This is a genomic window from Methylomicrobium lacus LW14 (assembly GCF_000527095.1).
Taxonomy (GTDB): Bacteria; Pseudomonadota; Gammaproteobacteria; order Methylococcales; family Methylomonadaceae; genus Methylomicrobium; species Methylomicrobium lacus.
This window is the reverse complement of sequence record NZ_AZUN01000001.1, coordinates 1,957,847-2,015,290: the sequence shown is the minus strand read 5'-3', so window position 1 is coordinate 2,015,290 and position 57,444 is coordinate 1,957,847. Positions and strand designations below refer to the sequence as shown.

Annotated in this window: 52 protein-coding genes and 1 tRNA gene (1 of these 53 running past the window's edge); 38 read left to right on the top strand and 15 right to left on the bottom strand. The window is 56.0% G+C overall.

Features of this window, described 5'->3' with window-relative positions; translation table 11 throughout:
- The 3 genes from METLA_RS0109030 to METLA_RS0109020 all read left to right on the top strand — a co-directional run.
- Positions 1-275: the 3' end of a symmetrical bis(5'-nucleosyl)-tetraphosphatase gene (locus METLA_RS0109030; RefSeq protein WP_024298245.1), read on the top strand. The gene continues 574 nt to the left of window position 1, outside the view; 275 of the gene's 849 nt are visible here — the last part of the coding sequence; the start codon falls outside the window, past its left edge; the stop codon is at positions 273-275.
- A gap of 189 nt (positions 276-464) precedes the next feature.
- The gene (locus METLA_RS0109025; protein ID WP_024298244.1) at positions 465-1,373 is read left to right on the top strand and encodes a lipase family alpha/beta hydrolase; all 909 of its coding nucleotides are present in this window, start codon (positions 465-467) and stop codon (positions 1,371-1,373) included.
- A gap of 108 nt (positions 1,374-1,481) precedes the next feature.
- Positions 1,482-2,264: a hypothetical protein gene (locus METLA_RS0109020; protein ID WP_024298243.1), complete on the top strand. Its 783-nt coding sequence runs from the start codon at positions 1,482-1,484 to the stop codon at positions 2,262-2,264.
- A gap of 37 nt (positions 2,265-2,301) precedes the next feature.
- On the opposite strand, the gene tsaD is transcribed toward METLA_RS0109020, so the two are convergent.
- Positions 2,302-3,315 carry a tRNA (adenosine(37)-N6)-threonylcarbamoyltransferase complex transferase subunit TsaD gene (gene tsaD, locus METLA_RS0109015; protein ID WP_024298242.1) on the bottom strand — a complete coding sequence of 338 codons (1,014 nt, stop codon included), beginning with the start codon at positions 3,313-3,315 and terminating at the stop codon, positions 2,302-2,304.
- Between the two features lie 112 nt (positions 3,316-3,427).
- Here tsaD and rpsU point away from each other — a divergent pair, with 112 nt between their 5' ends.
- The 10 genes from rpsU to METLA_RS0108965 all read left to right on the top strand — a co-directional run bounded on the left by rpsU (position 3,428) and on the right by METLA_RS0108965 (position 13,028).
- The gene (gene rpsU / locus METLA_RS0109010; protein WP_024298241.1) at positions 3,428-3,661 is read left to right on the top strand and encodes a 30S ribosomal protein S21; all 234 of its coding nucleotides are present in this window, start codon (positions 3,428-3,430) and stop codon (positions 3,659-3,661) included.
- Positions 3,662-3,676: 15 nt separating this feature from the next.
- Positions 3,677-4,126, top strand: coding sequence for a GatB/YqeY domain-containing protein (locus METLA_RS0109005; RefSeq protein ID WP_024298240.1), 450 nt, complete (start codon positions 3,677-3,679; stop codon positions 4,124-4,126).
- 25 nt (positions 4,127-4,151) lie between these two features.
- Positions 4,152-5,903, top strand: coding sequence for a DNA primase (dnaG, locus tag METLA_RS0109000; RefSeq protein ID WP_024298239.1), 1,752 nt, complete (start codon positions 4,152-4,154; stop codon positions 5,901-5,903).
- A gap of 64 nt (positions 5,904-5,967) precedes the next feature.
- Positions 5,968-7,779, top strand: coding sequence for an RNA polymerase sigma factor RpoD (gene rpoD / locus METLA_RS0108995; RefSeq protein WP_024298238.1), 1,812 nt, complete (start codon positions 5,968-5,970; stop codon positions 7,777-7,779).
- 11 nt (positions 7,780-7,790) lie between these two features.
- Positions 7,791-7,867: transfer RNA gene (locus METLA_RS0108990), tRNA-Ile, on the top strand.
- 71 nt (positions 7,868-7,938) lie between these two features.
- A complete protein-coding gene (metK, locus tag METLA_RS0108985; RefSeq protein WP_024298237.1) occupies positions 7,939-9,099 on the top strand; it encodes a methionine adenosyltransferase in 1,161 nt (386 codons plus the stop codon).
- Between the two features lie 25 nt (positions 9,100-9,124).
- Entirely contained in the window at positions 9,125-10,414 is a 1,290-nt protein-coding gene (gene ahcY / locus METLA_RS0108980; protein WP_024298236.1) for an adenosylhomocysteinase, read from the top strand.
- A 69-nt stretch (positions 10,415-10,483) separates the two neighbouring features.
- Positions 10,484-11,341: a methylenetetrahydrofolate reductase [NAD(P)H] gene (metF, locus tag METLA_RS0108975; protein WP_024298235.1), complete on the top strand. Its 858-nt coding sequence runs from the start codon at positions 10,484-10,486 to the stop codon at positions 11,339-11,341.
- Positions 11,342-11,409: 68 nt separating this feature from the next.
- Positions 11,410-12,156, top strand: a complete 747-nt coding sequence (locus METLA_RS0108970; protein ID WP_024298234.1) for a 16S rRNA (uracil(1498)-N(3))-methyltransferase — start codon at positions 11,410-11,412, stop codon at positions 12,154-12,156.
- Between the two features lie 14 nt (positions 12,157-12,170).
- Positions 12,171-13,028, top strand: coding sequence for a CPBP family intramembrane glutamic endopeptidase (locus METLA_RS0108965; RefSeq protein ID WP_245598766.1), 858 nt, complete (start codon positions 12,171-12,173; stop codon positions 13,026-13,028).
- Here METLA_RS0108965 and METLA_RS0108960 read toward each other — a convergent pair.
- Together METLA_RS0108960 and METLA_RS0108955 are read right to left on the bottom strand one after the other, a co-directional pair.
- Entirely contained in the window at positions 12,978-14,375 is a 1,398-nt protein-coding gene (locus METLA_RS0108960; protein ID WP_024298232.1) for a cryptochrome/photolyase family protein, read from the bottom strand. The genes METLA_RS0108965 and METLA_RS0108960 overlap by 51 nt on opposite strands.
- Before the next feature lie 12 nt (positions 14,376-14,387).
- Positions 14,388-14,825, bottom strand: a complete 438-nt coding sequence (locus tag METLA_RS0108955) for a DUF1499 domain-containing protein (RefSeq protein WP_024298231.1) — start codon at positions 14,823-14,825, stop codon at positions 14,388-14,390.
- Between the two features lie 177 nt (positions 14,826-15,002).
- On the opposite strand from METLA_RS0108955, the gene METLA_RS0108950 reads away from it, so the two are divergent.
- Both METLA_RS0108950 and METLA_RS0108945 read left to right on the top strand, forming a co-directional pair.
- Positions 15,003-15,938, top strand: coding sequence for a YbgA family protein (locus METLA_RS0108950; RefSeq protein WP_024298230.1), 936 nt, complete (start codon positions 15,003-15,005; stop codon positions 15,936-15,938).
- A gap of 2 nt (positions 15,939-15,940) precedes the next feature.
- Positions 15,941-16,777: an NAD-dependent epimerase/dehydratase family protein gene (locus tag METLA_RS0108945; RefSeq protein WP_024298229.1), complete on the top strand. Its 837-nt coding sequence runs from the start codon at positions 15,941-15,943 to the stop codon at positions 16,775-16,777.
- A 12-nt stretch (positions 16,778-16,789) separates the two neighbouring features.
- On the opposite strand, the gene METLA_RS0108940 is transcribed toward METLA_RS0108945, so the two are convergent.
- The 6 genes from METLA_RS0108940 to bioB form a co-directional block, all read right to left on the bottom strand.
- Complete coding sequence (locus tag METLA_RS0108940; protein ID WP_024298228.1) at positions 16,790-17,092, bottom strand: hypothetical protein; 303 nt, start codon at positions 17,090-17,092, stop codon at positions 16,790-16,792.
- 75 nt (positions 17,093-17,167) lie between these two features.
- Positions 17,168-17,836 carry a dethiobiotin synthase gene (gene bioD / locus METLA_RS0108935; RefSeq protein WP_024298227.1) on the bottom strand — a complete coding sequence of 223 codons (669 nt, stop codon included), beginning with the start codon at positions 17,834-17,836 and terminating at the stop codon, positions 17,168-17,170.
- A gap of 4 nt (positions 17,837-17,840) precedes the next feature.
- Positions 17,841-18,647: a malonyl-ACP O-methyltransferase BioC gene (gene bioC / locus METLA_RS0108930; RefSeq protein ID WP_024298226.1), complete on the bottom strand. Its 807-nt coding sequence runs from the start codon at positions 18,645-18,647 to the stop codon at positions 17,841-17,843.
- Complete coding sequence (bioH, locus tag METLA_RS0108925; protein WP_024298225.1) at positions 18,644-19,435, bottom strand: pimeloyl-ACP methyl ester esterase BioH; 792 nt, start codon at positions 19,433-19,435, stop codon at positions 18,644-18,646. Before bioH ends, bioC begins: the two co-directional genes overlap by 4 nt.
- A 38-nt stretch (positions 19,436-19,473) precedes the next feature.
- Positions 19,474-20,640 carry an 8-amino-7-oxononanoate synthase gene (gene bioF / locus METLA_RS0108920; RefSeq protein ID WP_024298224.1) on the bottom strand — a complete coding sequence of 389 codons (1,167 nt, stop codon included), beginning with the start codon at positions 20,638-20,640 and terminating at the stop codon, positions 19,474-19,476.
- 351 nt (positions 20,641-20,991) lie between these two features.
- A complete protein-coding gene (gene bioB / locus METLA_RS0108915) occupies positions 20,992-21,993 on the bottom strand; it encodes a biotin synthase BioB (RefSeq protein ID WP_024298223.1) in 1,002 nt (333 codons plus the stop codon).
- A 54-nt stretch (positions 21,994-22,047) separates the two neighbouring features.
- On the opposite strand from bioB, the gene METLA_RS0108910 reads away from it, so the two are divergent.
- From METLA_RS0108910 to METLA_RS0108890, 4 genes are all read left to right on the top strand, one after another.
- Positions 22,048-22,752, top strand: a complete 705-nt coding sequence (locus tag METLA_RS0108910) for a ComF family protein (protein WP_029646552.1) — start codon at positions 22,048-22,050, stop codon at positions 22,750-22,752.
- Positions 22,753-22,803: 51 nt separating this feature from the next.
- Positions 22,804-24,402, top strand: a complete 1,599-nt coding sequence (locus METLA_RS0108905) for a glycerol-3-phosphate dehydrogenase/oxidase (protein WP_245598765.1) — start codon at positions 22,804-22,806, stop codon at positions 24,400-24,402.
- 294 nt (positions 24,403-24,696) lie between these two features.
- A complete protein-coding gene (locus tag METLA_RS0108900) occupies positions 24,697-25,275 on the top strand; it encodes a hypothetical protein (protein WP_024298220.1) in 579 nt (192 codons plus the stop codon).
- A gap of 70 nt (positions 25,276-25,345) precedes the next feature.
- Entirely contained in the window at positions 25,346-26,152 is an 807-nt protein-coding gene (locus METLA_RS0108890) for a hypothetical protein (RefSeq protein ID WP_152539410.1), read from the top strand.
- Between the two features lie 252 nt (positions 26,153-26,404).
- Here METLA_RS0108890 and corA read toward each other — a convergent pair whose 3' ends face one another.
- The 4 genes from corA to METLA_RS0108870 are packed head-to-tail and all read right to left on the bottom strand — an operon-like array spanning position 26,405 to position 31,906.
- Positions 26,405-27,469, bottom strand: coding sequence for a magnesium/cobalt transporter CorA (corA, locus tag METLA_RS0108885; protein WP_024298218.1), 1,065 nt, complete (start codon positions 27,467-27,469; stop codon positions 26,405-26,407).
- Positions 27,470-27,485: 16 nt separating this feature from the next.
- The gene (locus METLA_RS0108880; protein ID WP_024298217.1) at positions 27,486-28,124 is read right to left on the bottom strand and encodes a YchE family NAAT transporter; all 639 of its coding nucleotides are present in this window, start codon (positions 28,122-28,124) and stop codon (positions 27,486-27,488) included.
- Positions 28,125-28,163: 39 nt separating this feature from the next.
- Positions 28,164-30,851, bottom strand: a complete 2,688-nt coding sequence (locus tag METLA_RS0108875) for an MMPL family transporter (RefSeq protein WP_024298216.1) — start codon at positions 30,849-30,851, stop codon at positions 28,164-28,166.
- 26 nt (positions 30,852-30,877) lie between these two features.
- On the bottom strand, positions 30,878-31,906 hold the full coding sequence (locus tag METLA_RS0108870) for an FAD:protein FMN transferase (RefSeq protein ID WP_024298215.1): 1,029 nt from the start codon (positions 31,904-31,906) through the stop codon (positions 30,878-30,880).
- 407 nt (positions 31,907-32,313) lie between these two features.
- Between METLA_RS0108870 and METLA_RS0108865 the strand changes: the two genes are divergently transcribed.
- From METLA_RS0108865 to METLA_RS0108855, 3 genes are all read left to right on the top strand, one after another.
- On the top strand, positions 32,314-33,651 hold the full coding sequence (locus tag METLA_RS0108865; protein ID WP_024298214.1) for a hemolysin family protein: 1,338 nt from the start codon (positions 32,314-32,316) through the stop codon (positions 33,649-33,651).
- Positions 33,652-33,667: 16 nt separating this feature from the next.
- Complete coding sequence (locus METLA_RS0108860; protein WP_024298213.1) at positions 33,668-34,729, top strand: AI-2E family transporter; 1,062 nt, start codon at positions 33,668-33,670, stop codon at positions 34,727-34,729.
- A gap of 121 nt (positions 34,730-34,850) precedes the next feature.
- On the top strand, positions 34,851-35,060 hold the full coding sequence (locus METLA_RS0108855; protein ID WP_024298212.1) for a Sec-independent protein translocase subunit TatA: 210 nt from the start codon (positions 34,851-34,853) through the stop codon (positions 35,058-35,060).
- A gap of 136 nt (positions 35,061-35,196) precedes the next feature.
- On the opposite strand, the gene nhaD is transcribed toward METLA_RS0108855, so the two are convergent.
- Complete coding sequence (gene nhaD, locus METLA_RS0108850) at positions 35,197-36,870, bottom strand: sodium:proton antiporter NhaD (RefSeq protein WP_029646548.1); 1,674 nt, start codon at positions 36,868-36,870, stop codon at positions 35,197-35,199.
- 150 nt (positions 36,871-37,020) lie between these two features.
- Positions 37,021-39,837, bottom strand: a complete 2,817-nt coding sequence (gene uvrA / locus METLA_RS0108845) for an excinuclease ABC subunit UvrA (RefSeq protein ID WP_024298210.1) — start codon at positions 39,835-39,837, stop codon at positions 37,021-37,023.
- Between the two features lie 533 nt (positions 39,838-40,370).
- Between uvrA and METLA_RS21415 the strand changes: the two genes are divergently transcribed.
- The 16 genes from METLA_RS21415 to METLA_RS0108765 all read left to right on the top strand — a co-directional run bounded on the left by METLA_RS21415 (position 40,371) and on the right by METLA_RS0108765 (position 57,341).
- Positions 40,371-46,814 (top strand): Ig-like domain-containing protein, encoded by a 6,444-nt coding sequence (locus METLA_RS21415; RefSeq protein WP_024298209.1) that lies wholly within the window; start codon positions 40,371-40,373, stop codon positions 46,812-46,814.
- A gap of 33 nt (positions 46,815-46,847) precedes the next feature.
- Positions 46,848-47,348, top strand: a complete 501-nt coding sequence (locus METLA_RS0108835) for a phage tail protein (protein WP_024298208.1) — start codon at positions 46,848-46,850, stop codon at positions 47,346-47,348.
- Positions 47,349-47,357: 9 nt separating this feature from the next.
- Entirely contained in the window at positions 47,358-47,861 is a 504-nt protein-coding gene (locus METLA_RS0108830; RefSeq protein WP_024298207.1) for a phage tail protein, read from the top strand.
- A 9-nt stretch (positions 47,862-47,870) separates the two neighbouring features.
- Entirely contained in the window at positions 47,871-48,392 is a 522-nt protein-coding gene (locus METLA_RS0108825) for a phage tail protein (RefSeq protein WP_024298206.1), read from the top strand.
- A gap of 419 nt (positions 48,393-48,811) precedes the next feature.
- Positions 48,812-49,144 (top strand): DUF6916 family protein, encoded by a 333-nt coding sequence (locus METLA_RS21410; protein ID WP_152539409.1) that lies wholly within the window; start codon positions 48,812-48,814, stop codon positions 49,142-49,144.
- A 3-nt stretch (positions 49,145-49,147) separates the two neighbouring features.
- The gene (locus tag METLA_RS0108815; RefSeq protein ID WP_024298204.1) at positions 49,148-49,630 is read left to right on the top strand and encodes a GNAT family N-acetyltransferase; all 483 of its coding nucleotides are present in this window, start codon (positions 49,148-49,150) and stop codon (positions 49,628-49,630) included.
- 58 nt (positions 49,631-49,688) lie between these two features.
- Positions 49,689-49,982 (top strand): DUF6916 family protein, encoded by a 294-nt coding sequence (locus tag METLA_RS0108810; RefSeq protein ID WP_036281605.1) that lies wholly within the window; start codon positions 49,689-49,691, stop codon positions 49,980-49,982.
- A 290-nt stretch (positions 49,983-50,272) separates the two neighbouring features.
- Positions 50,273-50,689 (top strand): hypothetical protein, encoded by a 417-nt coding sequence (locus tag METLA_RS0108805; protein ID WP_024298202.1) that lies wholly within the window; start codon positions 50,273-50,275, stop codon positions 50,687-50,689.
- A 100-nt stretch (positions 50,690-50,789) separates the two neighbouring features.
- Positions 50,790-51,584, top strand: a complete 795-nt coding sequence (locus METLA_RS0108800) for an RMD1 family protein (protein ID WP_024298201.1) — start codon at positions 50,790-50,792, stop codon at positions 51,582-51,584.
- A gap of 3 nt (positions 51,585-51,587) precedes the next feature.
- Positions 51,588-52,448 carry a 23S rRNA (adenine(2030)-N(6))-methyltransferase RlmJ gene (locus METLA_RS0108795; RefSeq protein ID WP_024298200.1) on the top strand — a complete coding sequence of 287 codons (861 nt, stop codon included), beginning with the start codon at positions 51,588-51,590 and terminating at the stop codon, positions 52,446-52,448.
- Between the two features lie 295 nt (positions 52,449-52,743).
- The gene (locus tag METLA_RS0108790; protein ID WP_152539408.1) at positions 52,744-53,403 is read left to right on the top strand and encodes a type IV pilus assembly protein FimV; all 660 of its coding nucleotides are present in this window, start codon (positions 52,744-52,746) and stop codon (positions 53,401-53,403) included.
- Positions 53,404-53,406: 3 nt separating this feature from the next.
- A complete protein-coding gene (locus METLA_RS0108785) occupies positions 53,407-54,600 on the top strand; it encodes a hypothetical protein (RefSeq protein WP_024298198.1) in 1,194 nt (397 codons plus the stop codon).
- A gap of 21 nt (positions 54,601-54,621) precedes the next feature.
- Positions 54,622-55,158, top strand: a complete 537-nt coding sequence (locus tag METLA_RS0108780) for a GTP-binding protein (protein ID WP_024298197.1) — start codon at positions 54,622-54,624, stop codon at positions 55,156-55,158.
- Position 55,159: 1 nt separating this feature from the next.
- Positions 55,160-55,804, top strand: coding sequence for a hypothetical protein (locus tag METLA_RS0108775; protein ID WP_024298196.1), 645 nt, complete (start codon positions 55,160-55,162; stop codon positions 55,802-55,804).
- Positions 55,805-55,836: 32 nt separating this feature from the next.
- Positions 55,837-56,199: a roadblock/LC7 domain-containing protein gene (locus METLA_RS0108770; RefSeq protein WP_024298195.1), complete on the top strand. Its 363-nt coding sequence runs from the start codon at positions 55,837-55,839 to the stop codon at positions 56,197-56,199.
- A 368-nt stretch (positions 56,200-56,567) separates the two neighbouring features.
- Positions 56,568-57,341: an alpha/beta fold hydrolase gene (locus tag METLA_RS0108765; protein WP_024298194.1), complete on the top strand. Its 774-nt coding sequence runs from the start codon at positions 56,568-56,570 to the stop codon at positions 57,339-57,341.
- Positions 57,342-57,444: the final 103 nt, after the last annotated feature.

Below are 57,444 nucleotides of genomic sequence, written 5' to 3'. Positions count from 1 at the left end.
CGCATGACGGCCGGCCCGGCTCGCAGCCGCCGCACCTGATGCCGTGGTTTGCCGCGCCGAACCGCAAGAATGCCGATTTGCGCATCGTCTTCGGGCATTGGTCGCAAGTCGGCTATTACGAAGGCCACAATTGTTACGGAATCGACACCGGCTGTCTGTGGGGAGGGCAATTGACCGCCCTGCGCCTCGGCGATCCTGTCGAAAGCATCGGCATAGACTGTCCCGGCTACCGCCGGCCCGGCAAGGCCTATTCGGATGCGGCCGGCGTGATCTGAAACGACGGATCATCAATCGGAGGTAGTCAATTCGCAGGCGGACAGCATGAGGTGGTGGGAGTTGATAGGTTCGAGTATCTTGGCGGTCTTGCCAAAAGCTTTTGGGGCTCGTTGTCGTGAGATTCCGCCATCAATCCTGATTGTGTTGGTCATTTATCGTGAAGAAGCCCTGAGCGGGTAGGAGGGGATATGAACATCATTTTGGCGCACGGTATTCTTGGGTTCGATAGAATCGGGCGACTGGAATACTTTAACGGCATCAAGGCGTATCTCGAAGGCAAATACGAGGGCGTGAAGGTTTTGACGACAGAGGTTAGTGCTACCGGCAGCATCGAAATGCGCGGCAAGCAACTGAGAACGCAAGTTTTGGAGGCATTCGGCAACAATGAGCAACCGCCAGTATTAAATCCGGAGGAGAAGGCGCACATCATTGCTCACAGCATGGGCGGCCTCGACAGCCGTTATATGCTATCTCCCGATAACGCGGACAATGAAACTATCGATACCGCGCAACTGATCGCCTCGTTGACTACGGTCGGCACGCCCCATAAGGGATCTCCGATCGCCGATTTACTCTATCCGCCGCTCGACGGCAGAGCCCGATTGAAAGTCTCGACCTTTCTGGAAGGTCAGGTTATCGCCTCGCTGGCGCTGGTCGGCATTTCTAACCAGGGTTTGCGGGACTTGACTGCTCCAAAAATGGCCGATTTTAATGCCAAATATCGGGACAGCGACCGTGTGAGTTATTTTTGGACCGCCGGCATCGGCAGATCGGCGACTGTAGAAACCAGCGTGCCTTTTTTACCGCTTCACGAGTACCTTGGCCTGATAGGCGAGTCCGAGGACGAAACAATAAGCGATGGCGTCGTGCCCTTGTCCTCCGCCAGGCGGGAAGAAACCGGTTGGGAACCGCTTGGCAGTCTGTGGGACGCCGATCATGCGGATGAGGTCGGGCATGATCTGGATAAATACCTTTCGCCTCGCGGCCTCATTACAGCCTTGGCGATTGCTTTAAGGCATGAGCCCCATATGGCGCCGCCACCGGCACGGATATTGACCAAATACGATGAAATCATCGCTCGCGTATCCTCGCTTTGAAAAATTGGGCAACGATGGCGAATTCGCCTCTCTCAGCGATTAGCTTTAATCCGATTGATGATCGTAATTAACGACAACACGAAGTTCTAACAAAGGAGCCATCACGATATGAATACCACACAAATGTGGCGATCCGATGAGTCCCGGGAGAAGAGGGCTAACTCATCCAATCGCGCACGCCTGTTCTATTTCGGAGCGGCCGTATTATTGTTGGCGTTGATGTTCCTCGGCTTCCAGCAGTTCTATCTGCACGGCAAGGCCTACCCCAACCGCGAACTCGCCCCGCCGATTCGAACCTTGCTGATTCTGCACGGCGCCAGCATGTTGATGTGGGTGCTGCTGTTCCTGGTCCAACCGCTGTTGATCGTGGCCGGTAACCGCCGCGTACACATGATGCTTGGTCGAATCGGCGCGGTGCTTGCGGTGGGTATCGTCATCCTCGGGTATCGGCTTGCGGTTGAAGCGACGCGAATAAAACCGCCCGAGATGAGGCTATGGGGGCTGGATCCGAAGCAATTCCTGGCCATTTCGATCATTAGCATTACGGTTTTCGCCGTTTTTGTAAGCGTTGGGGTCTGGAATCGGCGACGGCCGGAGGTGCATCGGCCGATGATGCTGCTGGCCACGCTGGCCGTGATACCTGCAGCGCTCGACCGCACCGAGTTCATCACCTCCCTCTACGCCGGAACTGTGTGGGGAGCCGTATTTGGTCCGTTTTTTGGGTCGCTGGTGATCGGGATGTTTTTGCTTGCCCTAAAGTGGCGGCTGACGCGGTCGTTAAACAAGTGGTTTGCGATCGGTTACGCAGGACTTGTCTTCTCCAGCGCGTCGATCATGCAGTTGGCGACGACCCGAGCCTGGGATCAATTTGCGAGCTTTTTGCTTGGGTGATGTCGAGTCGGATGCAGTCGGCGTGATCTGAAGCGGCTTAGCCGGCGGCGGTCAATTCGCTGATCGGCCAGCGCGGTTTGGCCTTGATCGTGAGCGCTTCGCTTTGCCCGGCCAGTAAACGCTGGCAGCCTGCATAGGCGATCATCGCGCCGTTGTCGGTGCAGAAGGCGGGTCGTGGAAAATAAATCTTGGCTTTCTCGCGTGCGGCCATCGCGCTTAGCGAGGCGCGGATTTGGGTGTTCGCGCTGACGCCGCCGGCGACCACCAGGGTTTTGAGTCCGGTTTGCTGCAAGGCGCGTCGGCATTTGATCGTCAGCGTATCGGCGACCGCGTCCTGAAAGGCGAGGGCGATGTCGGCCTTGTCCTCTTCGCTGCGCTCGCCGGCCTGAAACGTGTTTAAGGTGAAGGTTTTAAGGCCGCTAAAGCTGAAATCCAGGCCTGGACGATCGGTCATCGGGCGCGGAAAGTGAAAGCGAGCGTTGCCACGGGTGGCCAGGGCGGACAGCTTGGGGCCGCCGGGGTAGCTGAGCCCCAGCATCTTGGCGGTCTTGTCGAAGGCTTCGCCGGCGGCGTCGTCGAGCGATTCGCCGAGAATTTTGTAGTGGCCTATGCCGTCGACCTCGACCAGTTGGGTGTGGCCGCCGGAAATCAACAGCGCGACGAAAGGGAACTTGGGCGGTTCCGGCTCCAGCATCGGCGCGAGCAAATGGCCTTCCATATGGTGCACCGCGACCGCCGGCACCTGCCAGGCCCAGGCCAGGCCGCGCGCGGTCGCCGCGCCGACCAGCAGGGCGCCGATCAGGCCGGGGCCCGCGGTGTAGGCGATGCCGTCGATGTCGTTTCGGGTCAGGCCGCTGTCTCTCAGCGCCTGCCGGATCATCGGCGCCAGTTTCCGGATATGGTCGCGCGAGGCCAGCTCCGGTACCACGCCGCCGTACTCTTTATGCAGGTCGATCTGGCTGTACAACAGATCGGCCAGCAGGCCGCGTTCGGAATGGTAAAGCGCGACGCCGGTCTCGTCGCAGGAGGTTTCTATGCCTAAAACGATCATTGGGTTTTGAAAAGTGGTAAAAAGAAAGGTATAATTAGGAGTTTACTAGAGTGGGTGTGCTAACGCCCTTGTTTTATTCATATTAACACAACTGGAAATCTGGAAACGTATAATGCCGTCAGTCAAAATTAAAGAAAACGAACCTTTCGATATCGCCATTCGCCGTTTTAAACGCGCTTGTGAAAAAGCCGGTGTCTTGGCCGAAGTCCGTCGCCGCGAGTTTTATGAAAAGCCGACCACGGAACGTAAACGTAAAGGGGCGGCGGCTGTCAAACGTCACCTGAAAAAGCTGGCGCGTGAGCGTTATGCGTTGAAAAATCTGCGTCGCGGCCGTCCTGCGCTTTAATCGCAGGTTAGGATGATGGATTTATTGACGGACCGAATCAAGGAAGATATGAAAGCCGCCATGAAAGGCGGCGACAAATTCAAGCTGGGCGTGATCCGTTTGATTCTGGCGGCATTCAAGCAGGTCGAAGTCGACGAGCGTATTACGCTCGATAACGACCGGGCCATTCAGGTGCTGGACAAGATGCTGAAGCAGCGGCGCGAGTCGATCAAGCAGTACAGCGACGCCGGACGTAACGATCTGGCTGACATAGAAGAAGCGGAAGTCAAAGTCATTCAGGAATACTTGCCTGCGGCGCTGAGTGATGCCGAGATCGACGCCCTGGTTCAGGAAGCGATCGCCGAATCCGGTGCCGAAGCGGTCAAGGACATGGGCAAGGTGATGGGGCTGCTGAAGCCGAAAATGCAGGGGCGCGCCGACATGGCGGTGGTCAGCCAAAAAATCAAGGCTGGTTTGGGAGGCTAATCCTCTCGTTCAACCCTATTAATCTATGTCCGAGGGACGTATACCTCGTCAGTTCATTGATGACCTTCTGGTGCGGGTTGATATTGTCGACCTTATCGATGCGCACCTTCCTCTCAAAAAGACGGGGGCGAATTTTGTCGCCCGTTGTCCCTTCCATAGCGAAAAAACGCCGAGTTTTTCGGTCAATCGCGATAAACAGTTTTATCATTGCTTCGGTTGCGGGGTCAGCGGCAACGCGATTTCTTTTTTGATGGAATTCAACCGGCTTGACTTTGTCGAAGCGATCGAGGATTTGGCCGCGTTTGTCGGCGTCGATGTGCCGAGAGAGTCCTTTTCGGCGCAAAGTTCGCCGCAAAAAAAAGACGACCTCAATAATCTGTATCAGTTGATGGAGCAGGCGGCTCAGTTTTATACGGAGCAAATGCATGTCAAGGCAGGATCTGTTGCCAGGGATTATTTTCGCAGGAGGGGCGTCGGCGAGCAGGTGATGCGCGATTATCGGCTGGGCTATGCGCCCGATGCGTGGCAATCCTTGTCCGGGCGCTTTAACCAACAGGCCTTGTTGGATGCCGGACTGTCGGTCAAGAATGAGGCGGGTCATGTGTATGACCGCTTCCGCGGCCGGGTAATGTTTCCGATTCGCGACAAGCGCGGCCGCATCGTCGGCTTCGGCGGGCGCGTTCTGGACGATTCTTTGCCGAAATATTTGAATTCTCCGGAAACGTCCCTATTTCATAAAGGCAGAGAGGTTTACGGGCTTTATGAGCTGTTGAAGAAAAACAGCAAACCGGCGCAGATAATGTTGGTCGAAGGCTACATGGATGTGATCGCGTTGGCCGAATACGGCATCGACAATGCGGTGGCCGCTTTGGGTACCGCGGCGTCGCAGGCGCATGCGGAGCTGCTGTTCCGCTTTGCGCCGGAGCTGATATTTTGTTTCGACGGCGACCGGGCGGGAAGAGAGGCGGCTTGGCGGGCGATGGATGCGGTGTTTCCTTGTCTTCGCGACGGGCGGCAGGCGCGCATCATGCTGTTGCCGCAGGATGAAGATCCCGATTCGCTGGTGCGCAAGGAGGGTGTTGAGCGCTTTCGTGCGCGGATGCGTGAGGCTCAGGTCTTGTCCGATTATTTTTTTGCCGAGGCCGGCAAGGATTTGCAGTTGACCAGTCTCGAAGGGCGCGCGCAACTGGTCGGCAAGACCCGTCCGTATCTCGAAAAGCTGCCGGCGGGGATTTTCCGGGAAATGATGTTTGCGAGGCTCAAGACCTTGTCCGACACCAGCTATCTGGATGTTTTGCAAAATGAGGCTACACTTAGTCGAAATGTTCGGCCTGCAAATCCGCATGCGAAAGGCAGAATGACCTCCGCGCGCATGGCGATTGCGCTGCTGGTGCAAAATCCTAAATTGGCGATGCGCCCCGAATTGCAGGAAATCGACTGGACTACGCTGGCATTTTCCGGCGTCGAATTGTTTAGGCATATCGTACAGGCTATTTTGGCGCAAAAACCGGCCAATACGGCGGTATTGCTCGAGTCTTACCGCGGCTCGCCCGAGGAAAAGTCGGTCAAGGCGCTGGCGTTTCTGGATTTGCAAGCTTCTGACGAAGGGGTGGAAGCAGAGTTCTGTGATGCTCTTGTTAAATTGCGTATACAGTCCGCTGAAAACGAAGTCGAGCGGATCTACTCAAAAAAACAGCCGACGGCCGAGGACAAAGAATCTCTGCGAAGATTATATGCCCTTATATCGGCTCTCAAAAAAGTAGATGCCAAGCCATAAATTTATATAGTAGAATTAATAGTTACGTGTAGTTCTGCTGAATTACATATCCGGTGAGTGAATGATGAATCAAGAACAGCAACAGTCTCAGATTAAACAATTGATTGCCAAAGGCAAAATTCAGGGCTTCCTGACTTATGCCGAGATTAATGATCATTTGCCGAGCGATATCGTCGATCCCGAACAAATCGATGATTTCATCGGCATGATCAATGACATGGGCATCCAGGTCTATGAGGTTGCGCCCGATGAAGATTCATTGATTACCGATGCGGCGGCGGTCACCTCCGATGACGAAGATGCGGAAGAAGTTGCCGCGCTCGCGTCGGTCGACAGCGAATTCGGCCGGACCACCGATCCGGTGCGCATGTACATGCGCGAAATGGGTTCGGTGGAACTGCTGACGCGCGCGGACGAGTTGAAGATTGCCAAAAGAATCGAGGAAGGTCAGCAGCAATTGGTCAAGGCCTTGGCGCGGTCCTGCGTCGTGGTTGACGACTTCCTGCAATCCTATGATTCGATTTCGACCGAAGAAGGCGGCATCCGCCTGAACGATCTGATTACCGGTTTTGCCGATTACAGCGAGGCCGATGACTTGAGCGTGGCTCAGACCGGTGTGGATGACGTCGAAGACGCCGGGGCTGCCGACGAAGAACTGAAAGGTCTGAATCTCGAAGAAGTCAACGAGAAGATCGATAAGCTCAGGGCGCAATTGCAGGCCGCGACCAGTGCCTGCAAAAAATACGGCTATGCGAGTTCGGAAACCGAACAGGCCTTCGATGTGCTGGCCGATCTGTTCATGGAATTCAAGTGGACGCCGCAGTACCTGAAAAAGCTGTCCGGCATCATTCCGGAAGGCGTAGCAAGCGTGCGCGACCAGGAAAGAACGATCCTGGAAATCTGCACGAAGCATGCGAAAATGCCGCGCCCTGAATTTATCGCGCTGTTTACCGAAGACGAGAGCAGTCCTGCCTGGCTGGAGCGCTGTCTGGCGGATGGCGGCAAATACGCCGAAGTCTTGAAGCCTTACGAAAAAGACCTGCGCAGGGCGATCAAAAACCTGGGCGAGATCGAAGCGAAATTCGGCTTGACGATCAACGGCCTGAAGGACATCAACCGGCGCATGTCGATCGGCGAGGCCAAATCGCGGCGCGCGAAGAAAGAAATGATCGAGGCGAACCTGCGTCTGGTTATTTCGATCGCGAAAAAATACACCAACCGCGGCCTGCAATTCCTCGATCTGATCCAGGAAGGCAATATCGGCCTGATGAAGGCGGTCGACAAGTTCGAATACCGCCGCGGTTACAAGTTCTCGACCTATGCGACGTGGTGGATTCGGCAGGCGATCACTCGCTCGATCGCGGACCAGGCGCGCACGATCCGGATTCCGGTGCATATGATCGAGACGATCAACAAGCTGAACCGTATCTCCCGGCAGATTCTGCAGGAGTTGGGCCGCGAGGCGACCCCGGAAGAATTGGCCGTGCGCATGGAAATGCCCGAGGACAAGGTGCGCAAGGTTTTGAAAATCGCGAAGGAGCCGATCTCGATGGAAACGCCGATCGGCGACGACGAGGACTCGCATCTGGGCGATTTTATCGAAGATTCGAGGGTGCTATCGCCGGTCGAATCTGCTACAATTGCCGGCCTGCGTGAATCGACTCAAAATGTGTTGGCAGGATTGACCGCGCGCGAAGCAAAGGTACTCAGGATGCGTTTCGGCATCAACATGAATACCGACCATACGCTCGAGGAAGTCGGCAAGCAGTTTGACGTGACCCGCGAAAGAATACGCCAAATCGAAGCCAAGGCTTTGCGTAAGCTGCGGCATCCATCGAGATCGGAACAATTGCGCTGTTTCCTTGACGGCGACTAAGAAACGGACACGGGCCCTTAGCTCAGTTGGTTAGAGCTTCCGACTCATAATCGGCAGGTCGTAGGTTCAAGTCCTACAGGGCCCACCAAATCATTAAAAAGGCTGCCTTGCAGCCTTTTTGCGTATCAGGCTTTATATCATTTTTTAATAGGCACTTCTATGAGCAACAATTTCATTTTTACCTCGGAATCGGTTTCGGAAGGGCATCCGGACAAGGTCGCGGATCAAATTTCCGATGCGGTACTGGATGCGCTGTTGGCGCAGGATCCCAGATCACGCGTTGCATGCGAGACGATGGTAAAAACCGGGATGGTGATCATCGCTGGCGAGATCACGACCAATGCCTGGGTCGATCTGGAAGAACTGGTGCGCAAGACCGTTTGCGATATCGGCTATGATCACGGCGACATCGGTTTCGACGGCCATAGCTGCGCCGTCCTGAACGCGATCGGCAAGCAGTCGTCGGACATCGCGATGGGTGTCGATGAAGCACAAAACCATGAACAGGGCGCCGGCGACCAAGGCCTGATGTTCGGCTATGCGTCGAACGAAACCGACGTGCTGATGCCGGCGCCGATCCAGTATTCGCATCTGTTGGTCAAGCGCCAGGCCGAAGTGCGCAAGAACAATACGCTGCCTTGGCTGCGTCCGGACGCGAAAAGCCAGATCACTTTCCGCTATGAAAACCACAAGCCGGTGGCGATCGACGCGGTCGTTTTATCGACCCAGCATTCGCCGGACATCGGTAACAAAGCCTTGCATGAAGCGGTGATGGACGAAATCATCCTGCCGGTGCTGCCGAAGGAATGGATCCATAAGGACACCCAGTTTTTCATCAATCCGACCGGTCAGTTCGTGATCGGCGGCCCGGTCGGCGATTGCGGCCTGACCGGACGCAAGATCATCGTCGACAGTTACGGCGGCATGGCGCGTCACGGCGGCGGCGCGTTTTCCGGCAAGGACCCTTCCAAGGTTGACCGTTCGGCGGCCTACATGGCGCGCTATGTCGCGAAAAACATCGTCGCGGCAGGGCTTGCGGAGCGCTGCGAGATTCAGGTGTCTTATGCGATCGGCATCGCCGAGCCGACTTCGATCACGATCGAAACTTTCGGCACCGGCAAGATCAGCGAAGACCGCCTGGTTGAAATCGTCCGCTCGATTTTCGATCTGAGACCGAAGGGCCTGATCGCGATGCTGGATCTGTTGAAGCCGATCTATCAGCCGACCGCGGCTTACGGCCATTTCGGACGCACCGAGGACACCTTCACCTGGGAAAGAACCGACAAGGTCGAGGCATTGCTCGATGCGGCCGGAATTTAATAAAAGTACGGTAACGGAGAGAGATATGAGCCAAGATTATAAAGTCGCCGATATCGGACTTGCGGACTGGGGCCGCAAGGAAATCGCTATCGCCGAAACCGAAATGCCCGGCCTGATGGCGCTCCGCGCCGAGTACGGCGCCGAGCAACCGCTGAAGGGCGCGCGTATCGCCGGGTGTCTGCATATGACGATCCAAACCGCGGTGCTGATCGAAACGCTGACCGCACTCGGCGCCGAAGTGCGCTGGTCGTCCTGCAACATCTTTTCGACCCAGGATCATGCCGCTTCCGCGATCGCCGCGGCCGGCATTCCGGTGTTTGCCTGGAAGGGCGAGAACGAAGCCGAATTCGACTGGTGCATCGAACAGACGATCGAAGGCCCGAACGGCTGGCGTCCGAACATGATTCTCGACGACGGCGGCGACCTGACCTTGATGATGCATGAGAAGTATCCCGAGCTGATGGCAGGCGTCAAAGGCTTGTCCGAGGAAACCACGACCGGCGTCTTGCGTCTGCACGAACGGGTCGCGAAAGGCACCCTGAAAGTGCCGGCCTTCAACGTGAACGATTCGGTCACCAAGTCCAAGTTCGACAACCTGTACGGTTGCCGGGAATCCCTGGTTGACGGCATCAAGCGCGCGACCGACGTGATGGTTGCGGGCAAGATCGCTGTCGTCTGCGGTTACGGCGATGTCGGCAAGGGCTGCGCGCAATCGCTGCGGGGCCTCGGCGCGACGGTCTGGATCACCGAAATCGACCCGATCTGCGCGTTGCAGGCCGCGATGGAAGGTTATCGGGTCGTCACGATGGAAGAAGCCGCGCCGCACGCGAATATTTTCGTGACCGCGACCGGCAACGTGAACGTGATCACGCACGCGCACATGCAGGCGATGAAGAATCAGGCGATCGTCTGCAACATCGGTCATTTCGATTCGGAAATCGACATCGCATCGCTGCGTCAGTACACCTGGGAAAACATCAAGCCGCAGGTCGATCATGTGATCTTCCCGGACGGCAAGCGTCTGATCGTGCTGGCCGAAGGCCGCCTGGTCAATCTCGGTTGCGCGACCGGCCATCCGAGTTTCGTGATGTCCAATTCGTTCTGCAACCAGGTATTGGCGCAGATCGAACTGTGGAAGCATGCCGAGCAGTACGAAAACAAGGTTTATGTGCTGCCGAAGAAACTGGATGAAAAAGTCGCGATCCTGCATCTGGCGCAGATCGGCGTGCATCTGACCCGCTTGACCGAGGAGCAGGCCCGCTACATCAATGTGCCGGTAGAAGGTCCGTATAAGGGCGACTATTACCGTTATTGATCCATTCTCACTCCACTGTAGGACGGGCTGCCGCAGTTTCTGCAGCCCGTCTTCGCCCAGGCGCATCGAATGAAACCACGCTATACGCATCCGAAGGTATTAAGTTTTGAGTTTTACCCGCCGAAGACCGAAGAGGGCGCGGCAAACCTGAAGGTCGTTCATGAAAAGCTCGCCAGGCTGAATCCCGGCTTTTTCTCGGTGACTTTCGGCGCGGGCGGCTCGACGCGCGAGAAGACCTTCGATACGGTCGTCGAAATTCAGGCCAAGGGTATCGCGGCCGCGCCGCATCTGTCCTGTGTCGCCTCGACCAAGGACAATATCCGCACGATTCTGACGGATTACCAGAGCAAAGGCATCAGCAAGATCGTCGCGTTACGGGGCGATCTGCCGTCCGGCATGCTGTCGGCCGGCGAGTTCCGCTATGCGAACGAACTGGTCGAGTTTATCCGTAAGGAAACCGGTGACACCTTCGAAATTCATGTCGCGGCCTACCCGGAAGTGCATCCGCAGGCGCTGAATGCCGATGTCGATTTCGTGAATTTCAAACGCAAGGTCGATGCGGGCGCGAACGCCGCGATCACGCAATATTTTTACAACGCCGAAGCGTATTTTTATTTCCGCGACCGCTGCGAGCAAAACGGCATCGATGTTCCGATCGTGCCGGGCATCATGCCGATCACGCAGTATTCGCAGCTGTTCCGCTTCTCGGAAATGTGCGGAGCTGACATTCCGCGCTGGCTGCGCAAACGCCTCGAATGTCTCGGCGACGACCGCGCCTCGATCCAGGCCTTCGGTTTGGACGTGGTGACCGAGTTATGCCAGAAACTGCTCGAGCAGGACGCGCCCGGCCTGCATTTTTATACGATGAATCAGTCGGGGCCGACGCTCGCGATTCTCGAAAATCTGAAATTCTGGCCTCAGCCATAATCCGGGCCGCCCCTTGATGGGGCGCGCACCTGACCGGCCGAACCGTAGCCAAGCTCACCCTGATTGCGATGCGAATCTCCCGTCTCTATGTTCCCGAAGCGTTAAACTGCGGCCAGCACATCGAACTCGACGATGACAGCGCGCATTATGTCAGAACCGTGCTGCGGCTCGCGAAGGACGACAAGATCGTCTTGTTCGACGGCTCGGGCGCCGATTTCTTGTCGGTGCTGCTCGAAGTCAGCCGGAACCGGGTGGCGGTCGCGCTCGAACAGCGGCAGCCGCGCGATGTCGAATCGCCGCTGACAATCTGTCTCGGCCTCGGCATGGCGCGCGGCGACCGAATGGACCTGTCGGTGCAGAAGGCCGTCGAACTCGGCGTGAATCAAATGACGCCGATCGAGACCGAGCGCTGTCTGGTGCAGTTGAAGGGCGACAAGCGCATCCAGCGTTTCACGCACTGGCAGCGCATCATCCAGCATGCGGCCGAGCAGAGCGGACGGAGTGTGTTGCCGGAACTGTCGCCGATCACCCGGCTGCATCAATGGGTCGGCGAGCAGCAGGGGCTGAAGCTGTTCCTGGACCCCTATGCGGAAGTCACGCTGGCCGATTTACAGCCGGAAGACATGAGGGTGGCCCTGTTGACCGGCCCCGAAGGCGGCTTTGCCGACCATGAGCGAGAGGCCGCGAAGGCCGCCGGCTTCATTCCGGTACGGCTCGGCGGCAGGATACTGCGCACCGAAACCGCCTCGCTGGCGGCCCTATCCGCGGTGCAGATGCTGTGGGGCGATTTCCGTCTCGGTCCGAAAGGATGCTGAAGCGCAGTCTTTACATGCTTGTCCCGCTGGCGGTATTGCTGGCGGTTTCTGTGCTGTCCTGCCTGCTCGGCTATTTTCTGATCCAGATCGTCGGCGACCGTTTTACCCTATCCAAAGTCATCTCGAAGACCACGCTGATCTTCCTGGTGCTGAGCATCTTTCCGGCGATGCGCTGGCTCAAGATCAACCGCTCCGATTTGGGGTTCGCCTCCGGGAAAACATTACTCAAGCAGATCCCGCAAGGCTTCGCGCTCGGTTTGCTGACGCTGCTGCCGGTGCTCTGGCTCGAATATCAGCTGGGCATTCATAGCCTCGATCCGGCCAAGCACTGGACAGGCTTGTTGCTGGCGCAGAAAATGGGCTTGGCTTTACTGTTGGCCTTGTTGATTTCGCTGGTTGAAGAGCCTCTGTTTCGCGGCTTGCTGATCACATCCTTGGGCAGAAAAATGCCGCTCTGCACTGCGATTCTGGTCAGCGCGCTCTACTACGCCTCGCTGCATTTCTTGCGCAGTCACTCGGAGATTCCGAGCGATCAGGCGACCTTGACGAGCGGCTTCACGCTGCTCGGCGAAGCCTTCGACAGCCTGTTTATGCCGCTCTATTTGCCGGACTGGCTGGCGTTGCTGATGGTCGGCATGATTTTAGGCATCATCAGGACGCGCGCGCCCCAGAATCTGGGTCTGTGCATCGGCTGTCATGCGGCCTGGGTTTGGCAGATCAAAATCAGCAAAGCCCTGTCCATCACCCATTTCAAATCCCCTTACGGTTTTCTGGTCGGCCATTACGACAACGTGATCGGCTGGCTGGTCGCCGGCTGGTTGTCACTCGTCCTGCTTGCTTATTGGGTCTATCGGCGTTTTCGCGGCCTTTAGAAACCTTGCCTTCGCGGTGCGGCTCTCTTGCACATGGTCGACGATCGGCGCCGGATAGCCGCAGACGCTGTGTTTTTTGTCCCAGCGATGGATCGTTTCGGCCGGAAACTGACGCAGCTTAGGCAGCCAGCGAGTGATATAGCGGCAGTCCGGGTCAAATTTCTGTTGCTGCGTCCACGGGTTGAATATCCTGAAATAAGGCTGGGCGTCGCAGCCGGTCGAGGCCGCCCACTGCCAGTTGCCGTTGTTCACGCAGGGATCGTAATCGACCAGATGCCGGGCAAAATAGCGCTCGCCCCGGCGCCAGTCAATATGCAGATCCTTGACCAGAAACGAGGCGACGATCATCCTGACCCGGTTATGCATGAAGCCGGTTTCGTTCAGTTCGCGCATGCCCGCATCGACGATCGGAAAACCGGTCTTGCCTTCGGACCAGGCCTCGAAACGGTCGCGGTGATCATCCCATTCGACCGCTTCGAATTTCTCCACAAAAGCCCGACCGAACACGAACGGAAAGTGGTGGGCGATATGGGTGAAAAAGTCGCGCCAGTACAACTGGCGCAGCAGCGGATGTTCGCCGCCCAATTGCGTCATGATCGCATAATGCACTTCGCGCACCGAACAACAGCCGAATTTGAGGTGGGCCGACAGCTTACTCGTAGCGTCCAGCGCAGGGTAGTCGCGGCTGAGTCGATAATCGGCGAGCCGGTCGAGTTGATTTAGTAACACCAATGCATGATTGCGGCCGCCGGACATCACGTTCGGCGTTTGCTCGTCAGGTAAAACGCATTGTTCGAGAGTTACGCCGCTGTCGAAGCTCAAAAAATTCGAGCCGGCCAAGGCGCACGGCAGCTCGACCGGAATCTGTCGCGCCTTTTGATAAAATGCGGTGAATACCTTGTAGGGCGTGCCGTCGCTTTTCAATACGTCCTCGGGTTCGTTCAGCAGCGCATCCGCCAGTACATGCAGGATGATGCCGAGTTGCCGGCAAGTCTCTGCGATCTCATCGTCGCGGCGGCGGCTGAACGGCGTGTAGTCGCGGTTGATGAATACCGCTTCAATCTTCTGCTTAGCGAAAAGCTCCCGAATCACCCCGCAGGGATCGCCATGGAAAAGGGCGAGTTCGCCGCCTGCCGCAAGGCATTGCTTCTGCAAGTCGGCGAGCGCCTGCCGCATGAAGCGGAGGCCCGGCAGGCTCCGGTAGGGATGCGGCTCGATTTGCCGGGGATCGAGGATGAAACCGGGGATCACCCGTTCGGAAAGCTGCAGCGCTGCGTTCAGGCCGCTATTGTCTTCAAGCCGAAGGTCGCGCCGGAAGATGAACAGCGAGAGCCGGTAGCGGTGCATCGAACGGCTTGGCTATTCGATTGCGCCGGCCTGCTGCAGTGCCGTGCGCAAGGCCTCGACCCGCCGGCGGTTCACGCCGAAGTCGCTGTAGCCGACGCGCGAGGCGGAACGGACCTGGATCATGCCGGATTCGGCGTCGAGTATCGCGTTAACGTCATCGACAAAGCGGAAAATCAGGCTGGTCGCCTCCGCATGCAGCGTCGTTCCGCTCGCTTCGGTAATCACCGTGCGGCTTTGTTCGCTCAGCGCCTTTTTGAGTGCCGCAAAGGCATCTTCCGGCTTGCCCTTGATCTTGAACGGCGCGATAAAATGATCGCTGTCCGCCTGGCTCGACACGCAGTTCGGGCTGTTCGGGCACAGGGGCAGGCTGGTTGCGGCTTCTTTCGCTTCGGTCGGAGTGCTTAGCGTCATGATGATCAATCCTACAGAGAATAATAATTTGAGTGGCATAATGTTCAGGCGTTATATTCGCTCGGCGAGGGGAAGTGAAGTGTAGCATTGCGCTGCCAAAAATCGCCTTTTCGAGCGGCTATGGTAGCGTAATCGGACAAAGAAATTCCATAGCGTATAATGTCCTGAACACAATGTAACCGAACCATTCCCGTTTGCAACTTACCGGTACTCGCAATGAACAAAATCCCGATTGGCATCAGCAGTTGTCTGCTCGGCCAGGAAGTGCGTTTCGACGGCGGTCATAAGCACGACTCGTATATCACCGGCACGCTCGGCCAATATTTCGAGTTTCATCCGTTTTGTCCGGAAGTCGAGATCGGGCTCGGCGCGCCGAGGCCGATTTTGCATCTGGTCAAGGTTGACGGCAAGATCCGCTGCGTCGGCGTCAAGGACCCCGAGCGCGACGTGACCGAGCGCTTGCGAGATTATGCGGATCAGCTTAAAGACCGGTATGCCGAGTTATGCGGCTATATCCTGAAAAAAGGCTCGCCGAGCTGCGGGATGGAGCGCGTGAAGGTTTATACCGGGGCCCAGCCGCGGCCGGAAGGCGTCGGCATTTTCGCCGAGGCGATGATGCGGTTGAATCCCTTGCTGCCGGTCGAGGAGGAGGGCCGGCTCGGCGATCCGGGACTGCGCGAAAATTTCATTCAGCGCGTTTATGTCTATTACCGCTGGAAACGGCTGCTCGCCGAAGGCGTCAGCGCGCCAAGCCTAACCCGTTTCCATGCACGCCACAAGCTGATCATCATGAGCCACGGCGATTACCGCGAACTCGGACAAATGCTGGCCGACCTGAGCCAGGAGAACTTGGCCGAAGTCGCCGAACGCTATTTCGCCCGGCTGATGACAATGCTGAAGCATGTGCCGACCCGCAGCCAGCATGTGAATGTCTTGCAGCATATCCAGGGTTATCTGAAAAAGGAACTGAACGCGGACGACAAGGCCGAGATGGTCGAGGTGATCGAGCGCTACCGGCGCGGGGAAATCCCGCTGATCGTGCCGCTGACCTTGCTGAAGCATCATTTCCGCAAAGCCCCCGACCCTTACATCGAGGAGTCCTACTACATGTCGCCTTATCCGCAGGAATTGCGGCTGATCAACGCGTTATAACGATGGCCAAAATTTTAATCATAGGCTGCGGCGGCATCGGCGCCGCGCTGGGCCGTCAGCTGGCCGGGCAGGGCCATCGTGTGACCGGTCTGAAACGGCAGCCGCCGGCGGTTGACGATGCAATCCATTATCTGGCGGCGGATATTGCCGAGGCTGCAACCTTGGCAAAGCTGGAAACCGATTTCGACCAGGTGTTTTTCATCGTTTCGGCCGACGGCCGCAACGAGCCAAGCTACCGCGCGGTCTATCAAACCGGCTTGCAGAATGTGCTGGAGCGATTTTCCGGCGTGCCGATGCTATTTGTTTCTTCGACCAGCGTTTACGCGCAGTCGCGCGGCGAATGGGTCGATGAAGCATCCGAGGCCGAACCGGACGATGTGAACAGCCGGCTGATCCGGCAGGCGGAAAAACAGGTGCTGGCGGCGAATCCGGCCAATATCGTCGTGCGCTTTTCCGGCATTTACGGGCCGGGCCGCGAACATCTGGTCAGATTGGCGGCGACTACGCCTGCAATCCAGCAAACGCCGCCTTACTACACGAACCGGATTCATCAGGACGATTGCGTCGGCGTTTTGGCGTTTTTGTTTACGAGGCGTCTGGCTGGAGCATCTATGGATCGCTGTTATCTAGCCAGCGACGACGATCCGGCGCCGATGTGGGAGGTCGTCTCTTGGTTGGCCGAACGCCAGCACTGTCCGCAGCCTGTTATCAAACCCGTCGGAGCCGATGCGTCGCTGAACAAGCGCTGCGATAATGCCCGCTTGAAAGCGCTGGGCTACCGGTTCCGGTTTCCGGGTTACAAAGACGGTTATTGCTGGGTAGGGCCTATGCAGGATTGAGCGCGAATCGCGTCAGGACTCTTTGCTTTCGCCGACGGTGAATTCGATCCCGCCGACCCATCTGGCGATTTGATTGTATAAAAAGCAAGTCAGCAGCGTGAAGCCATAGCCGAACAAACCGCTGACCACCGGCATGACCGACACGGCGATGGCGAGGCGTAGCCATAACTGACTGCCTTCGCTAAATCTTTCCGGGTGCGATAGGAACAAAATAAGCACCAGCACGATGAAAAATAGGGTGATCGATGCGGCGAACAGCGCCGCCATCATCTTGCCTGTCTGATGATAAGAAATGTGAGTGATTTGTTTTTTCATGGAATCGACTGCTGTTTTTCGAGTTGAGCAAGGCCTTTAAGGGTTGGCAAAAACGAATCTGCCATATTGGCGAGTCTAAAGCGCATCCAAATTGATAAAGCGGTGCAGGGCGTTTAAGTCGGCGGATGGCTGATAAGGGATGACGCCGAGCAACGGCGCATCCAGCGCGCTTTGGAGCGTCGAGATATTGTCTTCCGCGCAAACCATGCCCGGGTCGTTACAGACCGCGATCCAGCCGGCAAACCTGAGCCCTTTCAAGGCGATCGCCTGCGCTGTCAATTTGGCGTGATTGATACAGCCGAGTTTGACCCCGACCGCCAGGATCACCGGCAAGCCGAAAGCCAGCGCGAGGTCGCTGATGTCTTCCCGAGCATTGATCGGAGCATGCCAGCCGCCGGCCCCTTCGACCAGCACGATGTCGGCCAGTGCTTGCAATTGCCCGAAGCGCGCCTTCAGTACCGCCAGATCGACCGGGTTCTCCTTTCCGGCCAGATGCGGCGAGACCGGTAATTCATAGGCATAGGGATTGATCAGCTCGTAATCGAGCGGGAGGCTGGCATGGGCCTGAAGCAGCAGAGCGTCTTCGTTTTTGAGTTTGCCGCCTTCAAGCCGGCAGCCCGAGGCGACCGGTTTCATGCCGACGACCGTTTTGCCTTGATTCTTGAAGGCCTGCATCAACGCCAGCGTCGCCCAGGTTTTGCCGGCGTTGGTGTCGGTGCCGGTGATCAAATAACCTTGCTGCATAAGATCAGGCTCTTGCGGAAACGATCAATATTTCGAAGGTGGCCGGAATCGTCCCTTCACTGCGATGGCGTTCGTAAGCGCGATACATCGCCTGCATCTTCGCTTTGCCGGTCAGGTTTTTCGGGCGGGCAAGATGCACATTATGCGCGCCGATCTGTTTCAGCTCGCGCATCAGTTCGACCACCGAGGCATAGCGCGGCATATGCAGGGTTTGCCGAATCCGGCAGGCGCTGAAGCCTGCCGCTTGCAAGAACCGCATCAGTTCCTCTTCGCCGTGAAAGGCGTTCACATGCGGCAGCTCGTCGATCTCCGCCCAGGCGCTTTTGAGTTCCTGCAGGGTCTTGGGGCCGAAGGTCGAGAAGAGCAACGGGCTGCCGGGTTTTAGCATCCTTTTCAAATCGGCAAGCACATGCTCCAGCCGGTCGCACCATTGCAGGGCCAGATTCGAATAGATCCCGTCCAGGCTGTCGTCCGCGAACGGCAGCCGTTCCGCGTCGGCGCAGACATAATGCAGCGCAGGCTGTAAGCCGTCTTTTCGGTTCAGCTTGCAACGCGCGGCTTCGAGCATCGACGCGGCAATATCCAGCGCTATCACCGCGTCGGGTTTATGACGGGCGGCCAACAACAGCTCGGCCAGATTGCCGGTGCCGCAGCCGAGATCGAGCACGGTGCCGCGAATGCCTTCTTGCTCGGCCTCTCGCATCAAATCGATCGCGCTGCGCCGTTGCAGCGCGGCGGCTTGATCATAAGTCGCCGAGGCGGCGGCGAAGGATTGCCTGATCCGGGGTTTATCGAGCAGCGCCATGTTCATTTTGACTCCATGAAGCCTGAAATGATCTCGCTCAGTTGATCCTGATGGCTCAAAAAGGGCACATGCCCGGCTTTATCGATGAGATGTAATTGCAGGTCCGGTTGCAGGCGCTGCAAATGCGCGCCGAGCGCATGCGGAACCAGCGTGTCCCGGCCGCCCAGAATCGCCGAGACGGGCCGATTGAACGCCGCCAATGCCGGGCGCAAGTCGGCTTCTTTCAGGATTTTCAGCCCCTGTTGCAGGGCGGCATTGTCGGGCGGATCGCACTCGAAAATGGCCGCTTTCAATGTCTTCAACAGGGCTTTCGTATCCGGGAGACTATGGACTTGCAGCGCCAGGAAGCGCAGCAGCGTCTGCTGGGCATCTTCGGTCAATTGGCTGGAAAAGGCGTCCAAGACGCGAGACGAGACGCCCGGCCAATGCTCGGGGCTGTCGGCGGCATCATGGGTGCGGATAAACCGCGGATTGCCGGCCAGCAGGATCAGGCGGTCGGCATGATCCGGAAAACGGGACGCGATGTCGAGCGCGATGGTCGCGCCGAGCGACCAGCCCAGCCAGCAGGCCGGTTCGTCGCCGACCGCGGCAAGCAGCATGGGTGCGAGATGCTCCAGATCGAAAGCAGGCATCCTGCCGCTGCGCCCGTGTCCCGGCAGATCGATGCAGGTGATGCGGTAGTCTTTGGCCAGCGTTTCGGCGAAAGGCCGCCAGATGCCCGTGTGCATGCCCCAGCCGTGCAGCATCACGATCGGTTTGCCGTGGCCGTAGGTTTCTGTATGGATGTGTGTCATCAAAGCATTTCAGTGTCGGTAACGACTCAATGGCCGCATCATGCCAAGCCTTTGAGTCTGTCCAGTTCATTCAGCAATCGATCGACCTGCGCATCTTCATGCGCGGCCGAGAAAGTCACCCTGAGCCGCGCGCTGCCTTGCGGCACGGTCGGCGGCCGGATCGCGCCGACCAGAATGCCGGCATCCAGCAAGGCTTCGCTGAACGCCATGGCTTTCCGGCTGTCGCCGAGAAGAATCGGCTGGATGGGCGAGGGCGACGGCATCAGTTCGAGGCCTATTTGCTCGGCGCCTTGTCGGAAACGTTCGGTCAATCGCTTCAATTTGTCCCGCCGCCAGTTTTCGGTGCGGACAATTCTCAAACTAGCGCGCGTGGCCTCCGCCACCGCGGGCGGCAGCGCGGTCGTGTAAATATAGGTGCGCGCCTTCTGGATCAACAGTTCGATCAGGGCATCGGGGCCGGCCACGAAGGCGCCGAAGGTGCCGAAGGCCTTGCCGAGCGTGCCGACCAAGACCGGCACGTCGCATTGCTTCAAACTGTAATGTTCGAGCACGCCGCCGCCTTGGTCGCCGAGCACGCCGAGGCCGTGCGCGTCATCAACCATCAGCCAGGCATCCTGTTCCTCTGCGAGCCTTGCGATCGCCGGCAGCGGTGCGAGATCGCCGTCCATGCTGAAGACGCCGTCGGTCACGATCAGTTTTTTGCCGCTTGTGGCAGCGAGCGTGTTCGCCAGATGGTCGAGATCGGCATGGCGATAGCGCTTGAAGCGCGCGCCGGACAACTGACCGCCATCGATCAGCGAAGCATGGTTCAGACGGTCTTCGATCACCGTATCGCCGCTGCCGACCAGCGCGGAAATCGCGCCGAGGTTCGCCATGTAGCCGGTCGAAAACAACAGCGCTCGTTCGCGGCCGCAAAACTCGGCCAGTTCCTCTTCGAGCGCGTGGTGCGCGGCGCTATGGCCGCAGACCAGATGCGCCGAGCCGCTGCCGACGCCGTATTGGCCTGCGGCGTTCTTGAACGCGCGGATCACGTCCGGATGATTCGCGAGGCCGAGATAATCGTTGCTGCAAAAATTGATCAGCTCGCGGCCGTCGGCCGTCAGATGCACGCCCTGCGGGGAGGCGATAATCCGCCGTTTGCGGTACAGGCCCTGCGCGGCGACGGCTTCGAGCGTGTTTTCGGCATCGGTCTGAAAAGTGTTCATCGGAAAATCAGGCTAGGCTGGCGTTTTTCGGTAACGGGGGCGTGCTTGAGAGGCTTCTGAGCGGGACGAGGTTTTCAACCCTGTCCCAAACGTTTCGGAGCGCCCATGGGTGCAATTCATCAGGCATGTCCATGCTCCAAACGTTACGGACGGGATGAATATCCCGTCCGGCCGTAGTTAAGGCAGTTATCTCCCTCGCCCTTCGGGAGAGGGTCGGGGTGAGGGGAATAAAATAAGGAAAAATACTTTATTTTGATCCCCTCATCCTAGCCTTCTCCCGGAGGGAGAAGGGACCGGTCATCCTTAACTTAAATGGCAGTGACCCTGGAGTGTGGGAACGATGCAACGATATTATTGCTGCGCGTAGCTCGACCCGCCCATATGCACGCCGAGCCGGTCGAACAGTGTTTTGTCGTGGTTCGTCATCGGGTTGTCGGTGGTCAGCAGCTTTTCGCCGTAGAAGATCGAATTGGCGCCGGCCAGGAAGCACAAAGCCTGCATCTCGTCGCTCATGCTGGTGCGGCCGGCGGACAGGCGCACCCGCGACTTCGGCATCATGATCCGGGCGACCGCGATGGTCCGGATGAACACGAACGGGTCCAGCGCTTCGGTGCCCATCAACGGCGTACCTTCGACCTGCACCAGCATGTTGATCGGCACGCTTTCCGGATGCGCGGGCAGGTTGGCCAGTTCGAGCAACAGCTTGGCGCGGTCGTCGTCGCCCTCGCCCATGCCGACGATGCCGCCGCAGCAGACGTTGATGCCGGCGTCACGAACGCGCGCGAGCGTATCGAGGCGGTCCTGATAGGTGCGGGTCGTGATCACTTCGGAATAATACTCTTCGGAGGTGTCCAGGTTGTGATTGTAATAGTCGAGGCCGCCTTCCTTCAGGCGCGCGGTCTGCTCGTCGGTCAGCATGCCGAGCGTCACGCAGGTTTCCATGCCCAGCGCTTTGACGCCCTGCACCATTTCGACTACTCTCTCAATATCCTTGTCCTTCGGTTTGCGCCAGGCCGCGCCCATGCAGAAACGGCTGGCGCCTTGTGACTTGGCCTGCTCGGCGGCTTTCAGCACGTCTTCGACCGGCATCAATGCCTCCGGTTTCAGGCCGGTGTCGTAGCGGGCGCTCTGCGGGCAATAGCCGCAATCTTCCGAGCAGGAGCCGGTCTTGATGCTGAGGAGGCTGCTGACCTGCACTTCGTTCGGGTCGAAGTAGGCCCGATGCGCGCATTGCGCCTTAAAGATCAGGTCGTTGAAAGGCAGGGCGAACAGCGCGCGCACTTCGTCGAGTTGCCAGTCATGGCGGATCGGCGCGGCGACTTCGAGGGCGCTGGCGGCAGGTTGGGCGGTCATGCGAGAGATCTCCGGGGTGGTAAATTCAAAACTGATCAACCCATTCGGGCAAAAATGGTGAACAACTGGCTTGATATTATACAGCAACTGCTGTTTCCGCCAACCTGTATCCTGTGCGGTAATCCGGGACAGGCGGGGCGCGATCTGTGTTCGCACTGCAGGCTGCAATTGCCGGCCAATGCGTGCTGTTGCCCGTGCTGCGCAAATCGGATGGACGCCGTCGCTGCCGAGGCCAATCGGCCTTGCGGACGCTGCATCGGCCGCCCGCCTGCCTTCGATAAAGTCCATGCGCCTTTTCTATATCAGGAAGACATGCGTTATCTGATCACCGGCTTGAAATTCAGCGCCCGCCATGCCAATGCGCGTTTGCTCGCCCAATTGCTGGCCGAGCATATCGGTCAGAATGCGCAGAGGCCCGATTGCCTGATGCCGGTGCCTTTACACAAGGCGCGCTACCGCGAACGCGGCTTCAATCAGGCGATTGAAATCGGCAGACTCGTCGCCGCAGAAACCGGGATTCCGCTCGATCTGACCAGTTGCCGGCGGCGGCGCGATACGCCGCATCAAGCCGGGCTGACCTCCAAGCAGCGGCGGCGAAACATCAAAAATGCGTTCGAGCTGGTCAGGCCTGTTTCATGCCGTCATGTGGCGATTCTTGACGATGTAATGACGACCGGTTCTACCGCGCATGAGATGGCGGTGCTGCTCAAAAATCAGGGTGTCGAGCGGGTCGATGTCTGGGTTTGCGCACGCGCCTGATTCGGCATCTGTATTATGATCAGAAAAAACCACGCAATTTATGGAGAGGACATGAGCCAAATGATGCGGCGCGATTTTTCCCGTTTGCAAGATAGGACTTTCGATGTGCTGATTTGCGGCGGCGGCATTTACGGCGCCTGGACCGCCTATGATGCGGCCTTGCGCGGCCTCAAGGTCGCGCTGGTCGACCGCGGCGATTGGGCGAATGCGACATCGAGCGCATCGAGCAAGCTGGTGCACGGGGGGCTTCGTTATCTTGAAAATTTCGATTTCAAGCTGGTGCGCAAAACGCTGGCCGAACGGCAGATGCTGATGGCTGCGGCGCCGCATCGGGTGCGCCCCTTGCGCTTCGGCGTGCCGGTTTACCGGGACAGCCGGCTCGGCTGTTTCCGGCTGGCTGTCGGCCTGACGCTGTATGACGGGCTGGCCGGATCGATCAACGATGAACAAGGTTTTAAGCGTTACGATGGACAGGAATTTTCCGCGCGCTTTCCGTTCTTGCGTGCCGCAGGTTTGAAAGCCGGCTTTACCTATCTCGATGCGCAAACCGATGATGCGCGCCTGGTGCTCGAACTGGTCGCGGGTGCCGAAAGCGCCGGCGCGGTCTGCCTGAACTATTGCAAGGTCAGCGATTTTATCGAGCGGAACGGCAAGCTTTCCGCGGCGGTAGTGACAGATCAGCTCACCGGTGAAAGCGTCACGGTGCAGGCGAAACAGTTCGTGAATACGGCCGGGCAGTGGGCCGGCCTGTTGCGGCACGGCAAGCGCAATTACCGCTTGAGCAAGGGCGTGCATCTGATTCTGCCGAACCTATTGGACAAAGAGGCCTTATTGCTGACCGCGAAGGCCGACGGCCGGGTGTTTTTCATGATTCCCTGGTATGGACGGACGCTGGTCGGCACGACCGACACCGATTACGGCGGCGATCTCGATAAGGTGAAGGTTGAAGATAAGGACATCGATTATTTGCTGAATGAGGTGAACGGAGTCGTAAGAAACAAGAACTGGATCCGGGAAGACGTCATCGGCAGTTTCGCGGGGCTGCGCGTGTTGAAGCAAAGCGACCGGTCTTCCCCTTCCGCGGTCAGCCGCGACTGGGAATTGCATGCCTCGGACAATGGGTTGTTGACCTCGATTGGCGGCAAGCTGACCTCGGCCAGAAGCGATGCGGCGCATATCGTCGATAAACTCTGTGAGAATCTGGGAATTCGACAGTCATGCGGAACTTTCGGCAAGCCGCTGCCGTGGTCGCCGGGGGCCGATTTTCCGGCCTGGTCTGAATCGATGACAAGGCGCGCCCTGGAGTTGGGGATCGACAAGGAAAGCGTGCATTGGTTGCTTTTTCGCCATGGCAGCCGCGTCACGGAGGTCTTTGCATTATGCGAAGAGCATCCCGAATCGGTGAGTCGAATCATGCAGGAGGCGCCCTTTATCATGGCCGATCTGCTGTTTTGCACGCGCAGCGAAATGGTCGTGCATCTCGAAGATTTGCTGCGGCGCCGGCTGCCTTTGCTGATCCTGGTGAAACTGAAGCAGGAAGATCTGCAGTGGATTGCGGAGATCGTCGCGCCGGTATTGGGTTGGGATCAAGAACAGTGCGAGTCTGAATGCCGGCGTGTTTTGCAAGCCTACAGTTTAGACGGTGGTTAACGGCGGATGGGCGCGACAAAAGCATCCGCTTTGTGGCAACCTTTGACGAGTTTTACTCGATAGCCACTATACATTTGTAAGTTATTATTTTTTTATAAATTTATCAAATGAGTTTGGCTTGAAGTTACGATCACAATAGGCGAAAAGATCTATCACGCCGCAAAAAAACACCTCATTCGGCAAAATACCCTTTCTCTTTAGTTCTGCTCAGTGGGTTGTTAAAGATTAGTTTCATGTCTAACCTTAAAGCTTTGAACAAATCTTAATTGCTGGCAGATATACGAGGCATGTTAAATGAAAATTGCAATTCTTGGATGGGGTTCATTATTATGGGACAAAAGTGCAGAATTTGGTGATCAAATTCAAGAATGGCTCCCTGATGGTCCCAATTTAATGCTTGAATTTTCCCGGATATCACAGAGTCGTGGTAATGCCTTAACACTCGTTTTGGACGCACAAAATGGTGCGATATGTAAAGTATCATATGCATTCAGCAAACGCAAAAATCCCGATGATGCTATTTGCGATCTTAGATGTCGTGAAGGAACAACTCTCAAGAATATTGGTTTTTACTTTGCAGATGAGTCACGCTCGCCAAAATACCGGGACGCTCAAGCATTTAATAGCATACAAAGTTGGGCTTTAGAGAGAAAAATAGATGTTACTGTTTGGACTGATCTAGAAAGCAACTTCCAAAAACAGTCCAACGAAGCATTTTCAGTAGAAGCAGCGCTTGCCTATCTTCAAATCGATGCTGTTGATAAAGCTAAGGCTGCGCAGTATGTGCAGCGTGCACCACAATTTATCGATACGCCACTTCGCAAAGAATTACAGGTGCAGCCTTGGTTTTTAAATCAACTATCTAAGCTTTAAGCAATATAGCTTAGATATACTGCGTCTTGTTGACTTATTGTGTATTTTTTGATAGTGAAGAGAATTTTTTATGTGTAATGCTTGGAATCATTCTCCTTATTGTACTTGTGGATGGGGCGGCGCTGGGCATCTTGGGCGTCGACAGGCAAGTATTAATACACATTGCGCGTATGGATCAAGTTATTGGTGGGTGCCGCCAATTTTCCATTCATATGAAAGCTATGTAAATCCAAATGCCTTATGTCCTGTATGTGGAGCTGCCGTATTTTTTTATCAATCCCCAAATGGAGGAAGGGTGTTTTTTGACGAACTCGGCCCTCCATGGCCAAAACATCCCTGCACAGATAATAACAGCATTCCGAAAAATACAGGAATAGCTTCTATCCCGCGTATCCAATTTGGTGCCATTAATGTTTATGATTGGCAAAAAAATGGATGGCATCCTTTCTTTATTAATGAGATTTCAAAAATTGATAAATATGTCTTGCAAATTAGTGGATCATTTAATGGTAATAGGTTAAATATATATGTAAATAGAAGTGTTAATCCCATTATCGAAAATAATGTTTTTGCAGATGCTACTATAGCAAGTATTGCCTACGTAATAGAAACATTAGGGGGGAATTATAAGTTATCGATGGTCACTGCTTTTGGAAATAGCCTTAGTGTTAATGCATTTCGTTATCGATCAGAAGCTACACAAGAGCAGGATATGATATCTTCCTCTGCAAAAATATTTCGTACTAAAAAATCAAATGTAAAGCTGGTTAAAAAGAAATCGACTAAAAAAGGCTTCCAGGAGGCTATAGAAAAAACAGCATTAGCTCTTGCATATGAAGAGGCGCTAAAGAAACAACTTGAATTAAAGTCATCATGAAAATAGCTTAGTGTATCCGCGTAAAATGGGGTATGCGCCTTTTGCAACCAGGCATAAAATGTACATTAGTAAAAATGTTGTTTCTAACGCTAGCATGAAGCAGCATTATGATTAATGCGCTTAGCAACAAGTCAGCAGGTATATGAAATCTTACTGCTGCCGGCTTTATGGAGCCGCCAGAAATTAATGTATGCGAACTTTTACTCGCGCTGATGCTGCCCTATGAATCAATCCCTGCTATGGGGGCAGACCTCAAAGCCACTTGCGTTTCCTGAAGAACATCAACAGGAAACCCGATATCACGATAAAAATCCCCCATAGCAGCGGATAACCCCATTTCCATTTCAGCTCGGGCATGTAGTCGAAGTTCATGCCGTAGACGCCGGCGATGAAGGTCAGCGGGATGAACAAGGTCGAGAACACGGTCAACACCTTCATCGTTTCGTTCATTTTGTTGCTAATGCTGGACAGGTAGATGTCCAGCATGCCGGAGATCAGGTCGCGGTAGGATTCCAGCGCTTCGATGATGCGTATCGTGTGATCATAGACATCGGTGAAATAATGTTGGGTGCGCTCGTTCAACAGCGGCGATTCGCTGCGGTGGATCGCGGCCAGCATTTCCCGAAGCGGCGAGATCGAGCGGCGCAAATAAATCAGTTCGCGTTTGATTTTCTGTATCGCCGTCATCGTGCGGTGGGTCGGGTTGGTCAACAATTCGTCTTCGACCGTTTCGATCAGATCATCAAAGGTATCCTGCAAGGCGAAATATTCGTCTATCACCGTATCCATGATCACGTAGGCCAGGTAATCGCCGCCCTGGGCGCGGATATGGCTTTGGGGTACGTTCAGCCGGTTGATGATCGGGTCCAGAATATCGTCGGGTTTTTCCTTGAAGGTGAACACGATGTTGTTCAACAGCAGCAGGCTGATTTGCTCGTATTCGACCGACGCATCGCCGTTCTGCAAGGCGATCGCCTTGAACACGATATATAGATAATTCTCGAATTCCTCGAATTTTGGCCGTTGATGCGTATTCAGAATGTCTTCGAGCACCAGCGCGTGAATATCGAAATGCCGCCCGATCGCCTCGATCACCGAGACATTCTGCAAACCGTTCACGATGACCCAGGTGACCGTCTCGGGGGTATCGTAGGCCGGAATATCGTCGACCGAGGCGAGCGTACGCTTTTCGAGCAGCGAGGCGTTGTAATTGATTACCGTGATGCTTGGGACGTGATCATGCACATCGCCGACATGCACGAGGGAGCCCGGCTCCATGCCCGATTTTTCGGAGGCGTAACTGAGCGATTCAATCATGTCGGCAGCGTGTGGATTAGGGGGTGGCGGATAAGATCGGAAACAAACCTTTCAAGCCGCCGGCGATGAATTCGACTGCCAGCGCGGACAGCACCAAACCCATCAGGCGCGTGAAAATATTGATGCCGGTCTGGCTCAGATGTTGGGTCAGCCAGGGAATGAAGCGAATGACGATCCATAAGATCAGGGCGACCGTCACGATGTCCAAGCTGATCAAAAGATAATGCCAGAGCGAGCCGTCCGTTTGCGCATAGAGGATCACCATACTGATCGCGCCGGGGCCGGCCAACAGCGGCATCGAGATCGGCACGACCGCGCTCGACTGGCGGTTTGCGTTGGCTTCGGCCTCCTGCCGGTTATGTACCAGTTCGCTGGTCTTCGCTTGCAGCATCGAAATCGCCATCAACATCAACAAAATGCCGCCGCTGACTTTGAAAGAGTTGATGCTGATGCCGAAAAACTGCAGCAGGTTTTCTCCGGCAAATAACGCAATCAGCAAGATGACGGCGACCGAAAAAGCGACCGTTCCGGCAATCGACCTCATCTCCGCACGGTTGCCGGCTGTCAGCGAGGCGATGATCGGCATCACGCCCAAGGGATCGACTACGGCGACCAGGGCGATGAGGATTTTGATGTAGTCTGTGTATTCGATCATGCCTTCTTTTGCCGACAGATGACAGTCCGCTGTGTTGCCCTAGGCCGTTTTTGACTGCTTGGCGGCCGGGTGATTGACTCTGTGTTTGAACACCAGTTTACTCAGCGCCGGCAGCACCACGAATGTGCAGGTCATGATCCAGAAGATGCCGATCGTAATCACCAATCCCATGCTGGCGATACCTTCATGCGGCGAAAACGCCAGACCCGCGAAACTCGATGCGGTAGTCAAGGCGCCGTAGAACATCGCCCGCGCGGTGCTCGACTGATAGATGTTCTGTTCCTCCGACAGCGAGTGGTGCAGTTTTTCGACCATGTGGATGCCGTTGTCGACGCCGAGGCCGAGCAGCAGAGGCAACGCGATGATGTTCGCGAAATTGATCGGCGTGCCGGTCAGCACCGTGCTGGCCATCGTAAAGAGGCCGGCCAGAATCAGCGGGGTCATCACCAGCAGGGTGTCGGTCAGGTTACGCCGGATCGCCAACAGCAGCAGCGCGATCGTGATCAGCGCGATGATGATCGCCTGTTGAAAGGCGCTGATCACTTCCTTCATCGACTCCCAATACATGACCGGCAAATCGGTCGTTTCCGGCGCGATCGCCTGTACGTCGGTGATGAATTTGGCCATTTTGTCGAGATCGTTCAGATCATACTTCGGCACGATCTGAATCCGGTATAGGCCGGTCTTGCTGAGCCATCTGTCCTTGATGTCCTGCGGCACATCGTCGAGCGTGACTTCACTCGCGTTCAAACTGCCGTAGAGTTCGTTCATCACCTTTGGCAGCGTGCCGAGCAAGGTGATCTGCACCTGTTCGATGAACTGGCGGCGGCTGGTTTCCTGGCGCGCATCCAGTTCAAGCAGCATATCGTTCAATTCTTTGCGCAGTTGGGTCAGCGACCCGATTTCCTTCGCGTTTTTTTTGGTCGGCAGGACCGTGTCGATCGCCTTGATCAGCTTGACGATGCCGGGTTCCGGCGCCAGGTCCGGCTGCAATTCGGGGAAGCGTTGCGGCTGCGCACCGAGCATCAGCGCGATCTCATCGATGATCGCCAGTTTGTCCTCCTGATTGTCCGGCACGAAATCGAACAGGCTGATCGTCTTGTCGACCGTATCGATCTTGGCGAGTTGCTGCTGCAAGGCTTTGGCCTTGTCCGCATCTTGCGCGAGGACCGTCAGGGTCATCGGCGAGGTGTCCTTGTCCTTCATCAGGCTCTTGAACGCGATCACCGACTCGGTTTTCGGATCGCGGAGGTTCAGCGGATTGAAGTCGGTCTTCACATTGAAAACCAGAATGATCGACAGCACGCTAAATACCACGGTGCCGATCGCAATCGGTTTTGCGAAATGCAAGGTCAGATGGGCGAATTTTTCCGCCAGGGTCGCCAGTAGCGGGTGCGACGTATCGGCGTCTTTCGGCACCGACACCGGCACGAATTTGAGCAGCAGCGGCAATACGGTCAGCGTGACCAGCAAGCAGATGAACAAGCTGGTGCCGGCCAAAAGGCCCAGCTCGGAGACCCCCTTATAATCGGTCGGAATGAACGCATACAGCCCGATCGCGGTGGTGCCGGCGCATAACAATAGGGATGGGCTGGTGCTTATTAGGGTGCTGCGAATCGCGCGGACTCTGTCGACATGATGGAGCAGGTTGTCGCGGTAGCGCAAGCAGAAATGGATCGCATATTCGACGCCGAGACCGATATTCGAAACCGCGAACGCGACCGAAATCAGATTCAGTTCCTTGACCGAAAATGCGGCAAAGCCGGCGCAAAACACCATGCCCAAGGCGAGCGTGAACAGGGTCGTCAAGGTCAACGCGAGCGAATGGTAGGCTTTCAGCAGGATCACGAAAACCAGCACCACCGAGAAAATACTCGCATTGAAGGTGCCGGTGCTCATGCCTAAGAGTTCGTCATCTTCCAGGCCGACTTCGCCGGTGACCCAGACTTTGACCGCGGGCAGATTCGGTTCCTGAATCGTGACGGCGGCTTTCCGGATCGCTTCGATCGCGTTTTCGGCCGGCCGTATCGAGCTGTAATCGAACTTCGGCAGCACATTGATGAAGCCTTTGTTTGCGCTCGCCTGGGTGATTTTTTGTTCGGCGATCAGGTTTTCCCAGGACAGCAGGCTGTTCTGGCCGTTGATCCGCTTATGCAGGGCGACATTGATTTTATCGACCAGCGACGTCAAGTCGATCGGCACGCTTTGATCCTTGTTCGCGGAGGTCAGCGCATCTTCGAGGATCGAAAAAAAGCCGGTCAGATTCGGTTCCTTCGAAATCCGGCCGATGAAAGGCTGCGCCTGCGACAGGCTGTTCGACAAGGTTTGCAGATCGTCCTGTTCGAGATAGAGCAGGCCGTTGCGGTGGAAATACTCATTGTCGTTCGGCACATAGACCGAATCGAAATTGGTTTTGTCCGCGGCGAGCAAACGGCCCAGGCGTTTGGTCGCCGATTTGGTCAGTTCGGGCGTGTCCGACTCGACCACCAGCAACAGCGTATGCAAATCCTTCGAAAAGGCCTGTTCGAACTTGCGCCGGTTTTGTTGAAACGGTGCGTCGGGCGCGATCAGTTCGGCCGTATCGGTATTGATGCTCAAATGGTTGGCCGTGTATTGTATGGTCCCTCCCACCAGCAGGCAGATGATCAGGAAGGCTTTGAACGGATTGCCGAGGATGCGGTTTCCGACCGACGCGATGATGTGTTGTACGCTATTAACAGAAGACATGAAGCAGTAATCCTAGATCCAGGCAATTATGGATGGGTGAGAATGTTTAAACGCTCGAACGCTTCGCTGCGGGTTTCGAGCAATTGATCGTTTTGCAGCCGGATGAACAGCGCGGCAAGATGTTCGGCATTCGCCAATTTAAGTCCCTGTTCCTGGCCGAGGCACAAGAGCGCGGTGGACCAGGCGTCGGCGATGGTCGGATCGGCATGCGCGACGGTCACCCCGACCAGATCATGCGTGACCGGACGGCCGCTGCGCGCATCCAGGATATGGCCGTAGCGCTGGCCGTTCGCCTCGAAAAAATGCCGGTAGGTGCCCGAGGTCATGATCGCGAGCGGCGCGTCCTTCGGCATCGCCAGGATTTTATGCAGCTTGTGTTCGCCGGGCAGCGGCTTTTCGATCGCGATGCGCCAGGCGGTCTGGTCCGGCTTCTGGCCGCGGGTTTTCAGCTCGCCGCCGATCTCGACCATATAATCGGTGATGCCGCGTTTCTCGAGTACGCGGCTGAGGCTTTCGACGCTATAGCCTTGTGCGATCGATGACAGATCGACTTTTAACGCGGCGTGTTTTTTGCTCAGATGGGTATCGTCAACGACGGTCAGTTGCGGCATGCCGATCTGCTTCAACGTATCGGCAATCGCTTTGTCGTTCGGAAGCGAAGGCGTTTCGCCGTCAAAGCCCCAGAGCGTGAATAAGGGCTTGATCGTCAGATCATAACAGCCTTCTGAAGCCTGATACACGGTTTCCGCGATTCTGACCAGCTGCACGATTTCGGGGCCGACTTCCTGGCTGTCTATCGCGGCGTTGCTATTAAACGATTCGATCACCGAATCGGGCCGGTAATTCGAAAGCAGCTTGTCGATCACGGCGAATTCGTTGTCGACCGCTTTTTTGACCGCTGGCGCATCGATCGGAGCGGCGGACCAGTAACTGATATGGTAACTGGTGCCTTGCGCGAAGCCTTTCAGTTGCTGCACGGACGGTGCTTTCGTGCAGCCGGCAAGCGCGACGAACGCAAGCGCCGCGGCGATGCGGGACAAGACGGGCGTAGTCATGCCGGAATTCAATGTTGAGCAATGTTGGTCGGGCGTGGATTTTGCTGTAAAACTTGTCGGAGCAAAATCGCCGCGTGCTGGTTTAATCATGGGCGGATAGTCATGCGAAAGGGGTTGGATGCGAGTTTCTGTCGGACGCAAGCAAGACCGGCATATTTTAATCCATACCGAATCGGGATGCTTTTCGACTGAGGCCTCGCATTTGGCCGTAGGGTTTATTATAATCCGAACACTATTAAGGTTTTTTAAAATATTGAACGCTCGGGATTTGCCGCGCGTGTCAATAGATCATCCATTTTACTATCATGGCGGGACGCCGCTCGCCTTGATCCGAACCCCAAGCCGCTTGCGCATCGATTGATCGAAGGCGGCATCCTGAAAAACTCGGAATGAGTTTTTATCCGACTATGAATAATCTGTTGTTGATTGCAATCGCCATTTTGCTCGTCGCTCTGAACGGTTTTTTCGTGGCGGCGGAGTTCGGTCTGGTCAGGCTGCGTCCGACGCGCATTCGCGCGATTGAGAAGACGCAAGGCTGGCAGGGGCGCATGCTCGCGAAGGTCCATACGCGGCTGGATACCTATTTGTCCGCCTGCCAGCTCGGCATTACGCTCGCGTCGCTCGGCCTCGGCTGGATCGGCGAGCCCGCCTTCGCCGAACTGATCGCGCCGGCGCTGAGCCGTCTGGGTATCCATTCGCCGGAGTTGCTGCACAGCATTGCTTTCCTGATCGCGTTTTCGGTCATTTCGTTTTTGCATATCGTCGTCGGCGAACTGGCGCCGAAGTCGCTCGCGATCAGGAGTCCCGAAAAGACCGGGCTGATCAGCGCCGCGCCGCTCTACGGCTTTTACCTGCTGATGTATCCGGCGATTTGGATGTTGAATGCCAGCGCGAATCTGACCTTGCGGCTGTTCGGCATCAAACAGATGCACGGCCACGATCCGTATTATACCGCCGAGGAACTGAAGCTGATCTTACGCGGCAACCGCCAAAGCGGCATGTTTACCCAGGACGAATGGAATGTTCTGGCGAGCACGCTCGATTTCAGCGAATTGCAGGTTTCCGATTTGATGCGCCCCCTGCACGAACTGGTCGCTCTGCATGCGAAGATGAGTCTGGACGACAATCTGCGGGCGGTCTGTGACAAGCGTTTCAGCCGCTATCCTTATTTCGATGTGAACGGCGTCGATGTGCTCGGCGTGATTCATTTGAAGGATTTATTTTTCGCGCAGCAAGAGGGCAAGACGATCGACGACCTGCACCAATATCTCCGTCCCGTGCACTATGTTTCCGCGCATGCGCCGGCGCTAGAATTGTTCCGTGATTTCCGCGCCGGCGCCGCGCATTTCGCTATCGTCGGCCAGAAAAACCGCATGCCGCAGGGTTTCATCACGCTGGACAATCTACTGAGCGCGATGGTCGGCGAGATTCACGACGAATTCCGCCCGGGCGCCGCCGAATGGACAAGGCTCGACGACGGCTCGATTATCGCGAAAGGCAGCCTGGCGATTTTTTCGCTCGAACGGATTTTGGGCATCGATATCGAAAACGAGGAACTCGAACTCGACAACGAGGTGTCGGTCGGCGGACTGATTCTGGCCAAACTCGGCGATATTCCGGTCGAAGGCCAGCAAGTCGAATTCCGCCAGTTCGATGTGGTAATCGACGAAATGCAGGAGTCGCGTATCCTACACATCCATATTTTTCCGAATACGCCGGACAGCCTCGAGCATCCGCCGGAATGAAGCCGGCAATTCAGCGATGAATGCTTTGCTGCCCGACAAGCCGACCCGCTTCCTGATACCGGGCATTTTGCTGACCGGTCTCGTGTGGCTGGGTTACCTGGTGCTGCGCGAGTTTTTGCAGACGATCGCCTGGGCCCTGATCGTTACCTATGTGATGTGGCCGCCCTACCGTTGGCTTCGGCGGAGGCTCGATCATCGCAACACGCTGAGCGCCGCGGTCATGTCGAGTATCATTTCGGCGGTCATTCTGCTCGCGCTGTACGGGCTTGCCGATCTGCTGCAGGGCGAAATCAAGCTGGCGTACCAGGCGGTCGTGAACAATCTTCAGGACCCCGCTTACCGGTTGCCCGCATTTCTGGTCAAAATACCCTGGCTCGGCCCCTATCTGCAGGAACAACTGGATCAGTGGATCGGCGATCGGGCCGGTATGGCCGCGCAGATCTCCGCATGGGCACAGCAATGGCTCGGCGAAGCGGCCCAGTTTATCGGCGGCATCGGTCAATATGTGCTGAAGCTCTGCCTGATGCTGGTGATGCTGTTTTTTTGCTTCCGCGACGGCGATCAGGCGGTCCAGCAACTGCACCAGGGCCTGGTCCGCTTTCTCGGCAAATACCAGCATGTGTATCTGCAGGCGGCCGGTTATACGACCCGTGCGGTCGTCTATGGTTTGGTGCTGGCGGCATTGGGGCAGGGCATCCTGGCAGGCCTCGGTTATGCTTTTTCCGGCGTCAGGGCGCCGGTGATGTTCGGTGCGGTGACCGCGCTCTTGGCGCTGGTGCCGATGGGCGCGACGCTGGTCTGGGTGCCGTTGGGGGTTGGATTGATCGCCGCCGACCAACTCTGGCAGGGGCTGGGCCTTTTGGCGTGGGGCTTTCTGGTCGTTAGCACGGTCGATAATGTGATCCGTCCGTTGGTGATCAGCGGCGCCAGCCGCGTACCTTTCCTGATCGTGATGTTCGGCGTGCTCGGCGGCTTGTCCGCGTTCGGTCCGATCGGCTTGTTTTTGGGGCCAGTGATTCTGGCGGTGCTGCTGTCGGTCTGGCAGGCCTGGATCAAGCAACAGCGGCAGGACGAATAGAAAACGCGATTAATGGTCGATGCGGTAAAATAAAACGGAAACGATTCACGGGGACGTGCCGCGAACAGGCGGCTCGCCCGGGGATCGTGGATGACTTGTCAATTTAACGAAGGTGTTCAAGATGGGAATCAGTGTTACTAAATTATTGATCGTGCTGGGCATCGCGGTCGTTCTGTTCGGTACCAAGCGCCTCAGAAACGCCGGTTCTGACATCGGCGCCGCCATCAAAAATTTCCGCTCGGCGGTCAAGGACGGCGAAAGCGATAAGGACGAAACGGAATCGGGTTCGGCGATCGACGGTGAAGTGACCGATCGCAAGAAAGAGGAATGATTCGTGTCGGGTTCGACTGCATGGATGCAGGAGGTAGGGTAACGCAGGAGCAGTTACCGACGACTGCATGGATGCAGAAGGTAGGGTAACGCAGGAGCAGTTACCGCGGCCCTAGCCGAACCCGACAGAGCAGAGCTTACTCTACAAAAAAACGGCCATTGATCAGGAAGTGTGCCGCAATGCTCGCAAAAAAGCCGAGCATGATGGCCGGAGTGCATTTTAAATGGCTGGTGAAGGTATACAGACCCTTGGTCTGCCCCATCAAGCCCACCCCGGCGGCCGATCCGACTGCCAGCATGCTGCCGCCGACGCCGGCTGTCAGGGTCACCAGCAACCACTGCCCCTGCGAAATATCCGGCGCCATCGTCAACACCGCGAGCATGATCGTGCCGTTATCGACGAAGGCGGAAGCGAAGCCGACCAGGATATTCGCGATGGTGGGGTTCATGCCGGTGTACAGATGTTGCGAGGTCAGCTCCAGATAGCCGACAAAACTCAGGCCGCCGACCGCGAGCATGACGCCGTAAAAAAACAGCAGGGTATCCCATTCCAGATTGGCAACCTTCGAAAAGACATCAAAGGGCATGTCAAAATGCCGTTCTCTCTTGTGTTCCCATTCTTCCATACGGTTCATGATTTTCATCGGGCCGAAATAGTCGATATAGCCTTCCTTGACCACGGTCAGATTTTTGACCGCCAGATCTTGTTCGATTTGCTTCTCGGTTTCGTATTCTTCGGCGTCTTTTTCGACCGGGCTTTGTCTGGGCGGGACTTTTTGCAGGTAATAGCTAAAGAACTTCAGGTAAGTCAAGCCCATCATCATGCCGGCGGTCGGCGGCAGATGCAGAAAATTTTCGAAACAGGCCGAGGTGATGATGGTCAGGATGAACAGGAAGATGATCACGATGCCGCCGCGCTGCATCGGTTGCGATTCCTCGATCGGCACCGGGCAGGCCTTGGGTATCCAGAAGTACAGGATCGCAGCCGGCACGATGAAATTGATCAGCGCCGGAACCAGCAACGAAAAGAAATCCCCGAACGGCACGACGCCCTTTTGCCAGACCAGCAGCGTCGTGATGTCGCCGAAAGGACTGAATGAGCCGCCGGCATTGGCGGCGACCACGACATTCACGCAGGACAGGGTAATGAAGCGTTGATTGTCCTTACCCATCGCCAAGATCACCGACCCCATCAACAGGGCCGTGGTCAGGTTGTTGCAGGCGGAGGAAATCCAGAATGCCAGAAAGCCGGTAATCCAGAACAATTGGCGATAATTGAAGTTTTTGTTTAATAGCCAGACCCGGAGGCGTTCGAATACACCGCGGTCTTCCATCGCATTCAGGTAAGTCATCGACACCAGGATGAACAAAAACAGCTCGGCATAGGCTTCCAGCGTTGTGCGAAACGCCATGGCCGCTTTTTCGGTCATGCTGCCGCCGGCGTAAACGATCGCAATGATGACCCAGATCAGGCTGGCCGCAAACACCATCGGTTTCGATTTGCGCAGCTCGGTGACTTCTTCGAGCATCGCCAGAATATAAGCGATCGTGAATAGCAGCACGATCATATAGCCTGCCCAATGATGGGTCAGGTTCAAAGGCTGTTCGGTGCTTGCCGTAGCGGCTTGTTCGGCTGCGAACGCCAGCGCCGGCGACAGCAGCCCTAAAATGATCAGAATCGCTTTGGCAGGATGTGAAAAGCGGCTAACCAATCCGTGCCGGTGGCTCCGGCGCCAGGTGCAGGCTGTGTTGGCGCCAGTATTCGAATTTGTCGGGAAGGCAAATAAACGGAATAAAATTTCAGAATACATAGGTCCGAGATAAATGACAGAAATGCTGGGTTTATTATATTAAATCGCGGCGTGTGCGTCATCGCGTTAACGGGACGCTTGTCTGCGCGTGAATGTCCGTAAACTAGGGTTTGTTTAGAGAAGTAACGGCTATGGCCGCCCCTGCTCCGGTCACTCGAAAAACCGCCGCAGATAATGCCCCGTGAAAGAGGCCGGATTGCCGGCAATGTCTTTGGGTGTGCCTTCGGCGACCAGCGTGCCGCCGCCGTCGCCGCCTTCGGGGCCCATGTCGACGATCCAGTCCGCGGTCTTGATCACGTCCAGATTGTGTTCGATCACGATCACGGTGTTGCCGTGATCGCGCAGCGTGTGCAGCACGGTCAGCAGTTGCTGGATGTCGTGAAAATGCAGGCCGGTGGTCGGCTCGTCGAGAATATAAAGCGTCTTGCCGGTGTCGCGCTTGGACAATTCCTTGGCCAGCTTGACCCGCTGCGCCTCGCCGCCGGACAGGGTGGTCGCGTTCTGGCCCAGCGTGATATAGCTTAGGCCGACCTCGGTCAGGGTTTGCAGTTTGCGCGAGACGGATGGAATCGCGCTGAAAAATTGCGCCGCGTCCTCGACGGTCATGTCCAGCACTTCATGGATCGTCTTGCCTTTGAAGCGGATTTCGAGCGTCTCGCGGTTATAACGCTTGCCGTGGCAGATTTCGCAGTTCACGAAAATATCGGGCAGGAAGTGCATTTCGACCTTGATTACGCCGTCGCCCTTGCAGGCTTCGCAGCGGCCGCCCTTCACGTTGAAACTGAAACGGCCGGCGGTATAGCCGCGCGAGCGGGATTCCGGGGTGCCCGCGAACAGCTCGCGGATCGGCGTGAACAGGCCGGTATAGGTGGCCGGGTTCGAGCGCGGCGTGCGGCCGATCGGGCTTTGATCGATGTCGACCACCTTGTCGAAATGCTCCAGCCCGTCGATCGCATCGCAAGGCGCGGGCAGGGCGCCGGCGCGGTTGATCAGGCGCGCGGCCTGGCAATACAGGGTGTCGTTCACCAGCGTCGATTTGCCGGAGCCGGAGACGCCGGTCACGCAGGTCAACAGGCCGACCGGAAACGCAATGTCGACATGCTTCAGGTTGTTGCCGCGCGCATTGCGGACCACGATCTGTTTGTCCTTGTCATTCGGCGTGGTCGTCTCGGGCACTTGAATGCCGATCTTGCCGGACAGGTATTGCCCGGTCAGCGAGGCTTCATTGGCCAGAATGTCTTCCAGGGTGCCCTGGGCGATGATCTGGCCGCCGTGGATGCCGGCGCCGGGGCCGATATCGACGATATGCTGGGCGGCGCGGATCGCATCTTCATCATGCTCGACCACGATCACCGTATTGCCGAGATCGCGGAGGCGAAACAGCGTATTCAACAGGCGCTGATTGTCGCGCTGGTGCAGTCCGATCGACGGTTCGTCGAGCACATACATCACCCCGACCAGGCCCGCGCCGATCTGGCTCGCGAGCCGGATGCGCTGCGCTTCGCCGCCGGACAGGGTGTCGGCGCTGCGGTCGAGGGTCAGATAATCGAGGCCGACATTGACCAGAAACTCCAGTCGTTCCTGGATCTCCTTGACGATCCTGGCCGCGACCTCGCCGCGCTTGCCGGGCAGATTCAACTGTTCAAAGAATGCCAGCGCCTTGCGGATCGGAAAACGGGTCAGATGGTGAATCGGCAGTTCTTCGACAAACACATTGCGCGCGGACAGATTCAGCCGCGCGCCGTCGCAGGCGCCGCACGCTTTCTGCGAAAGATACTTCGCAAGCTCCTCGCGCACCATTTGCGAATCGGTTTCGTGGTAGCGGCGCTCCATGATCGCGATGATGCCTTCGAAGCGGTGGCGCTTCTTTTTCGAGAAGCCGAATTCGCCGACCATCTTGAACTCGATTTCGTCTTCGCCGCTGCCGTACAGGATGATCGCCTGGATTTCTTTCGGCAACTCTGCAAACGGCACCTCCGGGTCGAAGCCGTAATGCTTCGCGAGGCCGCAGATGATCTGATAATAATAAGCGTTGCGCCGATCCCAGCCGCGGATCGCGCCGCCGGCCAGGCTGATGTCCGGATTGTGCACGACCAGCTCGGGGTCGAAATATTCGCGGACGCCGAGGCCGTCGCAGCTGGTGCAGGCGCCTTTCGGATTGTTGAACGAAAAGATGCGCGGCTCGAGCTCGGTCAGGCTGTAGCCGCAGTGCGGGCAGGCATAACGCTCGGAAAACAAGAGTTCGGTGCCGTCGTCCATGCAGGCCGCGATCGCCATGCCGTCCGCGATGCGCAGGGCGGTCTCGAACGATTCGGCCAGGCGCAAGGCGATGTCGCCTCGAATCTTGAAGCGATCGACGATCACTTCGATCGTATGTTTTTTCTTCAAATCCAGCGCCGGCGCTTCTTCCAGTTCGTACACCGTGCCGTCGATCCGGGCCCTGATGAAGCCTTGCGCGCGCAGGTCTTCGAGCAGCTGGCTGTGTTCGCCCTTGCGGTCGCTGATCACCGGCGCCAGCAGCATCCAGCGCTGCTCCTCGGGCTGCGCGAGCACCAGATCGACCATCTGGCTGATTGTCTGCGCTTCGAGCGACACCTGATGTTCCGGGCAGCGCGGCGTGCCGGCGCGGGCATACAGCAGCCGCAAATAATCGTAGATTTCGGTGATCGTGCCGACGGTCGAGCGTGGATTGTGCGAGGTCGATTTTTGTTCGATCGAGATCGCCGGCGAAAGTCCCTCGATATGATCGACGTCCGGTTTCTCCATGATCGCGAGAAACTGCCGGGCGTAGGCGGACAGCGATTCGACGTAGCGCCGCTGGCCTTCCGCGTAAATCGTGTCGAACGCCAGCGACGATTTGCCGGACCCCGACAGCCCGGTAATCACGATCAACTGATCGCGGGGCAGGTCGAGGTCGATATTCTTTAAATTATGGGTACGGGCGCCGCGGATGCTAATGGTGTCCATCAAGTAATTCCGTGTATCTGGTCAGCTTCATACTATACGATCAAAAGGAGGCTAATTCAAACTAGGGGGCGACAGAAAAAGGAGGTTGCGGATGCCGCGGTGATTGCCGCTTCGCCGTCAACTCGGATTGGGTCAAAATTAATTTGTCGAAATTCAGCCTCATTGTTATTCGCCATCCACACCCATGCAGTTGTTCCGCTCCCCGGCGAGTATGGCGGTATTTTATGAATAACGATATCCCTCTGGCCTCATTGCCGTTAAATTTATGAACGCGATCCGATAATTAAGCTATTCTGAAAAAGTTCAATGCAGGCAAAAGTTTCTTGACAGGTTTTCTGGCAAGTAGTTTTCTGTTAGAAAAATCTTTGGCTAGTGAGTTACTGGCTTGCTCAAAATATTAATCGTTCGATATAGAGCCGCCTATTACTCTATTTTTCATAGAGTAATAGGCGGCGTTGCTGTCTGAGAACAATTCATATTATCGCTTGAGCGAATCACTCCTTTATCAACTTTCTCGAATGAGCGGATAGATCATGCCGACTTTTCTCAAACAAAACCGCAAGAGAACACCTGTCGCACGCAAACGGATCCTGTCGAGTTTGGTCGCGCTGCTGGCCACCTCGCCTTTAATGGCCGATAAATACTATGTTGTAACCCGGACGGGCGGGGAAATCGGCAACCTGAAATTCGCCAATGAAGATATTTTACAATTCGACAACTCGGTCGGCGACAACGGCGAGTGGTCAATTTTGTTCGACGGTTCGGATGTAGGTTTGAGCGGACAAAGAATCGATGGATTTTATGTTGCCGACGATTATCTCTTACTGTCTTTCGCGGTCAGCCAAAAGCTTGATATCGGCGGGCAAAAAATCAGAATACGAAATTCGGATATCGTAAAATTCAACTGGGACACGGAATCAGGACCTGGAGCCGCCGAGACTAAAGGAGCGTTTGAGTTATATTTCGACGGCTCCGATGTCGGGGTAAAAGGAAATATCGATGCCTTGACATTGGATGAGGAAGGCAACCTGATTTTTAGTACCAACATTCGAAACAAGTTGCTCGATAAGGACAGCGGACAGATTTTTCTTGCTCGAAAACAGGATTTGGTCAAATTTATCGGCAGCACCGGCGCGGAAACCAGCGGCAGTTTCAAGCTTTTTTTTGACGGAAGCAAGGCGGGATTGACGCACAGCCGCGAAGACGTCGAGGGCGCTCATCTGGGAGGATCGTATCTCTACCTGACGACCCAGGGAAAATTCAATGCCGGATCGGCCACGGGGAAGAACGAAGACATTTTGCGTTGCGATTTCTCGTCGATGCTGTCGTTGCCGATTGCAAGCTGCGATAACCCGGTCGTCGTGTTCAAAGGTGCGGATTTCGGTTTGGCGCGGAACAGACTGAACGACATACAGGTCGATTTGTCGATCGGCATCGCCTTGAGCGCGTTCACCGTGATCGAAAACCAGCCCGCCGCTACCGCCGTGGGTAACTTTACGACGGTCAACGCGGAGGCGGGCGATACGTTCAGCTATACGCTGGTAGCCGGTGACGGCGATACGGACAACGGTGCGTTCGAGATCATCGATAATCAGTTGCGGACGACGGCGTCTTTCGATTTCGAAACGAAACCCAATTACAGTATTCGGGTGCGTAGCGCCGAGAGCGGGGGCCGCTTTGTCGAGAAACAGTTTACGGTAGAGGTGCAAGATGCCAACGATGCGCCGACCGCTATTGCCTTGAGTTCTGCCAGTGTCGCAGAGAATCAGCCTGCCGGCACGGCGATCGGCGCTTTCAGCTCGACCGATCCGGATACCGGCGATACTCACAGTTATATGCTGGTAAGCGGCGCCGGTGATACGGATAACGCCGCATTCCAGATTGTCGACAATCAGTTGCAAACGGTCGCCGCCTTCGATTTCGAAACGAAAAACAGTTACAGTATCCGGGTGCGCAGCGCCGATGCCGGTGGCTTGTCGGTCGAACAGCAATTGCTGATCGCGGTATCAAACGCGAACGATGCGCCGAACGATATTCGGTTGTCCGCCGCCGTCGCACCCGAGGAGCAGCCGGCCGGAACCGTGGTCGGGGTGCTGAGCAGTACGGATATCGACGCGGGCGATACGCACACTTATGCCTTGGTCGATGGCGCAGGGAGCACGCATAATGGCCTGTTCCAGGTCGTCGGCAACGAGCTGCGCACCGCGGCGGCGTTGAACTCGGCCCAGTCGCCGTTGAGCATCCGGGTGCGCAGCACCGATGCGGGCGCGCTGGCTTTTGAAAAGGTGTTGAGCGTCACCGTGGGCATGATCAATCACACTCCGACTTTCACCAAGGGAGCCGAACCGAGCTTGAATGAAGACGCGGGAGCCGTTGTGGTTCCTAATTGGGCCACCGCAATCAGCGACGGCGATGCCGATGCTGCGCAAACGCTGGCGTTCAATATAACCGGCAACGACCATCCCGAACTGTTCAGTGCCGGCCCGATGCTATCTCCGGATGGTGAATTGAGCTTCACGCCGGCGCCGGATGCCCATGGCAGCGCCACGGTCACCGTCACCTTGTCCGATGACGGCGGCACGCAAAACGGCGGACAAGACACCTCCGCCGCGCAAAGCTTCACGATTACGGTCAATAGCGTCAACGACAGGCCTGATTTTACGGCCGAGAATCCGCCGGCGGTCAACGAGGATGCCGGCGCGCAGACTATTCCAAATTGGGTGACGGCGTTCAGCCCCGGCGCCATCAATGAAGCCGCGCAAAAGGCAAACGCCTACAGCGTCGGTCAAGTCAGCAATCCCGGCTTGTTCAGCGTACTGCCGAGCGTGGCCGCCGACGGCACGCTGACTTATACGCCGGCGGCCAATGCGTCCGGCGCCTCCACCTTCGAGGTTGCGGTTCAGGACGATGGCGGCACCGACAATGGGGGCGTGGATACATCGCAAACTCGGCAATTCACGGTCACCGTAAGTGCGCAGGATGATGTGCCGGTGGCGGTCGACGACAGCGTGTCGGTCAGCGAGGATGCGGTTGCCACCCCGCTCGCGGTATTGGACAACGATACGGACATCGACGGCGGTGCCCTTGCCGTCGCGTCCGCGACGCAGCCGACGAATGGCGTGGTTACGCTTGTCGGCGGCAATCTGTCTTATCAGCCCAAGCCCGACTATTGCAACAGTATTTCCGGTACTCCGGATACCTTTACTTACACGCTGACACCGGGCAATTCCACCGCGACCGTCAGCGTGTCGGTGCTTTGCGTCAATGATCCGCCCGTTGCCTCGGGCATTTCGTTGAGCGCGGCGAGTGTGCCTGAAAATCAGCCTGTCGGCACGGCGATCGGCGATTTCAGCACGCTTGATCCGGATACCGGCGATATGCATACTTATGCGCTGGTAAGCGGCGCCGGTGATATGGATAACGCGGCCTTCCAGATTGTCGGCAATCAGTTGCAAACGGCGGCCGCCTTCGATTTCGAAACGAAAAACAGTTACAGCATCCGGGTGCGCAGCACCGATGCCGATGGTTTGTCTGTCGAACAGTTGCTTTTGATCGAAGTGTCGGACGCCAACGATGCGCCGAACGATATCCAACTGTCTGCGGCCGTTGCGCCCGAGGCTCAGCCGGCGGGCACCCTGGTTGGGGTTTTGAGCAGTGCGGATGCCGATGCGTTGGATATGCATACTTATGCCTTGGTGGATGGTGCAGGAAATAACGATAATGCCCTGTTCCAAATCAGCGGCAATGAACTGCGCACCGCGGCGGTGTTGAACTCGGCCCAGTCTCCGTTGAGCATCCGGGTGCGCAGCACCGATGCGGGCGCTCTGGCTTTTGAAAAGGTATTGAGCGTCACCGTGGGCATGATCAATCACGCGCCGACTTTCACCAAGGGAGCCGAACCGAGCGTAAATGAAGACGCAGGAGCCGTTGTGGTTTCCAATTGGGCTACGGCAATCGACGACGCCGATGCCGGTGTTACACAAGCGCTGACATTCAACATTACCGGAAACGACCATCCCGAACTATTCAGTGCGGGGCCCGCTGTATCGGCGTCTGGCGAATTGAGCTTTACGCCGGCGCCGGATGCCCATGGCAGCGCCACGGTCACCCTCACCTTATCCGATGACGGCGGTACGACAAATGGCGGACAAGACACCTCCGTCGCGCAAAGTTTCACGATTACAGTCAATAGCGTCAACGACAGGCCGGATTTCAATGCCGCTAATCCGCCGGCGACCGGTGAGGATGCCGGCGCTCAGTCCGTTGCAAATTGGGTGACGACGTTCAGCCCCGGCGCCGCCAATGAAGCCGCACAAAAGGTAGGCGCCTATAGCGTCGGTCAAGTCAGCAATCCCGGATTGTTCAGCGCACCGCCGAGTGTGGCCGCCGACGGCGCGCTGACTTATACGCCGGCCACCAATGCATTCGGCACCTCCACCTTCGACGTTGCGGTTCAGGACGATGGCGGCACCGACAACGGCGGAGTGGATACGTCGCAAACCCGGCAATTCACGGTCACCGTGAACGCGGTGGATGATCCGCCGGAGGCTGTTGCCGACAACGTGTCGGTCGGCGAGGATGCCGTCGCCACCCAGCTCGCGGTATTGGGCAACGATACGGACATCGACGGCGGTGCCCTTGACGTCGCGTCCGCGACGCAGCCAGCGAACGGGGTGGTTTCGGTTGTCGGCGGCAACCTGTTTTATCAGCCCAAGCTCAACTACTGCAATAGCATTTCAGGCACCCCGGATACCTTCACTTACATGCTGGCGCCCGGCAATTCCGCCGCGACCGTCAGCGTGTCGGTCCAGTGCGTCAATGATCCTCCCTTGGCCGAGAGCAAAACCGGGATTGCCGTACAGGCAAATATGAAGCGGGAAGGCATCGATGCCGCCTTGCTGACCGGCGTAACCGATGTCGATGCCGGCAGCAACGGATGTTCGCCAAACTTTTCTGTCGCCTCGATCGATCAAGTGAGCGGCGGCACGGTCTCGAACGTCAATCTGGCGGCGGGCACCTTCGATTTCGAGCCGAATGTCGGCTTTACGGGGCCTGCAACGGTCAACTATACCGTCAAGGATGACGGCTGTCCGGGGCCTGCCGCAACCAGCGCTGCGGCGAGCATTACTCTCGACGTCAGCGGCCCGGTCATCTGGTTTGTCAACCCCGCGCTGGGCAGCAATGGCGACGGGCGCTTGTCAACGCCATTCAACAGCCTGGCTTCGGCAACTGCAGCCAAAGGCGCGAGCGTCAACCACCGTATCTTCGTCTATTCGGGAACCACGGCTTCAAATGTCGGCGTCAGTCTCGCCGGCGATAGCGCCCAAGCTACGGCTCAATGGTTGATCGGCCAGGGCGCTACGAATTCGCCGACGAATACCTTCGATGCCTTGATGGGCATTACACCGCCAGTAGGAACGATTTCAAGGCCGGCGATAGGCGGCACGCGGCCGCTGCTTCAAGGCACGTTGACTTTGAACGGCAGCAATGTACGTGCCCAGGGTTTCAATCTATCGACCGGCGGCAACATCGGCATCAACGATGCGACAGGAGCGGTCAGCGGTGTGGCGGTTAACGAAGTCAGCGTGGCTTCTACAAATGCCGGCGCTGTAAATCTCAGTAATCTTGACGGCACGGTAAGCCTGACTTCCGTTATGAGCAACGGCGCCGTCAACGGTATCGTGCTGAACACCGTCAATACGGCAAACGGTAGCTTTACGGTCACCGGCACCGGCTCGGCGGGCAGCGGCGGCACGATTCAGAACGGTGCCACAGGAATCAGTTTAACCAACTCCCGAAACGTTTCCCTGGCCCAAATGCAACTGAACGGTTTCTCGGACTTTGCGATCCGCGGTTCGTCGGTGATGGGTTTTACCCTCGATAATACGGTAATCAACGGCGTCAACGGTGATAACGCCGTCGCGGACGAAGGCAGCGTGCGCTTTACCGAGTTGACCGGAACGGCGACGATCTCAAACTCCAACATCAGCGGAGGTTTCGAAGATAACTTCAAGGTAGTGAACACAAGCGGGACGCTGGACCGCTTGACATTCACGAATACCACCATCGGCGCTAACAGTACGAGTGATGGCAATGACGGTATCGGTATTGAGGCGGCAGGATCGTCGGTCGTCAAGGTTACGGTGAACAGCAGCACCTTTACCGCATCCCGTGGAGACCTGTTTCAGATGAGCGTCCCCGGCAGCGGTAGCGGCAGCGACCTGGTTTTCACCGGCAACACGCTGTCGAATAGCCAGCCGGCCATCAGTACAGGCGGTGGCGGCGTCACGCTGGGCAGCGGCAGTACCAGCGTCTTCACGATGAACGTCAGTGGCAATACCTTCCGCGACGCGGTCGGGCACGCGGTCTTGATCGTCAAGGACATCGGTGCGGGAAGCCTGAGTGGGACTTTCGCCAACAACACCATTGGCGTGGCCGCGGTGCCTAACTCGGGCTCGCGCGAGGGTTCGGATCTGAAAGTACAAACCGCCGGCGGCGGCACGATGACGATGGCCATCACCGGCAACCAGTTCTTCCAGTACAACAACGACGCGCTGCTCCTCCAGACCGGTGCCGGGGTGGTGCAGGGCGGTAATTATAACGCCATCGTGACCGGTAACACGATGGCGAACGCGGGCAACAATGCCGCCATTGGCTTCCCTGTTCAAGGCATCAACCTGAACGGAGGCATCACGCCGGGCGACAACTTCCAGATCTGTGCTCAGATCGGGGGCGCGGGTGCGCTGAAGAACGATGTCGATTCCGCGGCAGGCGTGTTCGGCGGCGGCGACTACCGGCTTCGGCAGCGCCAGAGTACGACTGTCCGGCTTCCCGGCTACGGCGGCGGTGCCACGGGCACGGCGGCGGTCGTTACGTTCGTCAATGCAAACAACACGGTTTCAGGGGCAGGCACCGCTACGGTCAACAGCCCGCCCGGTGGTGGTTTCGTAGGCGGCACGGCATGTCCTTCACCTTAATCGCTATTCAATTTAAAACAGAGAGGAGGAATCATGGCTGAACCATTTATCAGTGAAATCCGCTTGATGAGTTTTGGGTTCGCGCCGAAAGGTTGGGCTTTGTGCAATGGTCAGCTTCTGCCGATCAATCAAAATCAGGCGCTGTTTTCGTTGCTGGGTACGACTTTTGGGGGCAATGGCCAGACCAATTTTGCGCTGCCGGATCTCCGGGACCGGGTGCCGATTCATGTGGGCAGCGGCCACATACTCGGTGAAAGAGGCGGCGAACAGGCCCATACGCTTTCACTCACCGAGGTACCGGCTCATGCCCATGGTCTTGCGGTCTCGACTTCGGTGAGCGGCGGCAATGCCAATCCGACCGGGCGGGTACTTGGCGGGGGCAATAATGTCTATCATGCCCCCGGAAATTTAACGACGATGAACCCCGCTTCGGTAGCGAACGCCGGCGGTAATCAGGCACACCAGAACATGCAGCCCTTCTTGGCGATCAACTTTTCGATCGCCCTTCAAGGCATCTTCCCTTCGCAAAATTAGGAGAGAGTTATGTCTGAACCTTATGTCGGTGAAATTCGGATGTTTGCGGGCAATTTTGCCCCGGCCGGGTGGATGCTCTGTGAAGGGCAACTGGTACCCATCTCGGAGAACGAAGTGCTATTCCAGCTGATCGGCACGACTTACGGCGGTGACGGCCAGAACACGTTCGCCCTGCCTGACCTTCGCGGCCGTCTTCCTCTACATATGGGGAACGGTTTTGTGATTGGCGAAAGCGGTGGAGCCGAGGAAGTGACATTAACAGCACAGCAGCTTCCTGCCCACTCGCATGCGTTACTGGCGGTCGGCCTAACCGGAGATCAGATCAGTCCGACCGGGAATCTGCCAGCGAACTCGTTCAACGTAACCCCTTTCATCAATGAAACACCCAACGGAGCCATGAGCGCGGCCGCGATTACCGCGACTGGCGGAAGCCAACCGCACACCAATATCCAGCCTTATCTGTGCATCAACTTCATCATTTCATTGTTCGGAATTTTCCCCTCGCAGAACTAGGGGTTAAACATGGCCGATCCTTTTGTAGCAGAAATCCGTATTTTTCCGTTCAATTTCGCTCCCAAGGGCTGGGCGTGGTGCAACGGGCAATTGATGCCGTTATCGCAGAACACCGCGTTGTTTTCTTTGTTGGGGACGACCTATGGCGGCGACGGCAAATCGACTTTCGCTCTACCGAACCTGCAAGGCTGCGCGCCGATGCAACCCGGTCAAGGCCCGGGGCTGTCTTTGCGCGATCTCGGCGAGAGCGGCGGCAGTGAAACAGTCACTCTGCTCGAGTCGGAAATTCCGGCACACTCCCACTCGCTCTTAGCGGATACGCTTGACCCTGCGGATACGAATGCAGTGAGCCCGAATGCGAGCTTTGCGCTCTCGACGGGTGGGACACTTTATCAAGATGCGCCAAACGCCGATGCGGCCGCGGTTGCCTTAACTTCCGCCGGCGGTAATACGCCGCATAACAACATGATGCCTTATCTGACCTTTAACTTTTGCATTGCTCTGCAAGGTATATTTCCTCCGCGGGGTTAAATATTTCATCGCCCGAGCATTGATTTTTTATCAAGACGGGCTGAGCAGAGAGCTATTGCTTCGATCAGCAATGACAAGTGACCCGCGATGTTTACTGGTTAGCGGTAAGCAGGGCTCATGCCCTTCACCGATGTATTTGAGCCATGCATTCATTTCGGATTTTTATATACCCCTTCGCGGCTAGCCGATTACTCGATCCGCAAAAACGATTATACTTCGGACAATTTGCGAACGAAGTTGGCTTGAGCTAAGCTTTTTCCTAAACCGAGGCGTGGTCGTTAGGATCAGGCATGTATTAATTTCTTGCAGCGACAAAATTTTTTATGAATAAGGGTATACCTAGAAGGACCTTTTTGCGGATGATTCTCGGCGCAATCGCCGTCGGCTATGCGGGGAGCGGGGTCGGTGCAGGGCGGTTGGTGAAAAAGTATAGGTCGCGCCGAAGTTTGAACGGCAAGCTCAATTACCAGGTTTTCGCTGCATTGGTCGGTCAATCTTTTATCGTGACCCAACCCAAATCGCCGGAAAAATACCGTGCACGCATGCAATTGGTAGAAGCCGAAACGGTCTTTTTGTCAGCCGAAAACGACCAGTTTTATCTGGTTTTCGAATTGGATGGCGATCAGGTTCAGCCGAATGGGGTTTGCCGGATTCATCATGCCACTGCCGGCTCGACGCAGCTTTACTTGCAGTCTACCGGAAACGATCTGCCGGGCAATTATTGCCGCGCTGAATTCAACTTGTTGCTTTAAGCGATGGCTAATTCAAACATCAGTTTTCGGCCAATCGTAGCGTCGGACCGAGACTTTCTGAGTACAGTTTATGCCAGCACCCGCGCTGACGAAATGGCGCTCGTGGATTGGGATGAAAAGCAGAAGGCCGCCTTCTTGGAGATGCAGTTTTCCGCCCAACATCATTATTATCAGGAAAACTATGCTGACGCCGATTTTTTTATTATTCTCTTCGATCAACGGCCTGTCGGCCGTTTTTATATCGCGCGCTGGCCGAATGAGATTCGTATTGTCGACCTCGCGCTATTACCTGAATTTAGGAATGCGGGAATCGGCACGGCTATGTTGAAGGACGTTTTAAACGAGGCGGCTCGGGTTCAAAAGCCGGTTCGTATTCATGTCGAGCGCTTTAATAAGGCGCTTTCGCTGTATCGACGTCTGGGCTTCGTACAAATCGGCGAGCATGGCGTGTATCTTCTGATGGAGCGGGCTGCGGATACCGAATAAAGCGCCGAAGCCCTTGGTTTTTTACTGTATTGACAACGTTAAAAAGGTGTAACGCGCCGTGCTTGAAACTTTGACAAAAGAAATCTGGGAAACTTATCTACATCAAGAGTTTCAGGTTGAAATCAACGATCAACATGCAGTCGATATGACGCTTATCGCCGTATCCGGTTTCGGGCGGTGTCTGAGCGGCCAGCGCGAGGCTTATTCCTTGCTGTTTCAAGGGCCTCATCAGCCGCTGCTGGCGCAACGCATCTATCGGCTTCGCCAACCCCAACTGGGGAGCCTGGATCTCTTTCTGGTGCCTGTCGGCAAGGAGTCCGTGGGCTTGCAGTATGAGGCGGTATTTACCTGAGGGGTGGCGCGCGTTCCGTTCTGTCGAGCGCTTGCCGAATGCCGCCGTAAAATGCACCGAAACCGTTTTGACTAGCGCCAGGATAGCCGCGAAATCCTATGAACCAGTACACCTGTATTTCCGAGGATTTTAATAAGTTGTATCGGTTAAAGGGAAGGTTGCGATTATAATTGCCGAGAAGGAATGATCATTTATGGTAATCCTGCCGTGAAGCGTAGTGGCGTTTCGGGCCGGAGGTACCGCTTCAGCGGAAGCATCGGCATTATAATTACAATAAAAAGAGGAAACTTATGCAATCATTGAGATTATTAGGCGTCATCGCTGTTTCATCCTGGCTTACTATTCCCGCGGTGCAGGCGTCGGAGCATCATAGCGGGCACGGCGGTATGTCTGGCGGCGGCGGTGGCAGTGCGAGCCAGTGCCAGAAAGCGAGCCTTGAACGTTTTAATCCGCCGCATCTGGCGAAGGTCGCGCCAGGTTCTGAATTTTCTTTTTATGCCTTCAATATCGACAGCCCCGAGCAGTTGTCCGCTACGGTCAAAAAAGTGCCTGTGGAGTTGACCGCTGAATTCAAGGAACCCTACTTTCTGGTCAAGGGCAGGCTGCCGGTTAATCTGACCAAGACGGCGGCTCGCATCGATATCAAGGCTTCCGCAAAATCATCGCATTGCGAAGATGAGAAAGGCTGGCTGCTGATCATCGAGTGACAGGCATTCTTATCTGGTGTGTAGCATTGTGCGCAATATTTGCCGATTTTTCGGCTCTGGGTTAAGCTACCGGGGTTTTACTTGCCAATGAGAAACTTCGATGTCGGCTAATCCCCCTGTCAGACGGTGCGTCGCCTATTGCCTGGCGCACCGCTTCCATATCGATGCGTTGGCGAAAGTGCTCTCGGATTCGAGTCTTATTCGCCTGATCAAGGGGGCCTTGCTGGTCGAAGAGAATGACACCTACACGATCATTTTGAGCTATGGCGCGGTGGTGCACTGGAATGTCAGTCCGGAACGGCAGGCGGTGATCCATCGTTTGTTGCTGGCCAACGCGGAGCAGGCGTTGCCGTCAGTCGAAGAAGATCATTTTACTTTTGCTTTCGACTGTCCGTCCACGCGGATCGTCGAGGATCATATCGAACTCGAATCGTCCGATCCGATTTTGATGTTTGCCTTGTCGCAGGGCATGGCGCAGTCGATCAAGCTGGCTTCGTTCGAAACCCAGGCGCTGCGCACGATCGAAAACACCAGTTATATCCCGAAGTCGTTGGCCGACAAAGGCCGCATCAATATCAGCCGCAGCGACATTGCGAAAATCCGCGGCCAGTTGTTTTTGACCAAGAGCGACATCATCGTCAATTACGATTTGCTCGATATTCCGGAGTTTTTCTGGGAATACCCGGAATACGAAGACTATTACTCGATCGCGGCCAAGTACTTGGAAATTGCGCCCCGCACCGACGTGCTGTCGAAAAAGCTCGAAACGATTCACGAATTATTCGAAATGCTGGCCGATGAACAAAACCATCGGCATTCTTCGCGGCTGGAATGGATCATCATCTGGCTGATCGCATTCGAGATCGGCATGACGATTTACGATAAGGTGCTTTAAGCCATGCTGAGCTATCGCCATGCCTTCCATGCGGGAAATTTCGCCGATGTGCTGAAGCATCTGGTGCTGGTGCACTGCATCGAGCATCTGAAAAAGAAGGATAAACCGTTTTGCTATATCGATACGCATGCGGGCGCGGGCATGTATGCCCTGAACAGCGAGTGGGCGTTAAAAAACCGCGAGTTTGACAGCGGCATCGCAAAATTGTGGCGGCGGGACGATTTGCCGGCAGGCGTGCGGCGCTATGTCGATCTGGTCGGGCAGTTTAATCAGGGCAAGGAACTGCTGCATTATCCCGGTTCCCCCTTTATTGCGGCCAGTTTGATGCGCAAGGAAGACAGGCTGTTCTTATACGATCTGCATTCCACCGAATTCAAGTTTCTGCATGAGCTGGTCAAAAAAGATCGCCGCATCAGAACCTTTCATGCCGACGGCTTGGCCGACTCCCTGAGCTTGTTGCCGCCGAAGGAGCGGCGCGGTCTGGTGTTGATCGATCCTTCCTACGAACTTTCAAATGATTACCGCTTGGTCGCCGAAACCCTGAAGAAGATGTACAGGCGGTTTGCCGGCGGCATTTATGCGCTGTGGTATCCGGTGGTCGAGCGGCAACGTATCCGCCGTCTGGAACGGGCGCTGCAAGACAGCGGCATCGCCGATGTGGCGCTGTTTGAGCTGGCTGTCTCCCCGGACAGCAAGGGCCATGGCATGACGGCCAGCGGGATGGTCGTGATCAATCCGCCATGGACATTGGAGGCCGAAATGCGCCTGGAGTTGCCGTGGTTGGCTGAGATCTTGGGTGCTGAAGGGCAGGGCGGTCACCGGATTGTCAATCTGGCCCAGGAAGGCGCCGAGCCGGCGCCATAACACGCCCTATTTTCCGAGTTTTCAAATCCCCCAGCGATTTCAATGGGCTGGGCGGACTTTGTGTGGGCTGGATGGTAATGGGGACAGAGTTCGAACGTATGGGCAAAACCGAAAGAGTAACAAATTAACATTTAATTTCTGTGATGTAATCCGCAATATCCATGGCAGCCGGCTGATTTATCGATAGCCGAATTGAAAATTGCTAATATCAGACTATTCTTTTGATAACACAGTTGTCCATGTGATGAGGTCTGCCTTGATTACCGTTAGCAATCATAATTTTGAAGAATCTCCGGTGTTAGAATTCGTTTTTGATCAATTTACGGCCGGGTTCCGCGAGTGGCCTGATTTGTCGGTGGACAAACGTCTGGAGCGTTTGGCCTTCCGAGTCTCCAGAGCGCCGAAGTCATTGCGGGCGCATTTGGAGCGCATCCATTATTGCTTCAACAATTATATGAATGAGCAGCTGTATGCGGCGCTGATCGATTTGTTGATCGTACTGAACAAGGCGGGCCGTGAATTGAGCTGGCGCATGATATTCGGGTCCAGGTCAAGGCTGACCGAAAGTCAGTTTCAAACCCTGAGGCATTTTCTGAAAAATGAGGGCGCCGCCATCGAAGCCTTGCCCTGCAACCGTTTTTCATTGTTTACCAAGGGACTGCAGTCGTCTTCGCCGCTCGTGCAAGTGGTCGAGGAGGCAAGCGAGGCCGAACAAGATCCTTTGCAACTGGCCAGGGACTATATCGAGTTTAGCCAGTTGGATGAAGCGGTCCGTGTGCTTGAACAGGCTATTTTGATGCGTCCGGAGCACGCTGAATTGCACGGCGAGCTGTTGTCGCTGTATCGATCGACCCGTGACCGGACAGGGTTTAAGCGAGTGCATGGCGAGCTGAACCGTCTTGGCGCGAGTCTGCCGCCTGAGTGGGCGCAGTTGCAAGATTTTTTAAAGGTTTAATCAATGTCGGAACATAATAAGAGACCATTAAAAGTTGCCCTGCACGGCATGGATAGCCGCAGTTGCAAGACCATGATGATGTTTATGCAAGGTCCGTGCCGGGGGGCTGCGATCGTTGTCAGTGAAGCTGAGGCTGACGTGGATATTTTTGATGGCGACCCGCCGGCTGCAAAAATTTTATTGGCCCAGCATCTGCAGGCGGAAAGGCAAAGGCCGACGATCGTGTTGTCGTTGCAGGATTTCAAGCACGATGGAGCGCTTCTGGTCAGAAAGCCGGTGAAGACCGATGACATGTTGTCGGCGCTGAAAGAAGCCAAATTGTTGTGGGAGGAACTTGCCAAGAAAAAAGCCGCAAAACAAGCCGTTCCGGTTACGGCTGACGCCGAAGAAGATGAGGCGGAATCCGAACCGCCCCCGCTCAAGACCTATGCGATCGATCAGGATGAGCGTAAAAAAACCTCCAAGCATCAGACGGCGATGCGCTTCGATGAAAAAGGCTTTCAGGCTTATATCGGTTCGCTTACGGACGTTGATGTGAACGATCCGGCACAATTTGCCGATGCGGCTTATGACCCGAAAGATTATTTTCAGGGTTATATTCAATCGGCATTTTTGGTTTGCCGGGCCAAGGGACAGATTTTACAGCTGCAATCGGGTTGGAAACCGATCATGATTTTTCCGCATACCCTGGAGGTCTGGCTTGACGCCGATGATCCGCAGTTGCGTGCGTTCGCGGGCATCAAGTTGAATTCGAACTCGGCATCCAAGATGTCGATCACTCCGGTCAATTCGCACACGATGGGCCTCGGCGGTTCGCTGGACAAATTTCAGAGCATGGATGCCTTTTTGTGGAAACTGGCCTGCTGGACTTCAAAAGGCCGTTATCCGCGGGCAATAGACTATACTCAGCCGGTCTATTTGAAAAGTTGGCCCAATTTTACGCGTTTGCTGATTACGCCGCATGCACTCAGAATTGCAGCCTTACTGATACAAGGGCCAAGAACGTTGACCAATGTCGCACAGGTGCTCAATATCAAGCCGCAATATGTGTTTGTATTCGCCAGCGCCGCCTGCGCCTTAGGCCTGATGGGACAGGCAAAGAGAGACGCCGATCATTTGATTCAGCCGCCGGCTGTCAAGCCGAGCAAGGGACAGGGCTTATTGAGCCGTATCATGAATAAATTGCGTGGTAACTAAGCACAACGGAACGACACGAACATGAGTCAGTACAAAATTATTTTTACAGGGCCGGTAGGCGCCGGCAAAACCACGGCAATTCACTCGATCAGCGATATTCCACCGGTTAAGACCGATGCTGCCGCCAGTGACATGACCAAGTCCAGAAAGGCCGCCACGACGGTGGCGATGGATTATGGCGTGATGAACCTGACGGATGGAGAAAAAATTCATTTGTACGGAACGCCGGGGCAGGAGCGTTTCGACTTTATGTGGGATATTCTGATCAACGGAGGCATTGGTTTGGTTCTGCTGCTGGATAACACCCGGGCGGACCCGTTCAAGGATATGAAATTCTTCCTCGATTCCTTCGGCGATTTTATCTCGAAGACCAGTGTGGCGATCGGCGTCACCCAAATGGATTTGAGCAGTAAGCCGACGATAGCCGATTATCATGTGCAGTTAAAAGATGCCGGTTTGACGCCGCCGATTTTTGCTGTGGATGCCAGAGTCAGAAACGATGTGTCGCTTCTCGTGCAATCCCTGCTCTATTCGCTGGATCCGGGGTTGGCTGAATAATATGAGCAGCTATCATTTAACAGAAGGGCTTTTTTTGTACCCAACGCCGTCGGGCGCTTACTATGCGGTGGCTTCGAACGAGATGGACAAGCCGCGCCAGTTTATCCGTCAGATGCTTTTACAGCCGACAACCAAAGCGCTGACGCTCGAGAATCTTCAGTTATTGACCGGTATCGATGACGCGGAAAAATGCATGGAATTGCTGCACCATTGCCAAAAGCTGGGTTGGGTGCAGGGCTTGAACGAAGAATTGACCTATCCGGCCGACCAGCTCGACAAGATTCTGCCGGATATGCTAAGCACCATTACCGAGAACGGTAAGGTGCTGCTGGCCGATATGGAGGGATTTTATCTGGCCAGCCATGGGTTTCCGCATGAGGTGGCTGAGGAGTTATCGGCATTGAGCGCCGAGATCGCCACTGTGCATGCGCGCCGCTCCGGGGTATTGGTGAATAATTTGGGGCAGGCAAGCCAGGCTTGGGCGATTGTCGATGTGTTCGGCAACAGTCAAATGGGTTTTTGGCCGCTGTTCATCGGCAAAAATCGTTTTGTGTTGGTCATTTCCGGCGTCCCTCATTTCAATCAGCCGGAATTTGTGAGTTTGGTTTGGGCCTTGGCAATCCGTTACGCGGCCAAGGCATCTTAATAATTTATTTTTATCGTTAAAGAGGAAGAAAAATGCGGGCAGACATGCTTACATCTGTTTTGACAGATTTGAATGGAACTTCAGCGGATATTGAGGCGTCGGGCATCATTTCAACGGATGGCTTGATGATGGCGTCGGTTTTGCCGGCCGGAATGGATGAGGACAGGGTAGGTGCGATGAGCGCCGCGATGCTCTCGCTAGGCGACCGGACCGCGCATGAGTTAGCTAGAGGCACTCTTGAACAGGTTTTGATCAAAGGCGAAAAGGGTTACGTCTTGATGACCTATGCCGGCGATGATGCGGTATTGACCGTATTGGCTAAGCCAAATGCAAAATTGGGTCTGATTTTCCTGGATGTAAAACGTGCGGCGGAAAGCATCACCGCTTTACTCTAGCCGGAGCTCTGGCAGCTAAATAAATCAATTGCGGCTTGTGCGTCCATGCGGTCTTGTGATGACGGCGCTTATCTCGAAGGCTATTGATTTTTATTGCAGTTTTCTACTTCGCGTGAGTCCAGGGTTTGCCGCAGGGACGTGGACCTGGACTCGCTTTTCATGCTCTGCCCTCTCAGCCGAAAATTCCCGGTTTGGGTTGATTGCCTCGACTATTTAGCGGACCGCGACAGGATTTGCTTGCTTGCGGATAATTTCTTTGGTTTACTAAAGCCCATTAAGTTTCCGCTGTCTTTCATGATTAACCCGCGCGTCGTTTCACATTCTGAGCCGGTCGGGCTCTCTGGCTGCCGCTTCTTAAAGGTGTTTGGATGGCAGCCGTCGAATTAGCTTACAGTGAATTGGGCCGGCCTGATGCCGCCCCGCTGATTATACTGCACGGTTTTTTCGCGTCCTCGCGTAACTGGAAATTCATCGCGGAAAAATTAGCCGCCTCGCGGCGCGTGTTTCTGCTCGACCTGCGTAATCATGGCGCATCGCCCCATCATCCGCTGATGGACTATCCCGCCATGGCGGAAGATGTGCGCCAGTTTATGCGGCAGCGCGGCTTAACCCGTGCCAGCCTGCTGGGTCACAGCATGGGAGGCAAGGTCGCGATGTGGCTGGCGTTGAACGCGCCCGATATGATCGATAAACTGATTATCGCCGATATTGCGCCGGTGGCTTACTCGCATAGCTTCGAAAACACCCTATCGGCATTGAAGGCACTGCCGTTGGCGGCGCTCAGTAACCGGAAACAGGCGGAGGAAAGGCTTGCTGAGGCCATCCCCGAACTGAGTTACCGGCAATTTTTATTGCAAAACCTGGTGCTGCACGACGGTCATTATCGCTGGCGCGTCGACTTGGATATTTTCGGCCGTTCGGCGCCGGCTATCACGGCTTTTCCCGATGCCGGAAACCGGCCGCCCTATCAGGATGCCGCCCTGTTCATTGCCGGCGCGGAGTCGAATTTTGTGAAAGCGGAGGCCGTTTTTCCGCTGTTTCCGCAGGCTCAATTGAAGACACTGGCCGGCGCCGGGCATTGGCTGCATGTCCAGCAGCCGGAAAGCTTTTTGGCGGCGGTGCTGGATTTTTTACGCGCATGAAGGGTTGCCCGTGGCCTGGCTGATGGCCCGGTGCTGGCGCAAGCGGTAAAAATGCCATAATATGACCAGATAATTTAGGATAGAATAGCAAGAGATGATGTAA

What these genes read in the sequence shown, in the direction of transcription:
- METLA_RS0109025 (WP_024298244.1), top strand. Translation starts at nt 465, where the DNA reads ATGAACATCATTTTGGCGCACGGTATTCTTGGGTTCGATAGAATCGGG.
- METLA_RS0109020 (WP_024298243.1), top strand. Translation starts at nt 1,482, where the DNA reads ATGAATACCACACAAATGTGGCGATCCGATGAGTCCCGGGAGAAGAGG.
- tsaD (WP_024298242.1), bottom strand. Translation starts at nt 3,315, where the DNA reads ATGATCGTTTTAGGCATAGAAACCTCCTGCGACGAGACCGGCGTCGCG.
- rpsU (WP_024298241.1), top strand. Translation starts at nt 3,428, where the DNA reads ATGCCGTCAGTCAAAATTAAAGAAAACGAACCTTTCGATATCGCCATT.
- METLA_RS0109005 (WP_024298240.1), top strand. Translation starts at nt 3,677, where the DNA reads ATGGATTTATTGACGGACCGAATCAAGGAAGATATGAAAGCCGCCATG.
- dnaG (WP_024298239.1), top strand. Translation starts at nt 4,152, where the DNA reads ATGTCCGAGGGACGTATACCTCGTCAGTTCATTGATGACCTTCTGGTG.
- rpoD (WP_024298238.1), top strand. Translation starts at nt 5,968, where the DNA reads ATGAATCAAGAACAGCAACAGTCTCAGATTAAACAATTGATTGCCAAA.
- metK (WP_024298237.1), top strand. Translation starts at nt 7,939, where the DNA reads ATGAGCAACAATTTCATTTTTACCTCGGAATCGGTTTCGGAAGGGCAT.
- ahcY (WP_024298236.1), top strand. Translation starts at nt 9,125, where the DNA reads ATGAGCCAAGATTATAAAGTCGCCGATATCGGACTTGCGGACTGGGGC.
- metF (WP_024298235.1), top strand. Translation starts at nt 10,484, where the DNA reads ATGAAACCACGCTATACGCATCCGAAGGTATTAAGTTTTGAGTTTTAC.
- METLA_RS0108970 (WP_024298234.1), top strand. Translation starts at nt 11,410, where the DNA reads ATGCGAATCTCCCGTCTCTATGTTCCCGAAGCGTTAAACTGCGGCCAG.
- METLA_RS0108965 (WP_245598766.1), top strand. Translation starts at nt 12,171, where the DNA reads ATGCTTGTCCCGCTGGCGGTATTGCTGGCGGTTTCTGTGCTGTCCTGC.
- METLA_RS0108960 (WP_024298232.1), bottom strand. Translation starts at nt 14,375, where the DNA reads ATGCACCGCTACCGGCTCTCGCTGTTCATCTTCCGGCGCGACCTTCGG.
- METLA_RS0108955 (WP_024298231.1), bottom strand. Translation starts at nt 14,825, where the DNA reads ATGCCACTCAAATTATTATTCTCTGTAGGATTGATCATCATGACGCTA.
- METLA_RS0108950 (WP_024298230.1), top strand. Translation starts at nt 15,003, where the DNA reads ATGAACAAAATCCCGATTGGCATCAGCAGTTGTCTGCTCGGCCAGGAA.
- METLA_RS0108945 (WP_024298229.1), top strand. Translation starts at nt 15,941, where the DNA reads ATGGCCAAAATTTTAATCATAGGCTGCGGCGGCATCGGCGCCGCGCTG.
- METLA_RS0108940 (WP_024298228.1), bottom strand. Translation starts at nt 17,092, where the DNA reads ATGAAAAAACAAATCACTCACATTTCTTATCATCAGACAGGCAAGATG.
- bioD (WP_024298227.1), bottom strand. Translation starts at nt 17,836, where the DNA reads ATGCAGCAAGGTTATTTGATCACCGGCACCGACACCAACGCCGGCAAA.
- bioC (WP_024298226.1), bottom strand. Translation starts at nt 18,647, where the DNA reads ATGAACATGGCGCTGCTCGATAAACCCCGGATCAGGCAATCCTTCGCC.
- bioH (WP_024298225.1), bottom strand. Translation starts at nt 19,435, where the DNA reads ATGACACACATCCATACAGAAACCTACGGCCACGGCAAACCGATCGTG.
- bioF (WP_024298224.1), bottom strand. Translation starts at nt 20,640, where the DNA reads ATGAACACTTTTCAGACCGATGCCGAAAACACGCTCGAAGCCGTCGCC.
- bioB (WP_024298223.1), bottom strand. Translation starts at nt 21,993, where the DNA reads ATGACCGCCCAACCTGCCGCCAGCGCCCTCGAAGTCGCCGCGCCGATC.
- METLA_RS0108910 (WP_029646552.1), top strand. Translation starts at nt 22,048, where the DNA reads ATGGTGAACAACTGGCTTGATATTATACAGCAACTGCTGTTTCCGCCA.
- METLA_RS0108905 (WP_245598765.1), top strand. Translation starts at nt 22,804, where the DNA reads ATGAGCCAAATGATGCGGCGCGATTTTTCCCGTTTGCAAGATAGGACT.
- METLA_RS0108900 (WP_024298220.1), top strand. Translation starts at nt 24,697, where the DNA reads ATGAAAATTGCAATTCTTGGATGGGGTTCATTATTATGGGACAAAAGT.
- METLA_RS0108890 (WP_152539410.1), top strand. Translation starts at nt 25,346, where the DNA reads ATGTGTAATGCTTGGAATCATTCTCCTTATTGTACTTGTGGATGGGGC.
- corA (WP_024298218.1), bottom strand. Translation starts at nt 27,469, where the DNA reads ATGATTGAATCGCTCAGTTACGCCTCCGAAAAATCGGGCATGGAGCCG.
- METLA_RS0108880 (WP_024298217.1), bottom strand. Translation starts at nt 28,124, where the DNA reads ATGATCGAATACACAGACTACATCAAAATCCTCATCGCCCTGGTCGCC.
- METLA_RS0108875 (WP_024298216.1), bottom strand. Translation starts at nt 30,851, where the DNA reads ATGTCTTCTGTTAATAGCGTACAACACATCATCGCGTCGGTCGGAAAC.
- METLA_RS0108870 (WP_024298215.1), bottom strand. Translation starts at nt 31,906, where the DNA reads ATGACTACGCCCGTCTTGTCCCGCATCGCCGCGGCGCTTGCGTTCGTC.
- METLA_RS0108865 (WP_024298214.1), top strand. Translation starts at nt 32,314, where the DNA reads ATGAATAATCTGTTGTTGATTGCAATCGCCATTTTGCTCGTCGCTCTG.
- METLA_RS0108860 (WP_024298213.1), top strand. Translation starts at nt 33,668, where the DNA reads ATGAATGCTTTGCTGCCCGACAAGCCGACCCGCTTCCTGATACCGGGC.
- METLA_RS0108855 (WP_024298212.1), top strand. Translation starts at nt 34,851, where the DNA reads ATGGGAATCAGTGTTACTAAATTATTGATCGTGCTGGGCATCGCGGTC.
- nhaD (WP_029646548.1), bottom strand. Translation starts at nt 36,870, where the DNA reads ATGTATTCTGAAATTTTATTCCGTTTATTTGCCTTCCCGACAAATTCG.
- uvrA (WP_024298210.1), bottom strand. Translation starts at nt 39,837, where the DNA reads ATGGACACCATTAGCATCCGCGGCGCCCGTACCCATAATTTAAAGAAT.
- METLA_RS21415 (WP_024298209.1), top strand. Translation starts at nt 40,371, where the DNA reads ATGCCGACTTTTCTCAAACAAAACCGCAAGAGAACACCTGTCGCACGC.
- METLA_RS0108835 (WP_024298208.1), top strand. Translation starts at nt 46,848, where the DNA reads ATGGCTGAACCATTTATCAGTGAAATCCGCTTGATGAGTTTTGGGTTC.
- METLA_RS0108830 (WP_024298207.1), top strand. Translation starts at nt 47,358, where the DNA reads ATGTCTGAACCTTATGTCGGTGAAATTCGGATGTTTGCGGGCAATTTT.
- METLA_RS0108825 (WP_024298206.1), top strand. Translation starts at nt 47,871, where the DNA reads ATGGCCGATCCTTTTGTAGCAGAAATCCGTATTTTTCCGTTCAATTTC.
- METLA_RS0108815 (WP_024298204.1), top strand. Translation starts at nt 49,148, where the DNA reads ATGGCTAATTCAAACATCAGTTTTCGGCCAATCGTAGCGTCGGACCGA.
- METLA_RS0108805 (WP_024298202.1), top strand. Translation starts at nt 50,273, where the DNA reads ATGCAATCATTGAGATTATTAGGCGTCATCGCTGTTTCATCCTGGCTT.
- METLA_RS0108800 (WP_024298201.1), top strand. Translation starts at nt 50,790, where the DNA reads ATGTCGGCTAATCCCCCTGTCAGACGGTGCGTCGCCTATTGCCTGGCG.
- METLA_RS0108795 (WP_024298200.1), top strand. Translation starts at nt 51,588, where the DNA reads ATGCTGAGCTATCGCCATGCCTTCCATGCGGGAAATTTCGCCGATGTG.
- METLA_RS0108785 (WP_024298198.1), top strand. Translation starts at nt 53,407, where the DNA reads ATGTCGGAACATAATAAGAGACCATTAAAAGTTGCCCTGCACGGCATG.
- METLA_RS0108780 (WP_024298197.1), top strand. Translation starts at nt 54,622, where the DNA reads ATGAGTCAGTACAAAATTATTTTTACAGGGCCGGTAGGCGCCGGCAAA.
- METLA_RS0108775 (WP_024298196.1), top strand. Translation starts at nt 55,160, where the DNA reads ATGAGCAGCTATCATTTAACAGAAGGGCTTTTTTTGTACCCAACGCCG.
- METLA_RS0108770 (WP_024298195.1), top strand. Translation starts at nt 55,837, where the DNA reads ATGCGGGCAGACATGCTTACATCTGTTTTGACAGATTTGAATGGAACT.
- METLA_RS0108765 (WP_024298194.1), top strand. Translation starts at nt 56,568, where the DNA reads ATGGCAGCCGTCGAATTAGCTTACAGTGAATTGGGCCGGCCTGATGCC.